At 74.2% G+C, this 56,026-nt stretch carries 55 protein-coding genes and 1 pseudogene (1 of these 56 cut by a window edge); 31 read left to right on the top strand and 25 right to left on the bottom strand.

Features of this window, described 5'->3' with window-relative positions; translation table 11 throughout:
• Both katG and IE245_RS28740 read right to left on the bottom strand, forming a co-directional pair.
• Positions 1 to 199: the beginning of a catalase/peroxidase HPI gene (katG, locus tag IE245_RS28745; RefSeq protein WP_189952765.1), read on the bottom strand. Its footprint begins 1,991 nt before the window's first position; only the first 199 of its 2,190 coding nucleotides appear in the window; its start codon is at positions 197 to 199; its stop codon lies beyond the left edge, outside the window.
• Between the two features lie 147 nt (positions 200 to 346).
• Positions 347 to 1,426 carry an amidinotransferase gene (locus IE245_RS28740; protein WP_189952862.1) on the bottom strand — a complete coding sequence of 360 codons (1,080 nt, stop codon included), beginning with the start codon at positions 1,424 to 1,426 and terminating at the stop codon, positions 347 to 349.
• 261 nt (positions 1,427 to 1,687) lie between these two features.
• Between IE245_RS28740 and IE245_RS28735 the strand changes: the two genes are divergently transcribed.
• The 6 genes from IE245_RS28735 to IE245_RS28710 all read left to right on the top strand — a co-directional run bounded on the left by IE245_RS28735 (position 1,688) and on the right by IE245_RS28710 (position 7,004).
• Complete coding sequence (locus tag IE245_RS28735) at positions 1,688 to 2,503, top strand: alpha/beta fold hydrolase (RefSeq protein ID WP_189952763.1); 816 nt, start codon at positions 1,688 to 1,690, stop codon at positions 2,501 to 2,503.
• Between the two features lie 167 nt (positions 2,504 to 2,670).
• Positions 2,671 to 4,512, top strand: coding sequence for an ABC transporter ATP-binding protein (locus IE245_RS28730; protein WP_189952761.1), 1,842 nt, complete (start codon positions 2,671 to 2,673; stop codon positions 4,510 to 4,512).
• 196 nt (positions 4,513 to 4,708) lie between these two features.
• On the top strand, positions 4,709 to 5,041 hold the full coding sequence (locus tag IE245_RS28725) for a hypothetical protein (RefSeq protein WP_189952759.1): 333 nt from the start codon (positions 4,709 to 4,711) through the stop codon (positions 5,039 to 5,041).
• 18 nt (positions 5,042 to 5,059) lie between these two features.
• The gene (locus tag IE245_RS28720; protein WP_229851622.1) at positions 5,060 to 5,548 is read left to right on the top strand and encodes a hypothetical protein; all 489 of its coding nucleotides are present in this window, start codon (positions 5,060 to 5,062) and stop codon (positions 5,546 to 5,548) included.
• Positions 5,549 to 5,618: 70 nt separating this feature from the next.
• Positions 5,619 to 6,236, top strand: a complete 618-nt coding sequence (locus IE245_RS28715) for a TOPRIM nucleotidyl transferase/hydrolase domain-containing protein (protein WP_189952757.1) — start codon at positions 5,619 to 5,621, stop codon at positions 6,234 to 6,236.
• A 204-nt stretch (positions 6,237 to 6,440) separates the two neighbouring features.
• The gene (locus tag IE245_RS28710) at positions 6,441 to 7,004 is read left to right on the top strand and encodes a hypothetical protein (RefSeq protein ID WP_229851620.1); all 564 of its coding nucleotides are present in this window, start codon (positions 6,441 to 6,443) and stop codon (positions 7,002 to 7,004) included.
• Positions 7,005 to 7,018: 14 nt separating this feature from the next.
• On the opposite strand, the gene IE245_RS28705 is transcribed toward IE245_RS28710, so the two are convergent.
• Complete coding sequence (locus IE245_RS28705) at positions 7,019 to 8,218, bottom strand: nitric oxide synthase oxygenase (RefSeq protein WP_373305419.1); 1,200 nt, start codon at positions 8,216 to 8,218, stop codon at positions 7,019 to 7,021.
• Between the two features lie 113 nt (positions 8,219 to 8,331).
• Positions 8,332 to 8,730 (bottom strand): hypothetical protein, encoded by a 399-nt coding sequence (locus IE245_RS28700; protein WP_189952753.1) that lies wholly within the window; start codon positions 8,728 to 8,730, stop codon positions 8,332 to 8,334.
• A 70-nt stretch (positions 8,731 to 8,800) separates the two neighbouring features.
• Here IE245_RS28700 and IE245_RS28695 point away from each other — a divergent pair, with 70 nt between their 5' ends.
• Positions 8,801 to 10,741, top strand: coding sequence for a hypothetical protein (locus tag IE245_RS28695; RefSeq protein WP_229851617.1), 1,941 nt, complete (start codon positions 8,801 to 8,803; stop codon positions 10,739 to 10,741).
• Positions 10,742 to 10,766: 25 nt separating this feature from the next.
• Here the strand turns inward: IE245_RS28695 and IE245_RS28690 are convergent, their stop codons facing one another.
• Both IE245_RS28690 and IE245_RS28685 read right to left on the bottom strand, forming a co-directional pair.
• Complete coding sequence (locus tag IE245_RS28690) at positions 10,767 to 11,933, bottom strand: PP2C family protein-serine/threonine phosphatase (RefSeq protein ID WP_189952751.1); 1,167 nt, start codon at positions 11,931 to 11,933, stop codon at positions 10,767 to 10,769.
• A 132-nt stretch (positions 11,934 to 12,065) separates the two neighbouring features.
• Positions 12,066 to 13,868 carry an ATP-binding SpoIIE family protein phosphatase gene (locus tag IE245_RS28685; protein WP_189952749.1) on the bottom strand — a complete coding sequence of 601 codons (1,803 nt, stop codon included), beginning with the start codon at positions 13,866 to 13,868 and terminating at the stop codon, positions 12,066 to 12,068.
• Positions 13,869 to 14,089: 221 nt separating this feature from the next.
• On the opposite strand from IE245_RS28685, the gene IE245_RS28680 reads away from it, so the two are divergent.
• Positions 14,090 to 14,908 (top strand): polysaccharide deacetylase family protein, encoded by an 819-nt coding sequence (locus IE245_RS28680; RefSeq protein ID WP_189952747.1) that lies wholly within the window; start codon positions 14,090 to 14,092, stop codon positions 14,906 to 14,908.
• 208 nt (positions 14,909 to 15,116) lie between these two features.
• A complete protein-coding gene (locus tag IE245_RS28675; protein WP_229851641.1) occupies positions 15,117 to 15,794 on the top strand; it encodes an adenosylcobinamide amidohydrolase in 678 nt (225 codons plus the stop codon).
• Here IE245_RS28675 and IE245_RS28670 read toward each other — a convergent pair.
• The 7 genes from IE245_RS28670 to IE245_RS28640 all read right to left on the bottom strand — a co-directional run bounded on the left by IE245_RS28670 (position 15,787) and on the right by IE245_RS28640 (position 22,192).
• Positions 15,787 to 16,698: an adenosine kinase gene (locus IE245_RS28670; protein WP_189952743.1), complete on the bottom strand. Its 912-nt coding sequence runs from the start codon at positions 16,696 to 16,698 to the stop codon at positions 15,787 to 15,789. The two genes, IE245_RS28675 and IE245_RS28670, sit on opposite strands and share 8 nt — an antisense overlap.
• A gap of 151 nt (positions 16,699 to 16,849) precedes the next feature.
• On the bottom strand, positions 16,850 to 18,088 hold the full coding sequence (locus tag IE245_RS28665) for a cytochrome P450 family protein (RefSeq protein ID WP_189952741.1): 1,239 nt from the start codon (positions 18,086 to 18,088) through the stop codon (positions 16,850 to 16,852).
• The gene (locus tag IE245_RS28660) at positions 18,085 to 19,314 is read right to left on the bottom strand and encodes a cytochrome P450 (RefSeq protein ID WP_189952739.1); all 1,230 of its coding nucleotides are present in this window, start codon (positions 19,312 to 19,314) and stop codon (positions 18,085 to 18,087) included. Before IE245_RS28660 ends, IE245_RS28665 begins: the two co-directional genes overlap by 4 nt.
• Positions 19,311 to 19,946, bottom strand: coding sequence for a GTP-binding protein (locus tag IE245_RS28655; RefSeq protein WP_189952737.1), 636 nt, complete (start codon positions 19,944 to 19,946; stop codon positions 19,311 to 19,313). The genes IE245_RS28660 and IE245_RS28655 overlap by 4 nt, the downstream gene beginning before the upstream one ends.
• Complete coding sequence (locus IE245_RS28650; RefSeq protein WP_169092314.1) at positions 19,927 to 20,283, bottom strand: DUF742 domain-containing protein; 357 nt, start codon at positions 20,281 to 20,283, stop codon at positions 19,927 to 19,929. Before IE245_RS28650 ends, IE245_RS28655 begins: the two co-directional genes overlap by 20 nt.
• Entirely contained in the window at positions 20,280 to 20,681 is a 402-nt protein-coding gene (locus IE245_RS28645) for a roadblock/LC7 domain-containing protein (protein WP_189852256.1), read from the bottom strand. The genes IE245_RS28650 and IE245_RS28645 overlap by 4 nt, the downstream gene beginning before the upstream one ends.
• Positions 20,678 to 22,192 (bottom strand): sensor histidine kinase, encoded by a 1,515-nt coding sequence (locus IE245_RS28640; protein ID WP_189952735.1) that lies wholly within the window; start codon positions 22,190 to 22,192, stop codon positions 20,678 to 20,680. The genes IE245_RS28645 and IE245_RS28640 overlap by 4 nt, the downstream gene beginning before the upstream one ends.
• 249 nt (positions 22,193 to 22,441) lie before the next feature.
• Between IE245_RS28640 and IE245_RS28635 the strand changes: the two genes are divergently transcribed.
• The 4 genes from IE245_RS28635 to IE245_RS28620 all read left to right on the top strand — a co-directional run bounded on the left by IE245_RS28635 (position 22,442) and on the right by IE245_RS28620 (position 25,480).
• The gene (locus IE245_RS28635) at positions 22,442 to 23,221 is read left to right on the top strand and encodes an SDR family NAD(P)-dependent oxidoreductase (protein ID WP_189952733.1); all 780 of its coding nucleotides are present in this window, start codon (positions 22,442 to 22,444) and stop codon (positions 23,219 to 23,221) included.
• Between the two features lie 286 nt (positions 23,222 to 23,507).
• Positions 23,508 to 24,182, top strand: coding sequence for a DUF1345 domain-containing protein (locus tag IE245_RS28630; RefSeq protein WP_229851640.1), 675 nt, complete (start codon positions 23,508 to 23,510; stop codon positions 24,180 to 24,182).
• A gap of 232 nt (positions 24,183 to 24,414) precedes the next feature.
• Positions 24,415 to 25,158, top strand: a complete 744-nt coding sequence (locus IE245_RS28625; RefSeq protein ID WP_189952730.1) for a class I SAM-dependent methyltransferase — start codon at positions 24,415 to 24,417, stop codon at positions 25,156 to 25,158.
• A 142-nt stretch (positions 25,159 to 25,300) separates the two neighbouring features.
• On the top strand, positions 25,301 to 25,480 hold the full coding sequence (locus IE245_RS28620; RefSeq protein WP_189952728.1) for a hypothetical protein: 180 nt from the start codon (positions 25,301 to 25,303) through the stop codon (positions 25,478 to 25,480).
• A gap of 12 nt (positions 25,481 to 25,492) precedes the next feature.
• On the opposite strand, the gene IE245_RS28615 is transcribed toward IE245_RS28620, so the two are convergent.
• Positions 25,493 to 25,996, bottom strand: coding sequence for an HD domain-containing protein (locus tag IE245_RS28615; protein WP_189952726.1), 504 nt, complete (start codon positions 25,994 to 25,996; stop codon positions 25,493 to 25,495).
• A gap of 192 nt (positions 25,997 to 26,188) precedes the next feature.
• Here IE245_RS28615 and IE245_RS28610 point away from each other — a divergent pair, with 192 nt between their 5' ends.
• Entirely contained in the window at positions 26,189 to 26,632 is a 444-nt protein-coding gene (locus tag IE245_RS28610; RefSeq protein WP_189952724.1) for an alpha-ketoglutarate-dependent dioxygenase AlkB family protein, read from the top strand.
• A 196-nt stretch (positions 26,633 to 26,828) separates the two neighbouring features.
• A complete protein-coding gene (locus IE245_RS28605) occupies positions 26,829 to 27,962 on the top strand; it encodes a terpene synthase family protein (protein ID WP_189952721.1) in 1,134 nt (377 codons plus the stop codon).
• A 5-nt stretch (positions 27,963 to 27,967) separates the two neighbouring features.
• On the opposite strand, the gene IE245_RS28600 is transcribed toward IE245_RS28605, so the two are convergent.
• From IE245_RS28600 to IE245_RS28570, 7 genes are all read right to left on the bottom strand, one after another.
• Positions 27,968 to 29,449: a cytochrome P450 gene (locus tag IE245_RS28600; protein WP_189952719.1), complete on the bottom strand. Its 1,482-nt coding sequence runs from the start codon at positions 29,447 to 29,449 to the stop codon at positions 27,968 to 27,970.
• A complete protein-coding gene (locus IE245_RS28595) occupies positions 29,446 to 30,069 on the bottom strand; it encodes a GTP-binding protein (protein ID WP_189952717.1) in 624 nt (207 codons plus the stop codon). The genes IE245_RS28600 and IE245_RS28595 overlap by 4 nt, the downstream gene beginning before the upstream one ends.
• Entirely contained in the window at positions 30,050 to 30,406 is a 357-nt protein-coding gene (locus tag IE245_RS28590) for a DUF742 domain-containing protein (protein ID WP_189952715.1), read from the bottom strand. The genes IE245_RS28595 and IE245_RS28590 overlap by 20 nt, the downstream gene beginning before the upstream one ends.
• Entirely contained in the window at positions 30,403 to 30,810 is a 408-nt protein-coding gene (locus IE245_RS28585; protein ID WP_169092294.1) for a roadblock/LC7 domain-containing protein, read from the bottom strand. Before IE245_RS28585 ends, IE245_RS28590 begins: the two co-directional genes overlap by 4 nt.
• A 1-nt stretch (position 30,811) precedes the next feature.
• Positions 30,812 to 32,308 (bottom strand): ATP-binding protein, encoded by a 1,497-nt coding sequence (locus tag IE245_RS37825; RefSeq protein ID WP_189952713.1) that lies wholly within the window; start codon positions 32,306 to 32,308, stop codon positions 30,812 to 30,814.
• Between the two features lie 370 nt (positions 32,309 to 32,678).
• On the bottom strand, positions 32,679 to 34,100 hold the full coding sequence (locus IE245_RS28575) for an SWF or SNF family helicase (RefSeq protein ID WP_229851613.1): 1,422 nt from the start codon (positions 34,098 to 34,100) through the stop codon (positions 32,679 to 32,681).
• Positions 34,097 to 37,090: an SCO1167/SCO6262 family helicase gene (locus IE245_RS28570; RefSeq protein ID WP_229851608.1), complete on the bottom strand. Its 2,994-nt coding sequence runs from the start codon at positions 37,088 to 37,090 to the stop codon at positions 34,097 to 34,099. The genes IE245_RS28575 and IE245_RS28570 overlap by 4 nt, the downstream gene beginning before the upstream one ends.
• Positions 37,091 to 37,602: 512 nt before the next feature.
• Between IE245_RS28570 and IE245_RS28565 the strand changes: the two genes are divergently transcribed.
• Together IE245_RS28565 and IE245_RS28560 are read left to right on the top strand one after the other, a co-directional pair.
• The gene (locus tag IE245_RS28565) at positions 37,603 to 38,697 is read left to right on the top strand and encodes a fatty acid desaturase family protein (RefSeq protein WP_189952711.1); all 1,095 of its coding nucleotides are present in this window, start codon (positions 37,603 to 37,605) and stop codon (positions 38,695 to 38,697) included.
• Positions 38,698 to 38,743: 46 nt separating this feature from the next.
• A complete protein-coding gene (locus IE245_RS28560; RefSeq protein WP_189952709.1) occupies positions 38,744 to 39,289 on the top strand; it encodes an MOSC domain-containing protein in 546 nt (181 codons plus the stop codon).
• Between the two features lie 87 nt (positions 39,290 to 39,376).
• On the opposite strand, the gene IE245_RS28555 is transcribed toward IE245_RS28560, so the two are convergent.
• From IE245_RS28555 to IE245_RS28545, 3 genes are all read right to left on the bottom strand, one after another.
• Positions 39,377 to 40,228, bottom strand: a complete 852-nt coding sequence (locus IE245_RS28555) for a hypothetical protein (protein WP_373305417.1) — start codon at positions 40,226 to 40,228, stop codon at positions 39,377 to 39,379.
• 86 nt (positions 40,229 to 40,314) lie between these two features.
• Positions 40,315 to 40,608 (bottom strand): hypothetical protein, encoded by a 294-nt coding sequence (locus IE245_RS28550; RefSeq protein ID WP_229851603.1) that lies wholly within the window; start codon positions 40,606 to 40,608, stop codon positions 40,315 to 40,317.
• A gap of 150 nt (positions 40,609 to 40,758) precedes the next feature.
• Positions 40,759 to 41,367: a class I SAM-dependent methyltransferase gene (locus tag IE245_RS28545; protein WP_189952704.1), complete on the bottom strand. Its 609-nt coding sequence runs from the start codon at positions 41,365 to 41,367 to the stop codon at positions 40,759 to 40,761.
• 151 nt (positions 41,368 to 41,518) lie between these two features.
• Between IE245_RS28545 and IE245_RS28540 the strand changes: the two genes are divergently transcribed.
• From IE245_RS28540 to IE245_RS28475, 14 genes are all read left to right on the top strand, one after another.
• Positions 41,519 to 42,355, top strand: a complete 837-nt coding sequence (locus tag IE245_RS28540; protein WP_189952702.1) for an MHYT domain-containing protein — start codon at positions 41,519 to 41,521, stop codon at positions 42,353 to 42,355.
• Between the two features lie 106 nt (positions 42,356 to 42,461).
• The gene (locus tag IE245_RS28535) at positions 42,462 to 45,578 is read left to right on the top strand and encodes a sensor histidine kinase (protein WP_189952700.1); all 3,117 of its coding nucleotides are present in this window, start codon (positions 42,462 to 42,464) and stop codon (positions 45,576 to 45,578) included.
• A complete protein-coding gene (locus IE245_RS28530; protein WP_189952698.1) occupies positions 45,575 to 46,009 on the top strand; it encodes a roadblock/LC7 domain-containing protein in 435 nt (144 codons plus the stop codon). Before IE245_RS28535 ends, IE245_RS28530 begins: the two co-directional genes overlap by 4 nt.
• Positions 46,010 to 46,024: 15 nt before the next feature.
• Entirely contained in the window at positions 46,025 to 46,405 is a 381-nt protein-coding gene (locus IE245_RS28525) for a DUF742 domain-containing protein (RefSeq protein ID WP_189952697.1), read from the top strand.
• Entirely contained in the window at positions 46,386 to 47,000 is a 615-nt protein-coding gene (locus tag IE245_RS28520; protein ID WP_189952695.1) for a GTP-binding protein, read from the top strand. The genes IE245_RS28525 and IE245_RS28520 overlap by 20 nt, the downstream gene beginning before the upstream one ends.
• Before the next feature lie 202 nt (positions 47,001 to 47,202).
• Positions 47,203 to 47,607 carry a roadblock/LC7 domain-containing protein gene (locus tag IE245_RS28515; protein ID WP_189952694.1) on the top strand — a complete coding sequence of 135 codons (405 nt, stop codon included), beginning with the start codon at positions 47,203 to 47,205 and terminating at the stop codon, positions 47,605 to 47,607.
• Between the two features lie 131 nt (positions 47,608 to 47,738).
• Positions 47,739 to 48,863 (top strand): DUF6397 family protein, encoded by a 1,125-nt coding sequence (locus IE245_RS37820; protein WP_189952691.1) that lies wholly within the window; start codon positions 47,739 to 47,741, stop codon positions 48,861 to 48,863.
• Positions 48,864 to 48,950: 87 nt separating this feature from the next.
• On the top strand, positions 48,951 to 50,276 hold the full coding sequence (locus tag IE245_RS28505; protein ID WP_189952689.1) for an ATP-dependent DNA ligase: 1,326 nt from the start codon (positions 48,951 to 48,953) through the stop codon (positions 50,274 to 50,276).
• Positions 50,277 to 50,305: 29 nt separating this feature from the next.
• Complete coding sequence (locus IE245_RS28500) at positions 50,306 to 51,730, top strand: recombinase family protein (protein ID WP_189952687.1); 1,425 nt, start codon at positions 50,306 to 50,308, stop codon at positions 51,728 to 51,730.
• Positions 51,731 to 52,621: 891 nt separating this feature from the next.
• Positions 52,622 to 53,125, top strand: coding sequence for a helix-turn-helix domain-containing protein (locus IE245_RS28495; protein WP_189952686.1), 504 nt, complete (start codon positions 52,622 to 52,624; stop codon positions 53,123 to 53,125).
• Positions 53,126 to 53,193: 68 nt separating this feature from the next.
• Complete coding sequence (locus IE245_RS28490) at positions 53,194 to 53,574, top strand: hypothetical protein (protein ID WP_189952684.1); 381 nt, start codon at positions 53,194 to 53,196, stop codon at positions 53,572 to 53,574.
• Between the two features lie 8 nt (positions 53,575 to 53,582).
• Positions 53,583 to 53,873 carry a hypothetical protein gene (locus tag IE245_RS28485; RefSeq protein ID WP_189952682.1) on the top strand — a complete coding sequence of 97 codons (291 nt, stop codon included), beginning with the start codon at positions 53,583 to 53,585 and terminating at the stop codon, positions 53,871 to 53,873.
• A gap of 287 nt (positions 53,874 to 54,160) precedes the next feature.
• On the top strand, positions 54,161 to 54,463 hold the full coding sequence (locus tag IE245_RS28480; protein ID WP_189952680.1) for a hypothetical protein: 303 nt from the start codon (positions 54,161 to 54,163) through the stop codon (positions 54,461 to 54,463).
• Between the two features lie 76 nt (positions 54,464 to 54,539).
• Positions 54,540 to 54,986: an Lsr2 dimerization domain-containing protein gene (locus tag IE245_RS28475; RefSeq protein WP_189952678.1), complete on the top strand. Its 447-nt coding sequence runs from the start codon at positions 54,540 to 54,542 to the stop codon at positions 54,984 to 54,986.
• Between the two features lie 52 nt (positions 54,987 to 55,038).
• Here the strand turns inward: IE245_RS28475 and IE245_RS28470 are convergent.
• Positions 55,039 to 55,956, bottom strand: a pseudogene (locus IE245_RS28470) (XRE family transcriptional regulator); the annotation flags it as partial.
• Between the last annotated feature and the right edge of the window lie 70 nt (positions 55,957 to 56,026).

Raw genomic sequence — 56,026 nt, 5'->3', positions numbered from 1 at the left:
GCTTCAGCTCCTCGACGTCGAGGCCCGCGAACTCCGCGGCGTAGTCGAATCCCTGGTCGAGGGGGTCGGCCTGGGGGGCGTTCCGATGGAGTACGGAGAGGTCCAGCTGGTTCGGCCACCAGTCCCGATTGGTGCGGGGGCGGGTGTCCTTGGGGCTGGGGGCGGAAATTGCCGGGTTTTCGCTCTCGCTGCCGGTCACGTACGGCCCTCTTCCTGTGCGTGTGCCTTTTCCCGCCGCCGGCCGGGATCTCACGGCGGCGCGTCCGTATGGTCGCGCACGAGGGTGCCCGCGGCCACGTGAACACGCAGGGAGCGGCGTCCCGGAAGGCGGCGGACCGGAAATCCGTCAGGCAGGGCCGAGCGGGTCCGGGCCTTTCCGCCGGACGTCCAGCGTGGCGCAGTGGAAGGAGCCGCCGAACGGCGCGTAATGCATGAGGTCGCAGGGGATCGGCTCGAATCCCCAGCGTTCCAGGGCGCGCAGCGTCCGGGTGTGGTGCCGTTCCGCGACGACCCTTTTCTCGTCGAGCATCAGCACGTTCATGCTCAGCCATTTGCCGCACATCGAGGTGACCTTCAGGAGGGCGTCCGGCAGGGGGTCGGGCTCGGGCGCGACCAGGAGCTCCCAGTCGTCCAGCACCGGCGGCAGCCGGTCGAGGTCGAGGTACTCCGGGTTCACGAGGGCGCGGCGCGGGCCCAGCGGCAGGAACGTCGTGTCGATGTGCATCGGGGTCCGGCAGCGGCTCTCGATCTCGTGGATCCGGTACTCCGGCCCCAGGTGCCGGCGCAGCCACTCGATGCCCATCAGATTGGTGACGTTGCTGCGCGTCACGAACAGGTCCCGGCCCGCGCGGACGAAGTCGGCGGCGTCGAAGACCGGCTCGAACTCCGTCACCAGGCGGCGCACCGGCCGGCCGGGCGCGGACACCCGGAACGAGGGGTCGTAGAGCTCGTCCGTCAGCTGCGGCCGGGGCGCGGCCGTCCAGCGCGCGCCGCGCCGGAAGTAGTCCTTCAGCAGGGTGCGGTAGGCGTGCGTCTCGAAGTACCGGCAGGGCCACGCCATGGGCGTCTCGATGATCTCGTCGCCGACGACGAGCATGCTGTCGCGCGGACAGGCGGTGCAGAAACCCCGGGAGGACCAGTCGGGGGTGCCGAACCGCCGCCGGTGGGGCATCGGGTCCGGCCGTCGCACGGTCACCCCGTGGGACTCCAGGAGGGCGACGAAGCCCTCGACCTCCTCCTCGGCCTTCCGGACGAGCACCCGGGGGTAGCGGAACCCGGCGGCGGCGCCCTGGAGCCGGGCCGCCCACGCCGGCATGGTGCACCGTACCGCCGGATGCCGGGAGGGGATCGTGGCGCCGTCCACCCGGCCCACGACGACCTCCTCCAGGGGATCCCATTCGGTGGACGAGCGGACCGGTGAGCTCACGGCCGTTCCGGCGGGGAAGGCGGGCGGCTCGGCCGGCGGGCCGGGCGGGGGGAGTTCCCTGGAGCGGATCCGGAAGGGCGTCACGTCAGCCTCCTGGCGGCGGCGGCGGCGCCGTCCCGGGCGCCGCGTGCAGAGCGCGGCTTCCCCGGATGGTCCGTCCGTATGCCTGCCGGGACCCGCGGCGCCCGGGCGGGGGCCGGTCCCGTGTTGAGGGCCCCGGGAACCGTTCCTACGCTGGGCGGGAGAGACAGGAGGGCGCCGATGGCCACCGTCGCCGTGCACCGCGCCGTCCTCGGCGACGGCCGCCCCACCCTTCCGTACGCGGAGACCGGGCGGCCCGGGAGCGGACCGCCGCTCGTCCTCGTCCACGGCTACGCCGACTCCTGGTGGACCTTCGAGCCGATGCTGCGGGCCATGCCGGCCGTCATGCACGCCTACGCGCCCACCCAGCGCGGCCACGGCGACGCCGACAAGCCGGCCGAGGGGTACCTCCCGGAGGACTTCGCCGACGACCTCGTCGCCTTCCTCGACCACCTCGGCATCGAGCGCGCCGTCCTCGTCGGCGGCTCCAGCGGCGGCGTCCAGGCCAGGATCGTCGCCGGCCGGCGGCCCGACCGGGTCGCCGGGCTCGTCCTGCTCGGCACCCCCGCCCTGCTCGCCGACAAACCCGGCGCCGCCGCGGTCCGGGAGACCGTCAGGACCCTGGAGGACCCGGTCGACCGGGAGTTCGCCGCCGCGTTCGCGCGGGGGCTCGCGGCGGGGCGGGTGGCGCCCGGCTTCCTGGAGACCGTCGTCGACGAGAGCCTGAAGGCGCCCGCCCGCGTCTGGCGCGAGACGCTGCGCGGACTCCTGGAGACGGACCTCGCGGCCACGCTCACCGGCATCCTCGTCCCCACCCTCGTCGTCTGGGGCGACCGGGACCCGCTGCTCACCCGTTCGGACCAGCGGCTGATCCTCGACGCGATCCCCGACTCCCGGTTCGTCGTCCACGAGGGCGCCGGGCACGTCGTGTACTGGGAGGACCCGGAGCGGGTCGTGCGCGAGCTCGCCGCCTTCTCCGCCGGGCTCCGCCGCTGAGCCGTACGCCTCCGGGCCCGGGGCGCCCGGAGGCGTACGGCTCAGCGGCGGAGGGGCGTTCCCGGGCCGGGGGCGTTCCCGGGTCGCGGGAAAACCCGTGGACCGCGGTGCCCGCCCTCCGCCACACTCCGTCACCGTACGTGTCGGAACAGCGACGGAAGGTCGTGATGGGAACGTCAGAACAACGCGGCGGCGGACCGGGCAAGGGCTCCGTCCGCCTCGCGCTCCGCCACTACGGGGGAGAGATGGTGCGGCTCCGGAAGGTGGCCGTGCCCGCGCTGCTGCTCCCGGCGCTCGGCAACATCGGGATCCTGTACCTCGCCCCCCTGGTGGTCGCCAAGCTCGTCGGCCGGGTCGCCGACGGCGGCCCGGTCACCCTCGACTCGGTCCTGCCCTACGCCCTCGGCTTCGCCGTCGTGCTGCTGCTCGGCGAGGCGCTGTGGCGGGTCGGCTTCCACTGCCTCAACCGGCTCGACGCCCGCGGCATCGAGCACCTCTACGGCGTGGGCATGGACGCGCTCCTCGCCAAGGACGCGGCGTTCTTCCACGACAACTTCGCCGGCTCCCTCACCAAGCGGGTCATCAGCTTCGCCGGTCGCTTCGAGGACTTCGTCGACACCCTGACCTTCCAGGTCATGGGCAAGCTCGTGCCGCTGCTGTTCGCCTCGGTCGTCCTCTGGCAGTACGACCCGCTGCTCGTCGTCGGCCTCCTGGTGATGATCGCCCTCACCGGCGTCTGCGTCTTCCCGCTGGTCCGCCGCCGCCAGCGGATCGTCGCCGACCGCGAGCAGGCCATCGCCCGGGTGTCCGGGCACGTCGCCGACGTGCTCGCCAACATGGACAGCGTCCGCTCCTTCGCCGCCGAGGACCGGGAGGCCGCCGAGCACCGCGCCCGGGCCGCCGAGTCGCGCCGGATCACGCTGCGCTCCTGGGACTACGGCAACCTGCGCATCGACACCCTCGTCGCGCCCCTCTCGGTCGTCACCAACGTGATCGGCCTGGTGCTCGCGCTGATGCTGGGCGCGGGGGAGCGGGGCGTGGAGGCGATCATCGTGGCCTTCACGTACTACTCCAACGCCACCCGGATCATGTTCGAGTTCAACCAGATCTACCGGCGTCTGGAGAGCTCCATGACGGAGGCCGCGCAGTTCACCGAACTCCTCCTGGAGCCGCCGACCGTCGTCGACCCGCCCGAGCCCGAGCCGCTCAGGAGCCGGTCGGGCGAGGTCCGCTTCGAGCGGGTGCACTTCGCCCACAAGGGCGCCCGGCCGCTCTTCGAGGGACTGGACCTGGACGTGCCGAACGGCACCAAGGTCGGTTTCGTCGGCCGCTCCGGCGGCGGCAAGACCACGCTCACCCGGCTGCTGCTGCGGATGACCGACGTCGACGCGGGGCGGATCCTGATCGGCGGTCAGGACATCAGCCGCATGCGCCAGTCCGACCTGCGGAGCCTCATCGCCTCCGTACCGCAGGACCCGGCCATGTTCCACCGCACCCTCCGGGAGAACATCGCCTTCGCCCGGCCCGGGGCCACCGAGGCCGAGGTCCGCAGGGCCGCCGAGGCGGCCCACGTCACGGAGTTCGCGGACGCGCTGCCCGAGGGCTTCGACACCCTGGTCGGGGAGCGCGGCGTGAAGCTGTCCGGCGGCCAGCGGCAGCGGGTCGCGCTCGCCCGGGCGATCCTGCGCGACGCGCCCGTCCTCCTCCTCGACGAGGCCACCAGCGCCCTCGACTCCGAGAGCGAACTCCTCGTCCAGGACGCGCTGTGGCGGCTGATGGAGGGCCGGACGGCGCTCGTCGTCGCCCACCGGCTCTCCACCGTCGCCGGGATGGACCGGCTCGTCGTCCTCGACCGCGGCCGGATCGTCGAGCAGGGCAGCCACCGCGAACTGCTCGCCGCGGAGGGCGCGTACGCCAAGCTGTGGCGGCACCAGTCGGGCGGCTTCCTCGACGACGTCACGGCCGGCGGCGCCGGCAGCGCCGACCCGGAGCCCACCGTGTCCCGCTGAGCCGCGAGCCGCCTCCCGCCGCCCCCACCAGCGGGTTCGCCCCCTCCGTCCGGCCCGGGGCTGCACCCCGTGCGGGTGCGGACACGGTCCGCGTCTGCCAGCCTGGTGCCAGCGTGCCCGGCACAACGCCTTGACGGAAACCGTCCGTCCCACCGCCTCCGGGCGGTGGGACGGCGTACGACGGAAGGAGGCGGTCATGCTCATCGGCCACGCCTTCGAAGAGGGCGTCCTGCACCTGTCGCTCCCGGGCGACCTCACCCTCACCAGCCGATCCGCCGCCGACCTGGAGGCCCAGGCCCTGGCCCACGCGCACCGGCCCCGGCTCGTCCGGGTCCAGCTCTCCACCGCCGACCCCTCACCCGCCTCGCTGAGCGTCCTCTCCCGCGTCCGCCGCTTCTGCGAGAACCTCCGCATCCCCCTCACCGTCGTGGGGCCGGTCCGGGCCGCGGCCGCGCAGCCCGCCGAACGCCCGTCCCGGGATGCGGGGCGTCCGGCGCTGCCGTTGACTGGGGCCGACGCGCAGGTGTGACCCGAGGGAGACCACGACATGACCGCACGCTGGGTACGGGGCGCCGCCGGCGGCCTCCTCGCGGGAGCCGTCCTGATGGGCACGGCCGGCTGCTCCGACGACGGCGACAACCCCGTCTCGGGCGCGGTCAGCGAGGCCGCCTCCGCCGTCGCCTCCGCCGCCGAGGGCCTCTCGGAAGCCGCCTCCCAGGCGGTGAAGAAGGCCGAGGAGCAGATGGCGGAGGTCAAGGACGGCGTCGACGCCAAGGACGAGGTGACGCTCGGCGACCCCGCCACCGACGCCGACGGCCGCACCACCGTCCCGCTCACCGTGAAGAACACCGACGGCGCGACGAGGTCCTTCGCGGTCCAGGTGCAGTTCAAGGACGGCGACGGCAAGCTGCTCGACGCGGTCGTCGTCACCGTCTCGGACGTCCCCGCCGGAAAGCCGGGTGAGGGAACCGCCCGCAGCACCCACAAGCTGTCCGGCACCGTGACCCCGACCGTCGCCTCCGCCCTGCGGTACTGACCGGGCCGCGGCCGGGAGCGGCGTCGGAAAACCGGTACCGTCCCGGCCGTCCGCCGCCCAGACTCCTCCCATGACCGACATGGACGCCTTCCGGGCCGCCGTCGCCGCGTGGGCGGCCGACGGAACCGGCGACGCCGCGCGCGAACTCGCCACGCGCCTGCCCGTGCGCACCGTCGTGCTCCTCGAAGGGCGCAGCGACGTCGCGGCCGTCGAGGCGCTCGCCGCCCGGCGCGGCCGCGACCTGGCCGCCGAGGGCGTCTGCGCGCTCTCCATGAACGGCGTCACCAACGCCGCCCGCCACGCCCGTCTCCTCGGCCCGCCCGGCCTCGGCCTGCGCCTCACCGGCCTCTGCGACGACGCCGAACGCGCCCACTACGCCCGGGGCCTGGCGGCCGCCGGGGCCGACCCGGACGCCTTCTTCGTCTGCGTCGCCGACCTGGAGGACGAGCTGATCCGCGCCCTCGGCGTGGACCGGGTCGGCGAACTGGTGACGGCCGAGGGGGAGGGACGGGCCCTGCGGACCTTCCTCAACCAGCCCGCCCAGCGCGACCGCAACCCCCTGCCGCGGATGCGCCGCTTCCTCGGCACCACCTCGGGCCGGAAGATCCGCTACGGCCGGATCCTCGTCGAAGGCCTCGACCTCGCCCGCGTACCGGCCCCGCTCGACGGGCTCCTCGCCTCGCTCTGACGGGCCGGCGCGCCGCGCACCTCGCGGTCGGCGGGGCGGCGGTCCCGTCGCCGCCGCGCTCCGTCCGGGCGACGACAAGGACGGCGACACCGACTGACACGCCCCGGGGGACGCGTCGAGGCCCGGACTTCGGGGTAAACAGAGAACGAACGCCTCCTCTCCCGAACGGACTTGTGCGCGTTGAGCATGCCACTCGGATCCCGTGTGCCAGGCAGGACCTGGACGATTCGCCTCACCGGACACCACGACCACTCGGCGCGGGTCAGCTGCACCACCGCGGGCTGCCGCATGCCCGACCGCTCCAAGGACATCCGCGCGCTGCGCGCCTTCGCCGCCGAGCACGTGCGGGCGCACGCCCGCCTCGCGACCCCGCGCCCGAACGCCGCGTGCGCCTGCGGCGGGGCCGGCTGCCGCCACCACCAGGCCCGGGCGCTCTGCTCGGGCCGCACCCTCCTCGTCCTCATCCACAACCCGGCCGTCGGCGAGGTGTGGACGCTCGCCGAGATCTGTGAGGCGTGCGCCCCGCTGATCACCCACGCCCGGATCGTGGCCCGCGCCGCGAGCCCCGCCGAGGCCCGGCGACCGGAGCGGGTCCCGGAGCCGCGCTCGGCGGCCCCGGCCGCCCCCGCAGCCGGCGGCCCGGGCGTCCCCGTCCTGTTCTCCTCCCCGGAGGCCGCGGGCGGCGGCGGCGACCCCGCCGGCCCCCGCCAGGGCCGACGGCCCCGCCGGGGCGGCCGCGGCAACCGCACGGGCGGCGGACGGTACTGACCCCGGCGGCCCCGCTACCCCTCCCGGGGGAGGAACGCCGGGCGCAGGGCCGGATCGACCGGGTCGTAGTAGCGGTGGAAGACCGGCGTGGCCGCACCCGACAGCGGCGGGACGATCCAGCTCCAGTCGGCCGGCGTCGGCCGGCCGTGCCGCCGCTCCCGCGCGATGTGGCGCAGGAAGCGCTCGGACTCCGTGTGGTGGTCCGCCATCGTCACCCCGTCCTCCTGGAAGGAGTGCAGGACCGCCACGTTCAGCTCCACCAGCGCCCGGTCCCGCCACAGCGTCCGCTCCGAGGAGCGGTCCAGGCCCAGCCTCTCCGCGACCAGCGGCAGCAGGTCGTACCGGTCGGCGTCGGCGAGGTTCCGGGCGCCTATCTCGGTGCCCATGTACCAGCCGTTGAACGGCGCCGCCGGATACCGCACCCCGCCGATCTCCAGGACCATGTCGCTGATCGCCGGCACCGCGTACCAGCGCAGCCCGAGGCCGGCGAACCAGGCGTGCTCGGGATGGCGCAGCGCCACCTCCCGCACGGCCCCGTCCGGCAGCTCGTACCACTCCGGGCGGGCGCCGGGCCGCTCCCGCACCATCAGCGGCAGCACCTGGAAGGGCTCCTCCTCCCGCTTCCAGCCCAGCTCGCGGGCGAGGGCCGTGGCCGCCGCCCCGCGCGGGTCGCCGATCCAGCGGCCGTCGGCGGCGCGGTGACCGGCGTACCGGACCAGCTGGTCGTTGACGATCCGGGGCGCCGGGCGGCCCGGCCGGTCCGGGGCGAAGACGGTCAGGACCGGGCGGATCCGCCCGCCGTTCTCCGCCGCGCGCAGGTGCTCGGCGCAGGCGGCGGCGATCCCGTCGGGGGACGACACCCCGCGCAGATCCCGCACGACGAGGCTGTTCCAGTAGAGCCGTCCGATGCAGCGGGCCGCGTTGCGCCAGGCGACCCGGGCGCCGAAGGCCAGCTCCTCCGGGGTGTGCTCGTAGGTGCCGGTACGGGCGATCTCGGCCCGCACCCGACGGACCCGGGCGTCGGCGTCCCCGGCGCCGGGGCACTCGTCGTGGAACTGCCGGACGAACTCCTCCGCCTGCCGCCGGTCCACCCGGTCCGGCTCGCGCGGAGCGGGCGGTACCACGGCGGGGGCGGGGGCCGGGACGGCGGCCGAGTACGGGCACGCGGCACCGGCGGGGGCGGCCGCGCGGCGACGGATCAGACTGAAGACCAAGGTGTTTCCTCCCTGGCCCCATGACTACCGTACGGAGTAGTCCGACTGTGGAGAGTGTTCGAACTTCGCCGGAGAATCCGGTCCGTCCTGGTATCGTGCCCGGCACCCTGGCCTCACAGCGCCGACAGGACGTCCTCGCGGACCCGCTCCAGGACGAGGCCCCCGTCGAGCCGCACCCGCGCCGTGACGACCGGGCGCCGGTTCCGGTACGCGTCCCACGCCGGCTCCAGCGCGCGCACCTGCTCCTCCGCCCGCTCCCGGCTCGCCGGCGGCATCTGGGCGCCGAACGACTCCAGCAGCGAGACCAGACGCTCGTACTCCGCCGCCTCCGGCCCCGGCCGCGCCTCCTGCGGCGCGTCGACCCGCTCGACGACCCCCTCCGCACCCGCCCCGACCAGCAGCGCCCCGGCGACCGCCGCCGGCTCCTCGGCCGGGTCCCCGGCCGCCGTGACCGTCCCGGCCACCCTCAGATCGACCGCGAGACGCACCCGCCGGCCCTGTGTCAGCGTCATCCGGCCTTCTTAGCACGGGGCGCCACCACGCCGGGAGTGACGCCCCACCCGGCCCGCTCGTTCTCGGTGCGTGCAGCAACTCCGTACCCTTCGCGCCCGTCCGCCCGCCGGCATACCCGGCCCGCGGCCCTCACGGGACGCCGCCGAGGCCGCGCTCGTCGAGCACTACCCCGCCCTGGTGCGCCTCGCCCACCTCGTCCTGCCGCCCTCGCTCGGCCGCCAGCGGCGGGTCCTCACCGCCCACGCCGCCGTCCAGCGGGCGCTGCCCCGCGGCCGGCCGGACCGGTCCGCCGCCACCGTGCCCGCGCCGAGGACGCCCCGCGACGAGGCCCGCGCCTGGCTCCGGGTCCGCGTCGTCGCCCGCGCCCTCGCCGCCCGGCGGCTCCGGCCCGAGGCGCTCGCCCTGCCCCGCGTCACCGGACTGCGGCTCTTCCCCCGCGCCGGCGGCGGCGACGAGCTCGCCCTCGACCGGGCCCTCTCCGCCGTCACCCCGGAGACCCGCGCCGCCCTCGCGCTCACCGTCCTCGAAGGACTCGCCCCCGAGGAGACCGCGGCCCTGCTGTCCGCGGCCGGCGTACGGGATCCCGGGCAGGCCCTCGCCGCGGCGGAGGAGCTGCGGGCCGGCGTCGCCGGCGACCTCGCCGCCCTGCTGCGCGGTCCCGAGTTCGACCCCTGCACCGTCCACCTGCGCCCCACCGACCTGCTGCGCCGCCGGCGCCGCGGCCGGGCCGGGGCCCTCGCGGCGGCCCTTCTCCTCGCCGCCGTGCCCGTCGCCGCCGGGGCCCTCCTCACGCAGGCGCCCCCGCCCGCCCCCGCGCCGGCCGCGCCCGCCGCCGACCCGGCGGAGCTCACGCGGGCCGACCCCGACCGGTGGGCCGACACCTCCCGCGTGGACTTCACCGCCTGGCCCGCCCGGGGCGCCCGCGCCGCCGACACCGCGCTCCTCGGCCGCGCCCTGACCGCCTGGACCGGGGGAGGCGCCGTCACGCGGACCACCCCCGGCACCACCGACGCGCCCCCGTCCGAGCCTCCCGCCCTGCTGTACGCGGGCGACGTCGACGGCGCCGCCGTCGTGCTGCTCCACGACGGCCGCAGGCTCGCCCGCTACACCGAGCCGGCCACCGGCGGGGCCGTGCTCGCCCTGGCCCGCGCGGACGACGCCGACGTCACCACCGCGGCCTCGGTCGTCCTCTCCCGCACCGGCGCGGGCACCCGCTACCTCCTCGCCCCCTGGATCGCCGAGGCGGCCGTGCGGGACCTGGACTCCCCGGCGGCTCCCGCCCGGGAGCTGTCCGTGGCGCGGGACGGGGTCAGCGCGCCCGTGCCCGTCCCCGCGCCCGGTCCCGGCACCGGGGCCGACTGCGCCGGGACCACCGTGCTCCAGCTGCGCTCCTCCTCCCGGATCGCCGAGGACCACGCCTTCCTCGTCGCCGACCTCGGGGGGCTCGGCCCCGCCCACCTCACCTGGACGCCGCTGCCCGCGCCCGGGGTCCCCTCCCGGCAGCCCCGCGAGGCTGCGGGGCCGCCGGGGCTCGCCGCCTGGGCGCGTTCCGGCTGCCTCCTCGGCGGGCTCCGGGACTCCGGCGTCCGCTCCGTCAACCGCTGGGAGTTCGCCGCGCAGGAGCTGCCCGAGCGGGCGGGCCGGGCGCTGTGGGCGTGCGTCCGCGCCGAGACCTGGGAGGGCACGGGGCGGGCCGACGTCCTCCTGGAGGCACCGGCCCGCTCCCCGCTCCCCGTGCGTCCCCTCGCCTCCGTGCCCGACACCGCCGCCTGCGGGCGCTTCGGCCGGCACGTCCTCGCCGGAGGGCCCTGGACGGCGCCGTCGGGCACGCGCTACCTGCTCGCGGCGGGCAGCCGGCACGTCGTCGGGATCACCGCGGGCGGTGCCGTCCGGGCCCGCGCGCGGGGCGGGGTCCTCGCCGTCCGCTCCGCGGCCGAGGGCGCCGTCGTCCTCGACGGGCGCCTCGCCGACGGCGGCGTGCTGCGCGGCTGGACGCCTTCCTCCGGCTGAGCGGCGGCGGCCGGGGCGGCCGGGATCAGGCCCGGAGGGAGCCGGCCAGCGGCGGGGACGGGGTCCGGCGGCCCGCCGCCGGCCCGTCCCTGACCACCAGAAGGGCCGTGGTGTCGTCGTCGAGGCCGTGGGCGGCGAACCGGTCCAGATCCTCCCGCAGCAGCTCGGGGATCCGGTCGGTCGGCTCGTCCGCCCAGGCCCGCAGCCGCCGCTCCAGCGGATAGAACGCGCCGCTCTCGTCGCGGGCCTCGGAGACGCCGTCGGTGAACATCAGCAGCCGGTCGCCGGGGCCGAAGGGCACCTCCTCCACCGTGAACGGCGCGTCCACCGGCACCGGCAGGTGGACCGGCACCGACGGCGCGGAGAACTCGACCGTCTCCACCGTCCCGCCCCTCTGCACCACCGGCGCCGGGTGGCCGCAGCTCAGCAGCCGGATCACCGGCCGGTCGTCGGGGATCTCCGCGAGCAGCACCGTCGAGAAGCGGTCGGCCGCCTCCGACTCCGGGGCCCGCTCCGCGTAGTGCGCCATGCTGGCCTCCAGACGCCGCGCGATCGCGGGCAGGTCCGGGGCGGTGTACGCGGCCTCCCGGAAGGAGCCGAGCAGCAGTGACGCCGCCTCCACCGCCGGCAGGCCCTTGCCCTGCACGTCGCCGATCATGATCCGGACGCCGTCGCGGACCTCCAGCGCCTTGTAGAAGTCGCCGCCGACGTGCGCGCAGGCGGCGGACGCCTCGTACAGCAGCCGCAGGTCCACCGTGCCGAGGCGGGGCGGCAGCGGGCGCAGCAGCGCCGACTGCGCGGCCTCCGCCACCGCGCCGACCTGGCGCAGCTCCGTCTCGCGGCGCTCCCGGAGGTGGGCGGAGACGGCCGCGGCGAGCACGACGACGGAGAGCAGCACCTCGTTGCCGAGGAGGGCCGGGTGGAGGTCCCCGCCACGCGCGGCGGCGGTGAAGCCGGTGGCCGCCATCGCGAGGGCGCCGATCGCGGCCGTGCCGCGGGCGGACCAGGTGGCCGCGGCCAGTGCCGGGGCGGCGATCAGGAACCGGTCGAACCGTTCGGCCGGTGGGGTGAGGGCGTCGGCCAGGGGGGCGAGCACGATCACCAGGAACGGCAGCGCGCGCCCGAGCAGGTAACGGAACTCCGGGTGGCCCGTGGGGGCCCGCCGCGGGTGGGCGGTCGGATCCGCAGGCATGACTCTCCTTCGTCGGTCTCCCGCCCGCGGGCGGTTCGCAACGGCCTTCGTCCCCAAGGGTGCCGGGCGGCGCGGGCCGACCGGCAGGGCCGGAGGTCCCGCGCCGGGGTGGCGGAGGGCCCGGCCGGTGCCTCAGGAGGGAAGGTTCTGCTCGGCCCAGACGACCTTGCCGCCGGAGGTGCGGCAGGAGCCCCAGCGGCGGCACAGCATGTTGACGAGCTGGAGGCCCCGGCCGCCCTCGTCGCTGAGGTCGGCGTGCTGGATCTGCGGCAGGTCCGGGCCGGTGTCGGAGACCTCCACGACCAGCCGCTCGCCGCGCAGCAGCCGGAGCTCGCCCGGCCCGTTCCCGTACCGGAGGGCGTTGCCGACCAGCTCGGAGACGACCAGCTCGCACACGTCGGCGAGGTCGTCCAGGCCCCATGCGGCGAGCTGGCCGGTGACGAGGCGCCGGGCCTCGGACGCCGCCCTGCCGTCACCGGAGAGCGGCCACACCCGCAGCCCGGTCCCCGCGTCCAGCGGCACGGCCCTCGCCGTGAGCAGCACCGCCTCGTCGAAGCGGCCGGGACCGGCCGGGGCCACCGCGATCAGCCCGCCCTCGTCGAGGGCTCCGGGCGGCAGGGCGAGCGCCGCGGAGCGCAGCCGCTCCAGCTGCTCCTCCAGATCGGCGCCGCGCGCCTTCACGAGGCCGTCCGTGTACAGGACGAGCCCGCCGCCGTCGGGGATCGTCACCGTCACGGAGTCGTACGGGATCACGCCGGCGCCCAGCGGCGCCCCGGCCGGCAGCGGGACGAACTCGGCGCCGCCGCGTCCGTCGAGGAGCAGCGGCGGCAGCAGCCCGGCGCCGGCCAGGGTGCAGCGGGAGGCCGCCGGGTCGTAGACCGCGCACAGGAAGGTGGCGACCTGGTCGTCCTCCAGGTCGCGGGTGGCGAGGTCGAGCCGGGCGAGGACCCGCTCGGGCGCCATGTCGAGGGTCATCAGGGTGCGGGCGACGGCCCGGAGCCGGCCCATGGTGGCGGCGGCCGGCAGCCCCTGGCCCATGACGTCGCCGGCCATCAGGGCCGTGCGCCCGCCGGGCAGGGACATCACGTCGTACCAGTCGCCGCCCACCGGGTGGCGGGCCGCCGACGGCGTGTACTCGGCGTGCACCCGGAGACCGGGGGTGACGGGCGTGGCCCGGGGGAGGAGGCTGCGCTGGAGCGAGACGACCCGCTCCCGCTCGCGGCCGTACAACCGGGCGTTGTCGATGAAGACGGCGGCGCGGGAGGCCAGCTGCTGGGCGAGGGCGAGGTCGGTGGGGGAGAAGGGCGGGCTGCCGGGGCCGCGGACGAAGTCGGCGCTGCCGAGGAGCAGCCCCCGGGCGATCAGCGGCACCGCGAGGTAGCTGTGCACGCCCAGGGCGCGCATCTTCGCCGCGCCGCTCGCGGTCGGGGCGACGCGGGCGAAGTCCTCCTCGCGCATCCGGGCCACCAGGACGGGCTCGCCGCGCCGCAGACAGTACTGGTGGAGCAGGGTCTCGTGCCGCTTCTGGTCGCGCACGTAGGTCTCGCCGACCGGGACGGCCTCCAGCGTGGTCATGGTGTCGACGGCGGAGAGCGCGACCGCCCGCATCGGGGGGACGCCGGTGCCGGTCCAGCGGGAGCCCTCCTCGCCGTGCAGGACGCTCTCCAGGATGTCGACGGCGGCGCCGTCGGCGAAGCCGGGGACGGTGAAGTCGGCCAGCTCCCGGGCGGTGCTCTCCAGGTCCAGGGTGGTGCCGATGCGGGTGCTCGCGGCGTTGAGCCAGGCGAGGCGTTCCTCGGCGCCGGGCGCGTCGAGCGGAATCGCGCCGTCGGCGCGGCGGCGTCGGGCGCGGAGCGCCGCGGTCCGGTACACGGTCGAGGTCCGCACGGCCGAGACCCTGCCGGTCAGGCGCCGTCCGCCGCTGCCGCCGCTCACTCTTCCGGCCTCCAGAGGGGAACTCGACCAGGTGTGGTGCACAGTCTGCACCGGAACCCCGTCCGGCGCACCATCCGAACAGCAGCGGAATCGGAGTCGAACGGTAGCTCTGTCACATCCGCCGAACGGGTGAAACCTGTTCGGGGTGTCGTTCGTCCTCTCCCCCGTGGACGCGCCGGCAGGCGTGGGGTCGCATCGGGAACGCGAGGATCGGAGGGCGCATGCGCCGGATGGGCAAGTACACCGCGCACGTGGCCGTGTTGGCGTCGGCGGTCGGCATCAGCCTGGCCGCGTGGGGAGCGACGGCACTGGTGGGCGAGGACGAGCGCGCCGCGCCGGCGGCGGGCGGCGCCGCCGCGCCGAAGCTCCCGGCGCAGCGGGCCGGAGGCGCGGACAAGCCCGCGCGGCCGACGATCCGGGTGCCGGAGGGGATCGCGCACGCCGCCGAGGCGGGCGGACGGGCCGTCAACATCACCATCGACGACGGGCCGGACCCGCGCTGGACGCCGAAGATGCTCGACATCCTGAAGGAGCACGACGTCAAGGCCGTCTTCTGCATGATCGGCCCGCAGGCACAGCGCCACCCGGACCTCGTGAAGCGGGTGGTGGCCGAGGGGCACCGGCTGTGCGACCACACCATGACCCACGACACGACGATGGACCGCAAGTCCGTCGCGTACCAGAAGCAGCAGATCCTCGACGCGCGGAAGCTGATAGAGGAGGCCGCCGGCGGGGCGGAGGTGCAGTACTACCGGGCGCCGGGCGGAGCGTTCACGCCGGACAGCCGGAAGGTGGCCGCGGCCGCGGGCATGCGGCCGCTCGGATGGAACGTGGACACGAAGGACTTCGAACGGCCGGGGGCCGCCGCCATCGTGGCGACCGTGAAGGACGAGCTGTCCAACGGACCGACGATCCTCTTCCACGACGGCGGCGGCGACCGCTCGCAGAGCGTGGCGGCGCTGCGGGAGGTGCTGCCGTGGCTGAAGGGGCAGGGCCGCACCTTCGGCTTCCCGGTGCGCACGGCCCCCGACACCCCGTGAGGGCCGGGGCCGCACGGTCGGCCGGCGCTCGACGGTGTCGTCCGTCCCGAGGCCTCGACGGCCTCGCCGAACGCGGCGCGGGATCGATCGCCACCGGCGCCGTCCGGCTGGCGCACGCGGCCTTCCCGCTGGTCCGGCTCCGCGTCGGCGCCCGGGGCCGGGCCCGTAGGATCACCGGGACGTCCGGGTGAGCGAGGAGCGCGTGGCAGTGACCGTCGTGGTGGAACCGAACCGTGCGGCCCTTCCGGAGCTGCTCGAACGGGACGAGGACGGGCAGCGGCTCGGTGCCCTGCTCTGGCGCCGGGGACCGGGCTGGCGGGCCGTCAGCAGCGCCGTCCTCGGCGGTGGCATCGGGGAACGGGCCTGGGTGATGAACGTGCAGGTCGCCCACGGCTACACCCGCACCGACCCGGAGGCGCACCTCGCCGCGCTCGCCCGCCGCGCCGGACTCCGGGGGCCCGGCGTCGGCCTGATGACCGCCGCCGAGGTCACCCGGCGCGGGACCGCCTCCGACGGCGGCGTCGACGCGGTCGCCACCGCGGGGACAGAGGTGCGCGGCTGGGCGGCGGCCCCGGGAGCGGGGGTCCCCGGGCCCCAGGCCCCCGGCACGATCAACATCGTCGTCACCGTGCCCGTGCCGCTCACCGACGCCGCCCTCGTCAACGCGGTGGCGACCGCCACCGAGGCGAAGGTGCAGGCGCTGCTCGACGCCGGCCACGACTGCTCGGGGACCCCGACCGACGCGGTCTGCGTCCTCGCCCGCGCCCCCCTGCCCGGCGGCCCCGCCGAACCCTTCGCGGGGCCCCGCTCGCTCTGGGGCGCCCGGCTCGCCCGGGCCGTCCACGCGGCGGTCGGCGCCGCGCTGCCCGGGCCCGGCGTCAGCTGAGGGCGGCGACCTCGGCGAGCAGCGTGGCCCGGTCGACGGCGTCGCTCGCGGTGGCGGGGACCGTACAGGCGTGGGCGCCGGCCACCGCCCCGTACAGGGCGCAGCGCTCCGGGGGTTCGCCGGTGAGCCGGCCGAAGAGGAAACCGGCCGCGTAGGCGTCGCCCGCGCCGTTGGAGTCGACGACCGGGCCGCGCGGGGCGACCGCCGGGACGTGCAGGGGCGCGCCGCCCGCACGCGTCAGCAGGTAGGAACCCTCCGCGCCGGCCGTGGCCACGACCACCTCCGCCCGCCCGCGCTCCAGGATCCGGCGCATGGTCGCCGCCGGGTCGGGGAGCGCCGTCGTCGAGACGAAGACGACGTCGGCGCCGTACGCGAACGGCTCGTGGTACGGGTTCTCGCCGTCCCAGTCGTGCAGGTCCGTCGAGACGGTGGGGCCCGCCTCGCGCAGCAGCGGCAGCGTGAAGGCGCAGGGGTGCGTGATCGAGACGTGGGCGTGCCGGCTGGCGGCGGCGAGCTTGCGCACCAGGTCCTCCGGGAGGCGGTCGGACTCCCGGGAGCGGCTGTCGTCGTAGAGGGAGAGCCGGCGGCCGTCGGGGCTCACGAGGTTGACGGCCCGCTTGGTGCCGGCGGGCTGCGGGACCTCCGTGAACTCGATGCCCCGGTCGCGGTGGAAGGCGCGGACCAGGTCGCCCGCGTGGTCGTCGCCGACCAGGTCGACGTGGTGGGTGCGCAGGCCGAGCGAGCTGACGCCGAGCGCCACGAAGTCGCCGGTCTGGCCCGCGCGGGCCTCGATGCCGGGACGGATCATGTAGCTGTCCGCGTACGGCAGCGGGAGCTCGGGGACGTACACGATGGTGTCGACGCCCGCCCCTCCCAGGACGAGGACGTCGTACGCGTGGCTCATGCCGCCCCTCTCGCCGGTGGATCCCGGGCGAGTCAACCAGCCCCGCCACCGGCTCCGCAAGAAGTTGCGGAAAATTGCAGAAGCGAGGGGGAGGCGCGCGGTGGCCCGCTCCCCGAGGGGAACGGGCCACCGGGGCGAGCGCGTTCGGACGTCAGGCGAGGACGACCGGCAGCTCGAAGAGGTCGTTCTGGGTGACGACCGGCTTGTTCCTCAGCTCCTCGCGCGGCACCGCGAGCCGCAGCCCGGGGAAGCGCGCGTACAGCGCCGGGAGCGCCACCGAGGCCTCCAGGCGGGAGAGCGCCGCGCCGGGGCAGACGTGCGGGCCGTGGCCGAAGGCGATGTGCCGGATCGGCTCGCGGGTGACGTCGAAGTCGCCCGCCGTCGGACCGTGCTGGAGCTCGTCCCGGCCGATCGCGCCGTGCGACACGATCAGCCCCTCGCCCTTCGGCAGGACCCGGTCGCCGACCTGGACGTCCTCGCTCGCGAAGCGGATGAGCACGTGCGAGGTGGGCGTCGACCAGCGCAGGGTCTCCTCGATCACGTTCTCCCACGGCACCTCGCCCTTGAGCACCAGGGCGCGCTGCTCCGGGTGCGTCTCCAGGGCGACCACGGCGTTCACGATCAGGCTGATGGTCGTCTCGTGGCCGGCGGCCACCATCAGCTGGAGCGTGTTGGTGATCTCCTCCGTGGTGAGCCGGTCGCCGCCCTCCGAGGCCTCGATCAGCGCGCTCGTCAGGTCGTCGCCGGGCGACTCCCGCTTGCCCGCCACGATCCCGGCGAAGAGCGCCCCGAGGTCCGCCATCATCTGCGGCACCTCCTCCGGCGGCGTCTGCGTCGAGAAGAACTTCTCGAACAGCGCCTTCATCCGCGGGTGGTCCGCCGCGTCCACACCCATCAGCTCGCCGACCACGTTCATCGGCAGCGGGTAGGCGAACTCCGCCTTCAGGTCCACCGTCTCGCCCGCCGGACGCTCCGCGAGCCGGTCCAGCAGCCCCGCCGTCAGCCCCTCGATGCCCGCCCGCAGCCGCTCCACCCGGCGCGCGGTGAGCGCCTGGGCGACCAGCGTGCGCAGCCGGCGGTGCTCCGCGCCGTCGACCGTCAGCATCGACCTGCCGGGGTTGGCGAGACCGATCAGCGGCCAGTCGAGCGGTATCTCGCCGCGCTGCCAGGCCCCCCACTGCTCGATGTCCTTGACGAGCCGGGGATCGGTGAGGAGCGCCCGGGCCTCGGCGTGCCGGGTGACGGCGTAGCAGGGCACGCCGCCGGGCAGGACCACGCGGGCCAGCGGGCCGGCCTCGCGGAGCCGGGCGCCCTCCCCGTCGAGGTCCGTGACGAAGGGGTCGAGGACGACGGGCGCGCCACCCGCGGTGTGGTCGATGGGGCAGGTCATGCGGTCCCTCCAAGGGCGGGGGTCGGGGTGTACGTCACCGGCAGCGCGGTGAGGCCGCGCAGCCAGGGGGAGGGGCGACGGGTCAGGGAGGTCCCGGCGACGGCGAGGTCGACGTCCGGCAGCCGGTCGAGCAGCACCTCGATGCCGGTCCTGGCGACGGTCTCGGCGACCTCCTGCGCGGGGAACGGGCAGCGGTGCTCGCCGTGGCCGAAGGAGAGGTGCGCGTTGTTGCCGCCGGTGAGGGCGCCGGCGTCGGCCCGGACGTGCGGGTCGGCGTTGGCGGCGGCGAGTCCGAGCAGCACCAGGTCGCCGCGGGCGATGTGTCGGCCGCCGAGGTGGGTGTCGCGGGAGGCCCAGCGGCCGGCGACGTTCTGCGTGGGCGTGTCCTCCCACAGCACCTCGTTCATCGCCTCGCCGACGCTGTGCCGGCCGCCGGAGAGGGAGGCGGCGAAGCGGTCGTCGGTCAGCATCAGGCGCAGCGAGTTGCCGATCCAGTCGGCGGTCGGCTGGTGGCCGGCGGCCATCATCACCATGAGGTCCTGGGCGACCTCCTCGACGGTGAACCCGGCGGTGTTGCCGAGCATCCGCGAGGCGACGTCGTCGCCGGGCGACTCCGCCTTGGCGGCGAGCAGCGCCACCATCGACTCGGCGAGGTGCCGCTGCCCGGCCAGCGCGCCGGGACCGCCGTTGATCATGTCGTTCATGGCGGTCACGAGTCCCGGGCCCTGCTCGTCGGCGAAGCCGTAGATGCTGGCGAGCACCCGGACCGGCAGCAGCATGGCGTACTCGGCGATGATGTCGCACTCGCCCTTGCCGCACAGCCCGTCGATGAGCTCGTCGGCGAACCGCTCGGCGCGCCCCCGCAGTTCGAAGGGGTCGACGGCCTCCAGGGCGGCCGAGATCACCCCGGCCCGCTCGCGGTGGCGCTCGCCCACCGTGTACAGGATCGACGGCTGCTTGCGGCCGATCATGGGCAGCAGCGGCCAGTCGTCGGGGATCGCGTCCCACTGGTTCCACAGGTCGGAGTCGCGCGAGAAGAGCACGGGGTCGCTGGTGACCTGGTGCAGCTCGCGGTAGCCGAGGACCAGCCAGGCGGGTATGTCGCCGTCGAGGACGACGGGGGCGACGGCCCCGTGGTCCCGCCGGATGCGCCGGTACAGCTCGACCGGGTCGGTGTGGAAGCGCGGACCGCTCAGCGGGACCGGCGCGGGCTCGGCAGGGTTCACGGGGCGGGCTCCGGGACGGGCCGCCGACCGCGCTCGGGGTCGGCGGCGACGACGTGCTTCAGGTGTTCGACGAGCGCGATGAGGACCTGCTTGCTGGACTCCCGGGACCGGGCGTCGCAGAAGACCAGCGGCACCTCGTCGGCGAGGTCGAGGGCCGCGCGGATCTCGTCGGCGGTGTGCGCGGGTCCGCCGAAGTCGTTGCAGGCGACGACGAAGGGGGTGCCGTTGTGCTCCAGGCGGTCCACGGCGTACCAGGAGTCGGAGATCCGCCGGGTGTCGACGAGGACGACCGCCCCGAGCGTCCCGGAGAAGAGCCGGTCCCACAGGAACCAGAACCGCTCCTGCCCGGGCGCGCCGAACAGGTAGAGCACGTTGTGCGCGTCGAGCGAGATCCGGCCGAAGTCGAAGGCGACCGTCGTGGCCGTCTTGGCGGCGACGCCGACGGTGTCGTCGATGCCCTCGCCCGCCTGCGACATGGTCTCCTCGGTGTTCAGCGGACGGATCTCGCTGACCGAGCGGACCAGGGTCGTCTTGCCCACCCCGAAGCCGCCGACGACGACGATCTTCAGTCCGTTGTCGGCGGTGCTGCTCAGGGCCGGGCCCTGCTGCTGCTCAGAGATTGCGGAGTCCAACGAGCACCTGCTCCAGGATGTCGTGATCGGGAAGGCGGTACGAGGCGGGGCGCGGGTGCCGCGCGCTGATCCGGCCGGTGTCGTGCAGATCGGCCAGGAGGATCCTGGTGATCGACACGGGCAGCCCGAGCCCGGCGGCGACTTCCACCACAGCGGTGGGGAAGCGGCACATCCGCAGGATGGCGGCGTGCTCGGACTGCATGCCGGGCACCGGATCGCTCTCCGCCACCACGAGCGTGACCACGTCGAAGGCGGTGGACCCGGAGCTGCTGCGGCCGCCGGTCAGGGTGTAGAGCCGGTCGGGGGAGTCGTCGCGACCCGGCCTGACGCGGCTCATCCCCGCGGCCTCGCGACGAGGTGCTCGCCCAGCTGCTCGACCAGTTCGGTCATGTTGTGCCCCACGAGCCCGGCGTCGGCGTCCTCGTCGGCGACGAGCGCGAGGTGGGCGCCCTCCCCGGCCTCGACGATGAAGAGGATCCCGCCGTAGAACTCGGCCATCGCGGAGCGCACCCCGCCGGTGCCGTCGCCGAACTCCATGGACGCGCCGTGGGACAGGCTCTGGATGCCCGCGGCGATGGCGGAGAGCTGGTCGGCCTGGTCGACGGAGAGCCCGGAGGTGCGGCAGAGCTTCAGGCCGTCCCGGGAGAGCACCAGGGCGTGCCGGGTGCCCGGGGTCCGTTCGAGCAGGCCCTCCAGGAGCCAGCTGAGCTTGTCGTCGGTGGTCGTGCCGGTCATCGCGGGTTGCCTTCCGAATGGGGGTCGTTCGAGGGCGGCGTCGTCGGTTCCGCCGAGGGGCCGGCCGGTGCGCCGGGGGTGTCGCCCGGCTTCGGCTCGGTGCCGCGCAGGGCGCTCTGGAAGCCGCCGAAGCGGGCCGAGGCGCGGGACGCCTCGCCGGTGCGGGGCGCGGCCGGGCGGGGCGGCTCGGCCGGGGTCTTCTCCTGGTGGGCGGCGAGGGTCCGGCCGCGCCGGCGGCGCGGCAGCAGGGACCCGTCACCGTCGGCGGGGATCTCGGGGGAGGGCTCCGGCGCGGCGGCCGGCGTGGCGTCGGGGGCGGTGCGCGGGCCGGGCACGGGGAGCGGGGCGGGGGCCTTGGCGGCCGGCGCCGCCGCCTCGGCGCCGCGGCTGACGATCTCCTGGGGGATCATCAGGACGACGCCGGTGCCGCCGCGGGCGGAGGGCCGGAAGGAGACCGACAGGTTGTGCTTGCGGGCCAGCCGGCCGACGACGTGGAGGCCGAGGCGGGTGCCGGAGAGCCCGGCCAGGTCCTGGGTGCCCGCGTCGACGGCGGCCTCGGCGCGCCGCAGCTGGACGTCGCTCATCGTCAGGCCGCTGTCCTCGACGGTGACGACGACACCGGCCGGGACCTCCTCCACGTAGACGTGGACCTCGGCGCTCGGCGGGGAGAAGTTCGCGGCGTTGTCGAGGAGTTCGGCGAGCGCGTGCATGACGCCCTCGGCGGCGTGCCCGGCGACGGCCGCCTCGCACTTGGAGTGCAGCCGGACCCGCTGGTACCCGGCGATGCGGCCCATGGCGCCGCGCAGGATCGACTCCATGACGATGGGGCGGGCCCAGCGGCGGCCCGAGCGGGCGCCGGTGAGCACGGCGACGGAGTCGGCGAGCCGGCCCGCCTGCGCGGTGCGGTGGTCGAGGTGCAGGAGGTCGGCGAGGACGTCCTCGTCGGCGTGCCGGTGCTCCATCTCGCGCAGGTCGGCCATCATGCTCGTGGCCAGCGCCTGCATGCGGCCGGCCGCGTTGGCGGCGGCGGCGAGGGCGGCGGAGCGGGCGGACTCGGCGCGGCGCAGCCGCTGCTCCAGGCCGGCGACCGCGGCCGCGTGGCGGGCGGCGAGCCGCTCGGCCTCGGCGCGGTGGGTGCGCACGAGCTCGTCGGTACGGGCCGCGTGGGCGGCCGCCTCCGCGGCGGCCTGGGCCTCGTGACGCTCCTTCAGGGCGGCGGCCTCGCGCTCGGCGGCGGCCTGGCGCTGGGCGGCGTAGGTGTCCTGGGAGGCGACCTGCGCGGTCAGCCGCTCGGCCTGCCTGGCGAGGCCGCGGGCGGTGCGCGCGTACCAGGTGACGGCGAAGGCGGCTGCCGCGAGCAGCAGCACGCCGCAGACCGCGAACCAGGCGAGCGAGGAGCGGACTTCGGCCGGTGCGGCGCTCGTCGCGGCGGCGGTGAGCGCACCGCCCGCGGCGAGGGTCAGCAGCGAGGTGATCAGGGCAGGGCGGAACGGGGTGGGCGACGCCGACATCAACCGGACTCTCGAGAGGCAAGCACAGGGGAGGTTCGGAACGACCGCACTATAGAGGCGTTGTTGATCGGTTCGAAACTCACCCTGATCGGATTGGTATCCGGAGTGACACAAAACCTTCCAAATGGCAGTCGCTGATTCCGCGTCGGGCCCGTTCGTGCCCCTCCTCCCGTCCCGGCGGCCCCATCACCCCCGCCACCTCGGCAGAATGACGGACCGTACGGTACGTCCCCGGCTGGAAGGTCCCCTGTGAAGCTCCCCGAAACCGGTCGCGGCGTCCTCGTCAGCGGCGCCTCCCGAGGCCTCGGCCGGGCGGTCGCCCGCGCCTTCGCGGCCAACGGCGACCGGGTCGCCGTCCACTACGGCACCCGCGCCGACGAGGCCCGCGCCACCCTCGCCTCCCTGGAGGGGAGCGGACACGTCCTGGTCGGCGGCGACCTCGCGGACCCCGGGGGCGCGGCCCGGGTCGTCGACGAGGCGGCACAGGCCCTCGGCGGAACCGGCGGCGGCATCGACGTCCTCGTGAACAACGCCGCCGTGAACCTCCCGCACCCGCTCGCGGAGACCCCGTACGAGGAGTGGACGGCGCTCTGGCAGCGGCACGTCTCCGTGAACCTGCTCGCCACGGCCCACCTGAGCCACCTCGTCGCCCGCCGCCTGATCGACCGGGGGACGGCCGGCCGGATCGTCAACATCGGCTCCCGGGGCGCCTTCCGCGGCGAGCCCGACCACCCCGCCTACGGCGCGACCAAGGCCGCCGTGCACGCGCTCGGCCAGTCCCTCGCCGTCTCCCTCGGCCCCTACGGCATCGGCGTCGCCTCGGTCGCCCCCGGCTTCTTCGCCACCGAGCGGGTCGCGCCCCGCCTCGCCGGCGCCGAGGGCGAAGCGATCCGCGCCCAGAGCCCCTTCGGCCGGGTCGCCGACCCGGACGAGATCGCGGCCGCGGTCCTCTGGCTCGCCTCGCCCGCCGCCGAATGGGCCTCCGGCACGATTCTGGACCTCAACGGGGCCTCGTACCTCCGGAGCTGACGGCACACGGCCGTCCGTCGCGGACCTTCACCCTCGACGGGCGGGCCGTGGAGGCCGGGCGGAGGCCGTGGAGGCCGGGCGGAGGTCGTGGAGGCCGGGCGGAGGTCGTGGAGGCGGCGGAGGTCGTGGAGGCGGCGGAGGTCGTGGAGGCGGCGGAGGTCGTGGAGGCCGGGCGGGGAGTGGCATCCGCCCTCCCCGCCCGGCCTTCCGCGTTTCCGGGCCCGACATGTCGTATCTTGTGCCCTGTCGTTCGTCGCCGCGGCGAGAGGGTCCCGTCGTGCCCCTGGTGCAGTCCTGGCTCCCCGAGCGCCCCCGGTCGGCGGTGAGCTGGACCGTGGCGGGCGGCACCACGGCCCTGCTGCTCCTGGTCTTCGGCGACACGGAGCGCTTCTCCACCGCCGACGCCGGCGTCATCGTCCTCTTCTCGTACCTGGCCACCTACCTGGCCGTCACCCTGACCGTCTTCTCCACCGCCGCGCCCGAGGCCGTCCGCGCCTGGGCCGGCCGCCACGAGGAGCGCGGCACGGTGCTCCAGCGGTACGTGCTCGGCAGCGCCCCCGGCCCCGGCGTCTCCCTCTCCATCGCGGCGGCCGCCCTGCTGGTCGCGGTGGTCTGGCGCCCCGGCCACCTCGGCACCCACCTCCCGGTCGGCGTCCGCGTCGTGATGGCCCTGGTGCTCGTCGTCACCGCTTGGGCCTGCGTCCTCACCGCCTTCGCGGTCGCCTTCCACGCCGACAACCTCGTCGAGGGCGAGCGGGCGCTCGACTTCCCCGGCGACGGACCCGCGCTCTGGGCCGACTACGTCTACTTCGCCCTCGCCGTGATGACCACCTTCGGCACCACCGACGTGGACGTGACCTCCCGCGAGATGCGCAGGACGGTCTCGGCGAACGCGATCGTCGCCTTCGTCTTCAACACCGTCACCGTGGCGAGCCTCGTCGGCGCCCTCGACCCCGGCTGAACCCCGCCGGGCACCGTCCGGCCCCGGCCAAGTGGCCCGCACCGCCGTCCTCGAAGCCGGGCTCCCCGCCACCCCGAGGTGATCGACTCCCTGATCAGGCCGCTTCCTTGGGTGATACGAAAGCGCGCTTCCCTGCTTCTCGTGGCATCCGACAGTACGGCGGGCGGGCGAGCGCGACGCAGACTCGGTGCCCGACGGAACCACCACCCGAGGACCCCGAGGGGGAAGCACGATGACGGTGCAGCAGTACGACGGGATCGGCGAGGCGTTCGAGGGCTTCAAGGCCCTGCCCCTCACCCGTTACGGAGAGGTGCCCAGCGTCCTGGGAATCGTCGGGGACGTCACCGGGAAGTCCGTCCTCGACCTCGCCTGCGGCACGGGCTTCTACAGCCGTGAACTCAAGCGGCGCGGCGCCTCCGACGTCCTCGGCGTCGACATCTCCTCCGAGATGATCGCCGCCGCCCGCTCCCTGGAGGCCCTCGACCCCCTCGGCCTGCGCTACGAGGTCGGAGACGTCGCCGAACTGGCCGTCCCCGACCGTTCCTTCGACCTCGCGCTCGCCGTGCAGTGCCTCAACTACGCCGGATCCATCGCGGAGCTGGAGCAGATGTGCGCCCGCATCCACCGCGCCCTCGTCCCCGGCGGCCTGCTCCACGTCTTCGCGCAGAAGCCCGACTACGCCTTCGACTGCGCCTCCCTGGAGTCGTACGGCTTCCGCTGCGAACCGACCGGCGAGGAGATCGAGACGGGCCCCCGCGTCCGCGTCACCGCCCTCCTCGATCCGCACCCCATCACCATCGTGGGCTCCGCCCCGCGCCGCGAGGTCTACGAGAACGCCCTGACCAAGGCCGGCTTCACCGACCTGGAGTGGGTGCCGATGACCGTCTCCGCGGAGGGGTACGCGACCTACGGCGAGGACTTCTGGGCCGACCTCCTCGCCCACCCCCCGCTGGAACTCCTCCGCTGCCGCGCCTGACCGGCCCCCCGACGATTGTCTGCCGGGACGGCGCCGCACCCTCTGTGAGACCGCCCGGCACGGCCGCGTCCCGGGCACGGCCGAGGTGCGAGCTCGTCGGCCACGTCCGCGCGCGGCGGGCGGAGGCCGGAGCGGAGGCCCCGTGCGCGTACGTGCCCGGCGGGCGACGTCGGTGGACCCCGCCCGGGGGCGGGACATCGTCGGGCCGTTGAGGGGCGCCGGCGCCACTTGGCGGGGCGAACCCGTGGTCCAGGGCGGCCCGGACCGGACCGGCTCGCTGCCGAGCTCCGGGTCGGCCGAGGCCGGACCGCAGGCCCTCTGAACGGCGGTGGGGCTACGGTCCGGTCAGCTCCGGCAGCAGGTCGGGGTTGACGATCCGCAGGATCGTCGCGACCCGCTCCGGGTCGGCCGCGGCCCACAGCACCCGCCGGGCCGCCCGGTACTTGGCGGCGAGCCGCTCGCGCTGCTCGGGCGTGAGCGCCGCCGCCCGGTCCGCGCGGCTGTTGTGCGCGTTGTCGGCGATCTTCACCAAGGTGGCGTCGGGGTCCCGGGCGACGCGCCGGATCTTCTCCTCGTACGGGCAACCGGGTTCGGTGGTGACCGCCAGGACGAGCCGGACGACCCGCTCGGGCACTCCGGCCGCCCGGAGCCCGTCCGCCGTCCACTCCGTGTCCTCGACGACGTCGTGGAGGAGCCCCGCCATGGCCAGCTCGGGCCCGAGCGGCGCGAGCCCCGCGGCGACGGCCCGTACGTGCGCCACGTAAGGGACGCCGATCTTGTCGACCTGTCCGGCGTGCGCGCGGTCGGCCAGCGCGTCCACCTCGGCGAGCGTCATCATGCCCCCATCATTCCCGACCCTCCCCGGGGAAGCAGTCGATCGCGCGTTCGCCTTCGTGGGTGTCGTGGATCCCCGACCACGGCGCCACCGGGCCTCCCCGGCTTCCAGGACTCCCTGTTCAGTCAGGGTGACGAGCCCGGGCCCGGGGCCCTGGACGGCCTGCGGCGGACGCCGCCGACGGGCGGGGCCCGGGTGGTTCCACGGGCCGACGCGCTGTTCGGGGAGCCGGCCGGACGGGTGCCCTGGCGGGCCGAGCGCCGCAGGACGTACGACGGCGTCGTCGCCGTCCCGCGCCTCCTCGCCCACTACCGCGAGGGCGAGCCCCTTCCGGGCCTCGCGCTCACCGAGGCCCGCGACCTCCTCGGCGCGCACTGCGCCACCGAGCCGGGCGAAGGGTTCGCCACCGCAGGCCTCTGGCTCTACCGGGACGGGCGGGACGGTATCGCCCGGCACGGCGACCGGACCGTCCGCTCGGCCTCCCGCGACACGCCCGTCGCCCTCCTCTCCCTCGCCGACCCGCGCGATCCCGTGCTCCGCCCGCGCGGCGACGTCCGACCCCGCGCGCGGATCTCGTGGCCAGCCGGAACTGGCCATGGTCGTCTCGGGTGCCGGCGCCCGGCCGTCCGCGGTCCGTGAACGTCCTCGAGACTTCAGGAGAACACAACTGCCCAGCAAGATGCCAGGGTTACCGTGATCCGGACCCGTTCGATCCGGGGGTTGTGGGCCGGTTCGGGCGGGCAGGTTTGCAGCGTTGTGTGGCGGGAATTGTCGGCCGTCAGTGACAGCGGCAACATACAGATGGATTCCGAGGACTGAAGGAGGTGGAGCGACCATGCCCCTGCATGCCGTCGAAATCCCCGAGTTGTGGATGCCTCATCCGCTCAAGGTCAATCCGCACCTGCCGGACCTGCGCGCCGAGAGCGAGACCTGGGCCCGCGAGATGGGCATGCTGGACACCGGCGACGGACGGGCCGCCGGCCGCCCGATCTGGACCCCGGCCCAGTTCCGCGCCATGACGGTCGACCTGCTCACCGCCTGGACCCTCCCCGACGCCTCGCCCGCCGCCCTCCGGCTCAACCACCGCTTCAACATCTGGGCGCTCGCCTGGGACGACTACTTCGCCCACTCCTTCAAGCGGACCAGTGACCTCCAGGGCGCCCACGACTTCACCGCCCGCCTCCACGCCTTCCTGCGCACGGAGGAGGGCGCCCGTCTCCCGGAGCCCGTCAACGCCGTCGAGCGCGGCATCGCCGACCTCCAGCGGCACCTCTTCCCGCCCCGGCTCGCGCACTGGCGGCAGGAGTTCAGCCGCGCCCTCGCCCGCTACGTCGACGCGGGCGTCGAAGAGCTCGCCAACAGCCGCACCGGGCGCGTCCCCCACCTCATCGACTACGCCCCCTTCCGCCGCGAGAGCTTCGCCGCCCACACCGCGCCCTACTCCGTCGAGCTCGCCACGGGCGCCCGAATACCGGAGCGGATCCGGCACCACCGGACCGTCCGGGGACTCGTCGCCGCGTTCATGGACGTCATGGGCCTGGCGAACGACATCGCCTCCTACGAGCGGGAGGTCCACGAGGAACACGACGTGAACAACCTCGTCGTCGTCCTCGGGACCTCCCTGGGGATCCCCCTCCGCGAGGCCGTCCCGGCCTCCGTCCACCTCGTCAACTCCCGCATGCGCGACTTCGAGCAGCTCCGCGAGGAGGACGTCCCGCTGGTCGCCCGCAGGGCCGGACTGACCCCCGAGGAGCAGGCCGACCTCGAGACCTGGCTCGGCGGGGCGTGCAGCTTCCTCTCCGGCCTCCACGCCTGGTACACCGGCGCGCCCCGGTACGTCCCCACCGACCCGGCCTTCCCGGAACAGCGGATGCCCGCCTCCGCCGGGGAGTGGTACGGAAGGGGGTCCGGCCGGCACGCGGCCACACCCCCCTCCACCGTCGGGCTCGGCCACGACGCCGAGCCGTGACGGGGCTACCGCAGCCGCACCAGCCGCAGCAGCCTCTCCCACCAGGACGGTGCCGCCCCGGGCCGCCCGGCCGGTCCGGGGCCGGAAGGCCCGGCCTGGTCCGCGGTCGCGGTCGACGCCTCCGGCGCCGTGGCGGGTGCGGGGATCGTGGCGGCGTGCGGTGCCGGGGCCGCCGGCAGCGGCTCCTCGTACTGGGTGCCCCGCGGCGCCCGCGGCGCGAAGGTGACCGGCAGCGCCGTCAGGTGCCGCGCCCAGGTGGACGACCGCCAGCTGAGCTCCTCCTCCGGGATCGACAGGGCGATGTCCGGCAGTCGGGTCAGCAGGATGTCGATGCCGGTGTCGGCGATGATGCGGCCGACGTCCTGCCCGGGGCACTCGTGGCTGCCCGCGCTGAAGGAGAGGTGCGCGCGGTTGTGGTGCACGGGCGCCGCGGGGTCGGGGCGCACCACCCGGTCCATGTTCCCGGCCGCCAGGCCGAGCAGCAGCATGTCGCCGGCCATGATCCGCTGCCCGCCGAGCGTGGTGTCCCCGTTGGCGTAGCGGGACGGGCACACCATGAGCGGCGGCTCGTCCCACAGGACCTGCTCGACGGCCTCGGGCAGCGTCATCTGACCGCCGGCCAGCGAGCCGCGGAACCGCGGGTCGGTGACCACCATGCGCAGCACGTTCGACATCAGGTTGGCGGTGGTCTCGTAGCCGGCCAGCAGGATCAGCCGCAGGTGGTGCACGACCTCCTCGTCGGTGAGCCCCGCCGGGTGCGACATCAGCGCGGAGGCGATGTCCATGCCCGGCCTCAGCCGCTTCTCCCGGACCAGCTCCTCCAGGCTCGCCACCACGAAGGCGTTGCTCGCGAGCGAGGTCTCGGTCGCCTTGAAGAGGTCGCGGGCGGCCGGCACCAGCTTCGGCGCCGCCTCGTCGGACATGCCGAGCAGATGGATGAGGGTGAGCATCGGCAGGTGCTCGGTGAAGCGGTCGACCAGCTCCGCCTCGCCGTCCTCGCAGAAGGTGTCGATCAGCTCGTGTGCGAAGCGGTTGATGCGGCGCCGGATGCCCCGGTGGTCGAACTGGTCGAGCGAGGCGGTGACCGCGCTGCGCAGCCGCTGGTGCTCCTCGCCGTCCGCGCAGACGCAGTCGGGGCGCCAGCCGATCATCGGCATCAGCGGGGAGGTGGCGGGGTCGATCTCCCCGGTGCTCCAGCCGTGCCAGACCCTCGGGTCGCGGGAGTACTGGGTGGAGCGGGTCGCCACGTCGCGGTTCTCGTTGTAGCCGAGGACGAGCCAGGCGCGGACGTCGCCGTCGAGGAGGACCGGCGCCACCGGGCCGTGGAGGGCGCGCAGTTCCTCGTACAGGCCCATGGGGTCGGTCTCGGCGGCGGGGCCGTACAGCCGGGTCGCTCCGCCGGGGCCGGTGGCCACGTGGGCCGGGCAGCCGGGCGGCGGGACGAGCCCGGTGTCCGGTGTCGGGTGCTCGTGGGCGGGGAGGGTCATGCGGTCTCCTGGGCGGCGAGGGTGCACAGGTAGACCATCAGCGAGAGGAGGGCGTCCCGGCAGGACGCCCGGTCGCGGGCGTCACAGGTGACCAGGGGGACGGACTCGCTGAGGGCCAGGGCCGTGCGCAGTTCTGGTAGCGGGTACTGGGGGGCGTCCGGGAAGGTGTTGACGGCCACGACGAAGGGGACGCGGCGGTCCTCCAGACGCGTGATGATCTCGAAGCAGACCTCGATCCTGCGGGTGTCGACGAGGACGACGGCGCCGAGCGCGCCCTCGAAGATGCCGTTCCACAGGAACCAGAAGCGCTCCTGCCCCGGCGTGCCGAACAGATAGAGGATCAGTTCCTCGTTGATGCTGATGCGGCCGAAGTCCATCGCGACGGTCGTGGTGTTCTTGCCGGTGACGCCGGGGTTGTGGTCGATTCCGACGCCGGCCTGCGTCATGCGTTCCTCGGTGGTCAGCGGCGGGATGTCGCTCACCGCTCCGACCATCGTGGTCTTGCCGACGCCGAAGCCGCCGACGACCACGACCTTGACGCCCCGGGCGCCGTGCGGCAGCAGCAGGTCGGTCTCGCGCCGCCCCGGTGCCCTGAGCGTGTCAGAGTCTGCGTAGTCCATGGATCACCGCCTCCAGAAGGCCCCGGTCGGGGAAGGCCGCGACGGGGACGGGTGCAATCGCCTCGACGCGCTGGTCGTCGACGAGCTGGGACAGCAGCACGGTGACGACGCTGAACGGAAGGCTGAGGTAGGCCGAGACCTCGGCCACCGACAGCGGGTACTCGCACATGGTGAGGATGGACGCCTGTTCGGGCTGCATCGAGGGGTCCGGCGCGGACCTCGTCGCGATCAGCGTGACCAGGTCGAAGGTCTTGGCCGAGGACCCCTCGCCGCCGGTGATGACGTACAGCGGTACGGGGGTGCCCTCCTCCCAGGGCTTCGGGTTGTCCGAGGTCACATCGCCTGCCGGACGTCTTCACGCGGCGGACTGGTCATGTGCCGGCCGATCCTGGTGACGAGCGTCCGCATCCGGTCGCCGAGGAGCCCCGCGTCGACCTCCGCGTCGGCGAGGACGGCCAGGTAGGCGCCGGGCCCGGCCGCCATCAGGGAGAAGTAGCCGCCGTCGGCCTCGATCCCGACCATGTGGGTGGTGCCGTTGCCGTGCGGGAACATCTGCGCGATCGCCCGGGCGAGGCTCTGGATGCCGGAACAGGCGGCGGCGATCGCGTCGGCGGTGTCGGGAGCGGTGTTGGCCTGGCCGATGCTGAGGCCGTCCGCGGAGAGGACGACGACGTGTCGTACGTGCGGAACGCCGCCCACGAGCTCGGTGAGCATCCAGTCGATGTTGGGCAGTGGCTGCATGTTATTCGACCTCATCAGACAGCTGGCTGTGCGGAGCGGGGGATGCGGAGTCCGAGCGCTTGGTGCCGTTGAAGGCCTCCCACATCAGCCCGGGCTGGCGTGCGGAGGTGGGGGCGGGGGCGGGCTCGGGGCCGGTGCGGAGGACCGGCGTCGGGACGGGGGAGTCACGGCGGCGGCGGGGCAGACCGTTGAGGGTCGTCCCGTCGATGTAGGGCGCCGCGCCCTCGTCGAAGGAGGTGGGGAGCATGGGGGTGGGCGGCGGCACGGGCAGCGGCTCCGGGGCCGGCGGCGGCACCGTGGCGCCGCCGCGCGACGGCAGGGGCCGGACGGGGCCGGTCGCGCGCTTCCGGGCGGGCTCGGGGGTTCTCACGACGGGCTTCTCCACCGTGGTGATCAGGCGCCGGGGTACGAGGATCACGGCCCGTACGCCTCCGTAGGCGGAGGGGCGCAGGTCGACGTCGCAGCCGTACTCGCGGGCCAGCCGGCTCACCACCGGCAGACCGAGCTGGGTGACCTCGCCCAGGCCGGCGAGGAAGAGGCCCGAGGCCGAGTCCGTCATCACCCGGTTGATGCGCTGGCGGACCTCCTCGGTGAGGCCGACGCCGCGGTCCTCGATCTCGATCGCGATGCCCGAGGGCACCTCGACGGCGCTCACCTCCACGGGGGAGTGCGGGGGCGAGAACGTCGTCGCGTTGTCGAGGAGTTCGGCGAGCAGGTGGATCAGGGGCTCGGCGCCGGGGCCGATGACCGCGGCCTCGGTGACCGACTGGAGCTTGACCCGGGGGTAGTCGACGATGCGCGACATCGCGCCGCGCAGCACGTCGTAGAGGGGGATGGGCTTCGACCACTGGCGTCCGGGGCGGGCGTCGCCGAGGACGGCGATGCTGGCGGCGAGACGGCCGATCAGGGCGTTGCGGTGGTCGACGTCCTGCAGGCCGCGGGCGAGGACGAGGTCCGTGCCGTGGACCATCTGCATCTCGCGGAGGTCCTTGGCCAGCTGGTGGACGATCGCCTGGACGCGGCGGGCGACGGCCACCAGGGCGCGCTGGGAGGAGTCCCGCGTGTTCTCCTCGGCCTCGACGGCGAGCAGCAGCGTCCTCAGCGCTCCCTTGAGCGCCTCGGTGAAGCCGTCGTCGAGGTGCTCGCCGACGCGCACCGAGTTCACGATCTCCGAGGTGGAGTCGCCCTTCTGGAGCCGGGCGACGGCGGCGGGGAGCAGCTCCTCGGCCATCCATACCGTGGCCGTCCGCTGGTCGGCGAGGCGCGCGAGCAGCGCGGCCTCGCTCTCCGCGTGGGCCTGCCGGGCGGCCCTCAGCGCCCCGGTGTGCCGGGCCTCCTCGGCGGCCCGGGTCAGGCGCACGGTCAGGGCGCTGCTGCCGAGCGTGAGGGAGACGGCGGCGAAGCCGTACCAGGCCACCGGCGTCCGTATCTGCGCAGGTGCGAAGAGCAGCCCTAGGGCGAAGAGGGCGGCCAGCACCCCCGGGGGGACGAGCCACACCGGAGCCATCACACCCGGCCTGGCTCTGGAAGTTGAACCTGCGCGTACCATCAACGGTTTCCCTCGACGTCCGGAAAGGGGAAAGGACTGAAGTGGGGCGACGTACCGTCAGGAAAAAGAGCGGACATGCGATCGATCACGCACAGGTGCTCGAAACATCCCCTCGCGGCCGTGCTCCGTCGGCGCCCGCTCCCAGCGTTCATGACTCGCTGTGAGCGCGGCGCAACACATCTGCGGAGCATAGTCAGTTCGCGATTGGCGTGTGACCTCGATGGAAGGAAGGGTTCTATCAATCAAACTGGCCCTATAAGAGGGCGAGAATGTGTATCGAAAATGACAACAAGTGATCAGACTGCGTGGCTTTTGCCGGTCATTCCGAAAGGGTGCGCGAGCCGGAGTCCGCGCCCTCCGGATCCTCGTCCCGATCGCCCTCGACCGTCGCCGCCGTGAACGCCGCCGCCGGATCCCGGTCCGCGGGACCCGCCGGAACCCATCCGCCGCCGGTACGGCGGTAGGGCCACCAGCGGCCGTCCTCGCCGAGCCGCAGCTGCGCCCGCGCGCCCGCCGCCGTCCAGCGCGCCCCGGACCGGCTCAGCTCCGGAGCCTCGCCGTCCTCCCACGCCTCGGCCAGCCGGGCCTCCGCCACGGCCAGGGCCGCCTCGTCCGGCGTCCACGACTCCTCCAGTACGGCGAGGGCCGCGGCCCCGCCCCACCGCCACGCGCGCGTGGCCACGTCGAGCTCCGCGCGGGAACGCCCGGTGCCCGACGCGAGGCGCCCCGCGATCCAGGCCGGCGGCCGGCCGGCCGCGAGCCGCACCGCGTCCTCGGCGGCCGAGAGCCCCCAGGCCGAAGGTCCCCCGGACGAGAGCCCCCGGGCCGGACCGGCCGGGCGGCCGGCCAGCAGCTCCGTCAGCAGCCGGTGGGCGCGGGCGGCGGTGTCCGCGGCCAGGAACTCCAGGGCGGCGGGCTCCACCCCCGGCTCCGGGTCCGTCTCCGTGTCCAGGGCCGGAGGCTCCCCGGGCGCCGCGTCCGGCACCGGCACGGCGGGCAGCGGCGGCAGGATGTCCCGCAGCGCGTACGCCTCCGCCGCCGACACGCCCCGCGGCCCGCCGGTCCCGGCCGCCGCCCCGTGGACCGCGCCGGCCGCCGTCCCGCCGCCCGCGCGGGCCGCGCTGCGGACCTGGAGCGCGTCCACGACCGCCTGCTGTCCCCGCCCCCGCAGGAGCAGCAGCGCGAACGGGTCCTCGTCCAGGATCCGCGCCACCTGGTGGCAGAGCGCCGCCGTGTGCGGACAGTGGTCCCACGCCCCGCAGCCGCACTCCGGCTCCAGGTCCCCGATGCCCGGCAGCAGGTCGACCCCGACCCCGGCCGCGTCCTCCACCAGGTGCGGCGGCATCTCGTGGTCGAGGAGCGCGGCGATGTGCCCGGCGCTGTCGACGGCCAGGTCGAGCAGCCGGTCCCACTCCTCGTCGGTCAGGGTGCGCACCAGCACGTCGCTGCGGTACGCCGTGCCGTCGGGGTCCTGCACGACGGCGGTGATCCGGCCGGGCCGCACCGACACGGCGCCGACGGCCCCCGCCCGCGCGTGCCTCCGGCCCTCCTTCACCTGCCGCCCGTCGAGCGCCGTGTCCTCCAGCGCCTTGAGCCACGCCCGGCCCCACCAGGTGCGGGTGAAGGCCCCGCCGCGCACCGGCGGCGCCGCCGCGAAGGTGAGCTCCTCGGAGCCCCGGTCCGCCGCCCCGTAACCGCCGTCCACCGTCCCGTAGCCGTCCGTCGTCCCGTACCCGCTCATCGTCCGTCCCCGTTCGCGACGTCGTCCCCGCGCAGGGAGACCAGTTCCGCCAGTTCCGCGTCGGTCAGCTCGGTCAGCTCGGCCGGCGTGTCCCCGGACGCGCCGAGGACCGCGTCGGCCAGCGCGCGCTTGCGTGCGAGCAGCGCCGCGATCCGGTCCTCGACCGTCCCCTCCGCGACGAGCCGGTGCACCTGCACCGGACGCGTCTGCCCGATCCGGTACGCCCGGTCGGTGGCCTGCGCCTCCACCGCGGGGTTCCACCAGCGGTCGTAGTGCACCACGTGCTCGGCCCGGGTGAGGTTGAGCCCCGTACCGGCCGCCTTCAGCGACAGCAGGAAGACCGGCACCTCGCCCTCCTGGAAACGGGCGACCATCGCCTCCCGCTCCGCCACCGGGGTGCCGCCGTGCAGGAACCGCGTCCGCACCCCGCGCGCCGCCAGGTGCGCCTCCAGGATCCTGGCCATCCCCACGTACTGGGTGAAGACGAGGGTGCTCGCCCCCTCGGAGAGGATCGTGTCGAGCAGCTCGTCGAGGAGTTCGAGCTTCCCCGAACGGCCGGCGGTCCGGGGCCGCTCCTCCTTCAGGTACTGGGCGGGGTGGTTGCAGATCTGCTTCAGCGAGGTCAGCAGCTTCACCACGAGGCCGCGCCGCGCCATCCCCTCGGCCGCCGAGATGGCCAGCAGGTTCTCGCGCACCACCGCCTCGTACAGACCGGCCTGTTCCGGCGTCAGGGAGACGGCCCGGTCGGTCTCGGTCTTGGGCGGCAGCTCCGGCGCGATGCCCGGGTCGGACTTGCGGCGGCGCAGCAGGAACGGGCGGACGAGCGCGCCGAGCCGCTCGGCGGCCGCCGGGTCGCCGCCGCCCTCCACGGCGTCCGCGTACCGGCGCCGGAAGGCACCGAGCCCGCCGAGCAGCCCGGGCGTCGTCCAGTCGAGGATCGCCCACAGCTCGGAGAGGTTGTTCTCCACCGGAGTGCCGGACAGCGCCACACGCGCGCGTGCCCCGATCGTCCGCAGCCGGCGGGCGGTGGCGGAGTAAGGATTCTTCACGTGCTGGGCCTCGTCCGCCACCAGCAGCCCCCACGCCGGGGCGGCGAGCCGCTCGGCGTCGAGCCGCATCGTGCCGTACGTGGTGAGGACGACGTCCCCGGCACCGAGGCCGTCCAGGTCGCGGCCGGCGCCGTGGAAGCGGCGCACGCGCGTGCCGGGGGCGAACCGCTCGAACTCCCGCTGCCAGTTCCCCATCAGCGAGGTCGGGCAGACCACCAGGGTGGGGCCCGCGGTGGCGGGTTCGCCCTGCCGGTGCAGATGGAGCGCGATGACGGTGATGGTCTTGCCGAGCCCCATGTCGTCGGCGAGGCAGCCGCCGAGGCCGAGCGAGGTCATCCGGTGCAGCCAGTTCAGGCCGCGCAGCTGGTAGTCGCGCAGGGTGGCGGCGAGCGCGGCCGGCTGTGCCACCTCACGGGCCCCGCCCTCGGGGTCGGAGAGCCGCTCGCGCAGCCGCTCCAGGGCCTCGCTCGCGACCACCTCGAACCGGTGGCCGTCGACCTCGGTCGTGCCGGTGAGCACGGCCGCGAGCGCGTCGACCGGCGTCACCTTGCGGTCCTGCCGCTCGCGTGCGCGCCGCACCTCCGCCGGATCGACCAGCACCCACCGGTCACGCAGCCGCACCAACGGCCGTCCGGCCTCGGCGAGCCGGTCGAGCTCCGCCCGGGTCAGCTCCCGGTCGCCGAGCGAGAAGCGCCAGTTGAAGGCGAGCAGCGCGTCGGCCGAGAGGAACGACGGCACACCGCCGCCACCGTCCCCCTCGTCCCCGTCCCCGCCGTACGGGGCACCGGCCACGGGCCCGGTCGCGGCACCGGCCCCCGGCGCCGCCTCCACCGGTCCGATCTCGGCGCGGGCGGTCAGCCGGTCCGTCAGTTCTCGGGGCCAGTGCACCCGCATGCCGGTCGCGGCCAGCGCCCGGGACGCCGGACCGAGCAGCTCCACGAGCTCCTCGTCGGCCAGTTCCATCGAGTCCGGCACGGCGGCCGTCAGCAGCGGGGTGAGCGCGGGCCAGGCGCGGGCGGCCCGCCGCAGCGCGAGCAGCGCGTCCACCCGGGCGCGCGGTCCGAGCGCCGCCGCCGCGGGTCCGGCGCCCGACCAGGCGTCGGCCGCGTCCACGACCACCGCGGGATCGGCGGCGGAGTGCAGCTGGAGCACCGCGCGGAAGCCCGGCGCCTCCGCCCCGGCCGCGTCGCCGCCGACCAGTTCGAGGCGGAGCGACAGCCGCACGCCCGCGTCGTGACCGGCCGCCAGATCGGCGGCCCACGCCCGCTGTTCGGGCACGGACCGCGCCTCCTCGGCCGCGAACGCCGGGCCGCCCGCGGCGAGCGCGGCGGCCGGGGTACGGGGGAGGGCGTCGGCGACCGCGTCGAGGAAGGACCGCAGCAGCTCCTCCGGCTCGGGCAGCAGCCAGTCCTCCGTCTCCTCCGCTTCCTCCGCGGGGGCCAGCGGGGTGGCGTGCGCGGTCGGCGGCATCGACGCGGCGAGCGTACGCATCCGGTCCAGCTCCTCGGGCCCCAACGGCCCGGCCCGCCACGCGTCGTGACCGTCCGCGGTCACCCCGGGCAGCAGCAGGCCGCGCGCGACGAGGTCCAGGGCGAGGAGCGCCGCGCCGCCCCAGAACGCGGCCGCCGGGTCGGACCCGCCGGAGAGCCGGGCCGCGGCGAGGTACGGCAGCGCGTCCCGTACCGGCAGCAGCGCCGCGGGGACGGTCACCGGCCGGAGGTCCGCCCCGTCCACCACCGTGAGCACGTCCTCCACCGCCCCCGGCGGCGCGGGCAGCGGTTCGCCGGCGGGCGACCAGAGCGCGATCCGGCCGGCCCGGGGCGGGTCGGCGGGGAGGAAGACGGCGGCCGGAGCACCGGCGCCGGGCGCCGGGGCGGGGGTGACGGGCGGGACGGAGGGTTCGGAACCGGGGCCGGAGGAGCGGAACGACGACGTCAACACATTCCCCACATATGACTACCTGCGAGACGGAGCGGCCGACCCTACCCCACCCGAGCCCCCGACCGCGCACATCCGTGCGTGACACCCGACACATGCGCACCGGGCTTGGCCGGAGCGGAAAACCGTGCCCCGGCCGCAGCGCCGCCCCCTGCCCCGGCGGGCGAGGAGCCCGGTCCTCGGCCGGAGGGCGACCCTGGGCCTCGGCCGGAGTGCGACCCCGAGCGTCGGCCGAAGTGCGACCCCGAGCGTCGGCCGAAGTGCGACCCCGAGCGTCGGACGGAATGTGGCCCCCCGCCGAGGCGGAGTGCGACCCCCTGACGGAGGCGGAGGGCGGCCCCCCTGCCTCGCCCGGGGGTGGGGAACGCCCCACCCCCGGGCCCCGGTCCGCCCCCGCCCGTGGACGGGTGGTGACGCCATGGCTCCGTCCCGTCACGGATTCCTAAGGTGAAGACCTGTCACCGGCCCTCGGCGCGGACGGCGGCAGGCCACCTCACAGAAGCCGGAGCCCTCCCATGTCCCAGGCCACCGCCCTCGCACCCGCCCCGGCGCCGCCCGCCGCACGGAACCGGGCCGCCGGCAGCGAGTTCTCCCCGCTCCTCCGCCTGGTGCGGAGCCAGGGGCTGCTCGAACACCGCCCCGGCTGGTATGCCCGGGACATCGCCGTCACCCTCCTCGGCTTCGCCGCCGTCGCCGGCGCCCTCCTCCTCACCGGCCCCGCCTGGTGGTGCGTCCTGCTCGCCGTGCCCCTCGCGCTGCTCTCCGCCCGCGCCGCCTTCCTCGCCCACGACGCCGGCCACGCCCAGATCACCGCCGACCGCCGGGCCGGCCGCGTCATCCAGCTCGTCCACGCCAACCTCCTCCTCGGCATGAGCCGCGAGTGGTGGAACGACAAGCACAACCGCCACCACGCGAACCCCAACCACCTCGACAAGGACCCGGACGTCGCCGCCGACGTCCTCGTCTTCGCCGAGCACCAGACCGCGGGCCGCACCGGTCTGCGCGGCTTCCTCACCCGCCACCAGGCGCTGCTCTTCTTCCCGCTGACCACCCTGGAGGGCCTCGCGCTCAAGCTGTACGGCGTCCAGGCCCTGCTCGCGAAGGACGGCCCGTACCGCACCCGGCGCGAACGCCTCACCGAAGCCGCCCTGCTCGTCCTCCACTTCGCCGGGTACGCGGCGCTGCTCCTCACCGCCCTCACGCCCGCCCAGGCCCTGGTCTTCGCGCTCGTCCACCAGATGCTCTTCGGCGTCCACCTCGGCCTCGCCTTCGCCCCCAACCACAAGGGCATGGAGCGGCCCGACGAGCACGAGGACGGCGACAGCTGGGGCCACCTGCGCCGCCAGGTCCTCACCTCCCGCAACATCCGGGGCGGCGTCCTCACCGACTGGTTCCTCGGCGGCCTCAACTACCAGGTCGAGCACCACCTCTTCCCGTCGATGCCCCGCCCCCACCTCCGCCTCGCCCAGCCCGCCGTCCGAGCCCACTGCGGGGCCCTGGGCGTCCCGTACACCGAGACCGGCTTCGTCGACTCCTACCGGCAGGCCCTCGGCCACCTCCACGACGTCGGCGCCACCCTGCGCGAGGAGCGCGTGGACCGCCCGGAGTAGGGTCGAAGGCGGATCCGGTCAGCAGCGCGCACCAGGGGGGTCGCCCATGGACGACGGCATCGTCACCACGGTCAGCAGCAACGGCACCTACTCCTTCACCAAGCCCAACCGCGAGAGCATCACGCTCCTCGCCGGCCTCGGCGTGGACGGCGACGTGCACGCGGGCGTCACGGTCAAGCACCGGTCGCGCGTCGCCCAGGACCCGACCCAGCCGAACCTCCGCCAGGTCCACCTCATCCACGCCGAGCTCTTCGACGAGGTCGCCGAAGCCGGCTTCGCCGTGGCCCCCGGCGACCTCGGCGAGAACGTCACCACCCGCGGCGTCGACCTGCTCGCCCTGCCCACCGGCACCCGCCTCCACCTCGGCGCGGAGGCCGTCGTCGAGATCACCGGGCTGCGCAACCCCTGCGCCCAGATCGACGGCTTCCGCCACGGCCTGCTCAAGCAGGTCGTGGGCCGCGACGCCGACGGCGCGCTCGTCCGCAAGGCCGGGATCATGGGCATCGTCCTGACCGGCGGCGAGGTGCGCCCCGGCGACCCCGTCCGCGTCGAACTGCCGGCCGAACCGCACCGCCCGCTGGAGCGCGTCTGACGCGACGCCTGCCCCGCGTGCGCTCCTGCCCGTACGCGCCTGCCCCGCGTGCGCTCCTGCCCGTACGCGCCTGCCCCGCGTGCGCTCCTAGGAAGGGCGTACGGCGATGGCGTCGAGCCCTTCGAGCAGCGCGGGCAGCCGGGGGCCGGGCGCCACCGGAAGGACCTCGTGGGGAAGCTCGTCGAGCAGGAAGAAGGCCATGTCGTCGGTGCGGGCCACCAGCGACCAGCCGGGGCCGTCGGCGCGGAGCGTCCGCACGCCCTCGCCGGTCGCGTCGGACCGCACCCGGCCCACCGGCGGCGGCGAGTCCAGATAGCCGTGCAGTTCGTCCATGGCCCGGCGCACACCGGCGTACGGATCGGGCGCGGCTCCCCCGGAAGGGGCGGCCGCCGGCTCCGCCTCGGCCGCCGGTCCCGCCTCGGACGCCGGCGACGGGCCGGCGGCCGGCCGAGGGCCGATCTGTTCCCGCCAGAGGTTCCAGTGCAGCGCCACCTCGTCGGCGCCGAGCCTCCGGTGGGCGGGGGTCCAGGCGCCCTCGGCGGGCGGCGCCAGCGGGGCGGGGTCGCCCTCCTCCGGCTCGGGGTCGTGCGGGTCCGGGACGCCGGGGGCCTGGGTGGCGACGGCCAGCGGCCAGCCGGGCAGTCCGGCGACGACCGACTCCTCGTCGGGGGACAGGTCGTAGGCCATGCCGCAGTCCCAGGAGGCGATGGCCACCGCGACCAGCGAGACGTCGTCGACGACGACCGTCCAGCGTGCGCCGAGCTCGTCCTGGCCGAAGACGAGTCCGTATCCCTGCTCGTACGGTTCGAGGCCGAGGGCCGCGCAGGCAGCCGGATAGTCGTCGCCGAGCACGCTGGGGAAGCGTGCGGGCGTCAGCAGGCACGCGGTCAGCACGTACAGCGCGTCGTCGTCCGCCGCCGGTTCCGTAGCCGTCACCACACGCTCCCTCACTCGCCCGCCATCGGACCGTCGGCGCACCCTACTATCGAGTAACCCGTGAGTCGAGGGCCTTCGGCGTGGGAGGGTCAGCGCTCCTTGATCCCGAGCAGCGCGCGGGCGATGGTCTCGGGGGTCTGGTTGCGCTCGCGGGCGAGGGTGAGCAGGGCGCGGCCGGCCAGCTCGTTGACGCCGAAGCTGAGCTGGCCCGGGGAGACCCAGGTCGAGGCCTCGTCCATCCGTTCCCGGTCGTCCTCGGCACAGGCGGCCACGTACACCGCCGCGGCCTCGAAGAGGTTGCGGCCCTGGCGTCCGGGGCGGGCCGGGGGAGGGGCGGCCCCGTCCCGGGACGCGCGTCGGACGGAGGGGAGGAGCTTGCGCATGCGTTCCGCTATCCGTGCCACGGCTGGCCGCCTTTCCCCGGGCGCGACGGCCCGGCACGTCCACGGTAGACAGTGAAGTGCCGGGGCATAAGGGGGCGTTGAGACGCCGTCAGGCGCGGACCCGGTGCCGGGTCGCCAGAGGGGCGGGCGTCAGCCCTCCCGTACCGCCAGGGCGAGGTAGCGGGCGTCCTCGTCCGCGTACGAGTCGAGTCGCCAGCCGGCCTCGGCGAGTACCGGGCGCAGGCGGGGTTCGGCCCGCAGGTCGTCCGGGGTGATCCGCCGGCCGTGGCGGGCCGCGAGGGCGGCACGGCCGATGGGGTGGAAGAGGGCGAGCCGTCCTCCGGGCCGTACCACGCGGGCGAGTTCGCGCAGGTCGGAAACGGGATCCGCGAGGTGGGAGACGAGCCCCGCGCCGAAGACCGCGTCGAGCGCGCCGTCCCGCAGCGGCAGCCGGCCGACGTCGGCGAGGAGCAGGGCGGAGGCGCCGCCCGGGCCGCGTCGCCCGCTCCGTACCGCTTCGGCCAGCATTTCGGGGGTGAGGTCGGCGCCGAGCACGGTGCCCGACGGCCCGACGGCGTTACGCAGCGGGGGCAGCGCGCGGCCGGTGCCGCAGCCCGCGTCGAGCACGGCGTCCCCGGGGCGCAGGCCCAGGTCGGCCACGGCGGCGGCGTAGGCGGGCCCGTCGTCGGGGAAGCGGCGGTCCCAGTCGGCCGCGCGGATGGCGAAAAATGCTCGGACATCTGTGGGGTCATCGCTCATGCAGCCATGATCACCCACCCGTGAGTGTGAACGTTCTCTGGGCACGTTCGAGCTTCGCCCGATCGATCTGGAACTTCTCTCCGTCATATTCCAGCAGCTTTCGAAATGCGCCCCCGGTGCGCCCCCTTGTGCGCACTAGCGTCCCCGAGTCATGGGACACCTGGACCACGCCACCTTCGGCTGGCTGACACCTCTGCTGTCGTACGCGATGGCCTGCATCGGCGCCGCCCTCGGGCTGCGCTGCACCGTACGCGCGCTCGACGCGACCGGCCGTTCGCGGCGGAACTGGCTGCTCACCGCCGCCTCCGCGATCGGCACCGGCATCTGGACCATGCACTTCGTGGCCATGCTCGGCTTCGGCGTCACCGGCACCGACATCCGTTTCGACGTGCCGCTCACCCTCCTCAGCCTCGTCATCGCGATGGGCGTGGTGGGGGTCGGCGTGTTCGCCGTCGGCTATGGCCGCGACCGGGTCCGATCGCTTCTGATCGGAGGACTGACCACCGGGATCGGCGTGGCCAGCATGCACTACATGGGCATGGCCGCCCTCCGCCTCCACGGCACCGTCCATTACGACCCGGTGTTCGTCGCCCTCTCGGTCGTCATCGCGGTCGTCGCCGCGACCGCCGCGCTCTGGGCGGCCCTCCACATCCACGCGCCGGTCGCGGTCGCGCTCGCCTCGCTCGTCATGGGGGCGGCCGTCAGCAGCATGCACTACACGGGGATGTTCGCGGTGAGCGTCGAGGTCGTCCCCTCCTCCGCGGACCTTCCCGGCGCCACCGTCATGCAGTTCGTCTTCCCGCTCGCCGTCGGCCTCGGTTCGTACCTCTTCATCACCTCCGCGTTCGTCGCCCTCTCCCCGACCGCCCGGGAACGCGCCGCGTACGCCTCCGCCGAACGCCTCACCGAACCGGACGAGCGCGCGGTGGACGTGGCCCCGGCCGGCTTCCGCGCCGCGCGCGACCCGCTGCGGACGCCCACACCCTGACAAGCCCCGCCACCCCCACCGTCCACGCCTCGCGCACGCGCGCGTGCACCCGCCCGCCGCCTCCGCCCCCCACCACCCCCTGCAGGACTGCCGGAACGAGGAGCCCATGCGTACTCCCCGCAAGAACCAGGACGCCGTGGCGCCCGCGCCGCCGGCGACCGCACGCGGGCGGCGCGCGCACGCCGGGCCGCCCGCCGACGAGCCGGAACCACGCACCGCCGCGCCGGGAGCGGAGACCGCGTCGGAGTCCGCCGTTCCGGGCCGGGGGAGGGACGGCGGAGCCGGCGCTCCCGAGCCCGCCCTGGTCCCCGAGCCCGCCCTCGTCCCGGAGGCCGCCCCCACCGCGAACGCTTCCGCCGCGGACGCTTTTGGCGCCGGGAGCCGTCGCGGGGGACCGCGGCCCCGCACCGTGCGCGCGAAGATCGTCTCGCTGCTCATGGTCCCGGTCGTCTCGCTCCTCGCCCTCTGGGGCTTCGCCACCGTCACCACCGCCCAGGACATGGCCCGGCTCCGCCAGCTCCAGCGCGTCGACGCCGACATCCGGCAGCCCGTGTCCGCCGCCGTCACCGCGCTCCAGGACGAACGCCGGGCCGCGGTACGGCAGCTGGCCGCCCCCGGCGCGGTCCGGGCCGCCGAGCTCGAGGACCGGATCCGCCGCACCGACGAGGCCGTCGCCCGGCTGCGGCTCGGCGACGGTCACACCGTCGGCGACTCCGGCGACCTGCCCGCTGACGTCGCCGACCGCGTCCGCGCCTTCGTGGGCGAGGCGCAGGGCCTCGCCCGGCTCCGTGCCGCCGCCGTCGAAGGCCGCGGCGAGTGGGACCGCGTCCACGACGCGTACACCGCCGCCGTCTCGGCGGGCTTCGCCGTCGGCGGCGCCCTCGCCGGCATCCAGGACACCGGGCAGGGCTCCCACGCGCGCGTGCTCCTCGAACTCGCCCGCGCCGGCGAGATGCTCTCCCGCGAGGACGCCCTCCTCACCGCCGCCCATCTCACCGGCCGGCTGTCCGCCGCCCACCAGCGCGCCTTCACCGGCGCGGCCGAGACCCGGCGGACCCTCCTCGCCTCGGCCACCGCCGACCTGCCCCCGGCCGGCCGGACCGCCTGGTCACGGCTGGCCGACGGCCCCGACCACGCCCGGCTCACCGACGCCGAGGACCGGGTCGCCCGCGCCGCCGACGGCCGGCCCGCCGCCCAGGCCGCTCCCTCCGCGGAGTGGGACGCCGCCCTCGCCGCCGTACGCGCCGGGCTCACCGCCGTCGAGGACGACGCGCGGGCGGCGGCCGCCGAGTCCACCGACCCCTTCGCGGGCGGCATCCTCAGCCCGGCGGGCGCGGCCGTCGTCCTCGGGCTGCTCGCCGTCGCCGCCTCCCTCGTCATCTCGGTACGCATCGGCCGAGGGCTCGTCGTCGAGCTCGTCAGCCTCCGCAACACCGCGCTCGGCATCGCCCGCCGCAAACTCCCCGCCGCCATGGGCCGGCTCCGCGCCGGAGAGGAGATCGACGTCCACGCCGAAGCCCCGCCCGGCCCCGCGCCCCAGGACGAGATCGGCCAGGTCGGCGAAGCCCTCACCACCGTCCACCGGGCCGCCCTCTCCGCCGCCGTCGAACGCGCCGAACTGGCCGGCGGCATCTCCGGCGTCTTCGTCAACCTCGCCCGCCGCAGCCAGGTCCTCGTCCACCGCCAGCTCAACCTCCTGGACAGCATGGAGCGGCGCGCCGACGACCCCGGCGAGCTCGGCGACCTCTTCCGGCTCGACCACCTCACGACCCGGATGCGGCGTCACGCCGAGAGTCTGATCATCCTCTCCGGAGCCGCGCCCGGCCGCGCCTGGCGGATGCCGGTGCCGCTGACCGACGTCGTCCGCGCCGCCGTCTCCGAGATCGAGGACTACGCGCGCGTGGAGGTGCGCCGGCTCCCCGAGACCGCCGTCGCGGGCGCCGCCGTCGCCGACCTCACCCACCTCCTCGCCGAACTCATCGAGAACGCGGCCCAGTTCTCCCCGCCCCACACCAAGGTGCGGGTCAGCGGCGAGCCCGTCGGGAACGGCTACGCCCTGGAGATCGAGGACCGGGGACTCGGCATGGGCAGGGAGAGCCTCGCCGAGGCCAACACCCGCATCGACCGCTCCGAGGCCCTGGACCTCTTCGACAGCGACCGCCTCGGCCTGTTCGTCGTCAGCAGGCTCTCCGCCCGGCACGCGATCAAGGTGCGCCTGAGGCCGTCCCCGTACGGCGGCACCACCGCCGTCGTCCTCCTCCCCACCGGCCTCCTCCAGGGCGCCCTGGAGGACGCCGGCCAGGGCGCCGGACCCGGCACCGGCTCGCCCCGGGACACGGCGTCCCGCGTCGACGAACGCGCCGCCCGCGAGCGCGAGGAGGCCCACCGCGCGGAAGCCCGCCGCTTCGCCCGTCCCCCGGCCGACCCCCGTACCACCGGAGGAGCGGCCGCCGGCGCACGGACCCCCGTCGAGGACGGCGCCGCCGCGGCCGGGACAGTGCCGCGGACCTCCGCCACCCCGCCGCCCCCGGCCCCCGAACGGGCCCCGGCCCGGCCCCGGTCGACGCCGAGCACCCTGCCGCGCCCCACCGCCGTCCCCGCGCTCGGCCCGGCTCCCGCGACCACCCCCGTCGCCGCCCCGGCGTCCGTACCGGCCGGTGTCACCGCCCTGCGCCCCCGGGGCCACACCGCCGTACCGCCGCGGTCGGCGTCGAGGGCGGCCACGGACCAGGATCCGGTCCCCGGCTCCGGTGACGCGGACGGCGACGCCGGACTGCCGCGCCGGATCCGCCAGACGAGTCTCGTCCCGCAACTCCGGGAGGCGCCCGCGCCCGAGCCGCTGCCGGCGCCCACCGTCCCCGGCGCGCCGGAGCGGACGCCCGAGCGGGTGCGCGACCGGATGGCCGCCTACCGCGACGGCTGGCAGCGCGGCGGCGGTCCCGCACCGGGAGCCCGGCGCCCGCTCGGCGCCGGCGCGCCCTCGACGGGCACGCGGGCGGAGACCCCGACGGGCGTCGCGGACCCCGGCGCGCCCCCGGGCACGCGCCCGTACGGGGACACCGGGCGGACGTCCCCGATCCCGCCGCCCACGGCCCCGCGGACCGCCCCGGACGGCCCGCGCGACCCGCGCCGTGACGCACGCGCGCGTACCGACCTCGGCCCGTACTTCGGCGCCCGCCCCCACCCGCCCCAGGCCACCCGATCCGAAGGAGACGACGCATGATCGACCACGAGAGGGGCTCCCTCCACCGCTCCGGCGCACTCGACTGGCTCCTCGACGACCTGGTCGCCCGGGTCCGCGAGGTCCGGCACACCGTGGTGCTCTCGGGCGACGGCCTCCCGGTCGGCGCCTCCAGCGGACTCAGCAGGGAGGACGCCGAGCACCTCGCCGCCATCGGCTCCGGCTTCCACAGCCTCGCCAAGGGCGCCGGACGCCAGTTCCACACCGGCGGAGTCCGCCAGACCATGGTCGAGATGGACGACGGCTTCCTCTTCGTCGCCGCCGCCGGCGACGGCTCCTGCCTGGCCGTCCTCAGCTCCGTCAGCGCCGACATCGGCCTCATCGCCTACGAGATGGCCCGGCTCGTCAAGCGCGTCGGCGAGCACCTGCACACCCCGCCGCGGCTCGCCGCGGCCCCACCGGCCGCCGGCTGACCGGAGAACCGCCCCATGACCAGCCAGTGGTACGACGCCGAAGCCGGACCGCTCGTCCGGCCGTACGCGATGACCGGCGGACGCACCAAACCCGGCCCCAGCAATGTCCGGTTCGACCTCATCGCCCTGGTCGTCGTCGACGACGACCCGCCGGGCCGGGCCGAGGAGGACCTGCTCGGCCCCGAACACCGTGCCCTGCTCTCCCTCTGCCGGGCCGAGACCCAGTCGGTGGCCGAACTCGCCGCCGACGCCGACCTCCCCGTGGGGGTCGTCCGGGTCCTCCTCGGCGACCTCCTCGAAGCGGGCTTCGTACGGGTCAGCCGGCCCGTACCGCCCGCCCAGCTCCCCGACGAACGCATCCTGAGAGAAGTGATCGATGGCCTACGAGCGCTCTGACCGCACCGGCGCGGACGACGGCGCCGACACCGCTCTCGCCCTGAAGATCCTCGTCGCCGGCGGCTTCGGCGTCGGCAAGACCACCCTGGTCGGGTCGGTCAGCGAGATCCGGCCCCTGCGCACCGAGGAACGCCTCAGCCGGGCCGGCGAACTCGTCGACGACACCGGGGGAGTGGACCGGAAGACCACCACGACCGTGGCCATGGACTTCGGCCGGATCACGATCCGCGCGGGCCTCTCGCTGTACCTCTTCGGCACCCCCGGACAGGACCGCTTCTGGTTCCTCTGGGACGAGCTCGCGCAGGGTGCCCTGGGGGCGGTCGTCCTCGCCGACACCCGCCGCCTGGAGGACTGCTTCCCGGCGGTCGACTACTTCGAGCACCGGAAGATCCCGTTCGTGGTGGCCGTCAACTGCTTCGAGGGGGCCCGCTCCTACGGGGCGCAGGAGGTGTCCCGCGCCCTCGACCTGGACACCGGCACACCGGTGCTGCTCTGCGACGCGCGCGACCGGGACTCCGGCAAGGAGGTCCTCATCCGCGTCGTCGAGTACGCCGGGCGGATGCACACGGCCCGGCTCCTCGACACGGTCGGCTGAACGGACCCGCGGGTACCGGACCGCGCGGGCCGGAAGACCGGATCGGCACGTCGCGGGCGTACGGCGGCACACCCGGGCGGATCGGGGTGCTTGCCCTGTCCACGACAGTGCGTAAGGCTTGCCGCGACACGCGGTCCGTACGGCGCACGCGGGCACGGGGCCCGGCCGGGCGCGACCGCACCGAAGAGGGGGAGGACACCGCATGGCGCTGGACAAGGGGCTCGACTGGCTCCTGGACGATCTGACCCGGCGGGTCGGACCCATACGGCACGCGCTGGTGCTGTCGAACGACGGCCTGGTCACGGGCGCGAGCAGCGAACTCGCGCGGGAGGACGCGGAACACCTGGCCGCCGTCTCCTCCGGCCTGCACAGCCTCGCACGCGGTTCGGGCAGGCACTTCAGAGCCGGCCGGGCCCGGCAGACGATGGTCGAGTTCGACGAGGCGCTGCTGTTCGTCACGGCCGCGGGCGAAGGCAGCTGTCTGTGCGTGCTCAGCGACGCCGAGGCCGACGTCGGCCAGGTCGCGTACGAGATGACGCTGCTGGTCAATCGGGTCGGCGAGCACCTGGGCGTCGCGGCGCGTCAGCCGGGCGGGCCGACCGCCTGAGTTTTCCACAGGCGGCCGTCCACAGGTGGCGCACGGATCGTCACCCTGCGTTACGTTCGTGGGTGTCGGGTTCGCCGGAACCCGGACGGCCGGCAGGCCGGCGCGAGCGAGTGGGGGAGGCGGCGGACGCCATGACGGTGGACGAGACGACACGGACGGTGGCACCGGTCCGAGCGGCGGAAGAGCTGGGACTGAAGCGCGACGAGTTCCGGCTCGCCGTCCGGATGGGGCTGATCAGGACCGTGCCGAACCCGGTGGCGGTCCCGGACCCGCGGGGAGCACACCGGGACCGGCCGCCCGAGCGGCGCCCGGTCGCGCGCGCCGAGCTCGACCGGCTCAAGGCGGCGCCGGACTTCCCCGAAGGCCTGCGGGAACGGGTGCGGGCCGTGGGCGCGGGAGAGGCCGCCCAGCTCCTCTCCGTCTCCTACGGCCGCTTCGACCGACTGGCCCGCACCGGCCACCTGAGCCCGGTCCGCTTCTACCTCAACCGCTATCGGGTGGTGGTCTGGCTGTACCTGGCGGCCGAGGTCACCGCCTTCGGCGAGGAGAATCCCGGACTGCTCACCGGCCGGCTCCCGGCCGGGGTGCGCGAGCGGCATGCCGCCGGCGAGGACCTGCGGGCCAGGAACTGGCGCTTCCGGCACCTGTCCCTCCTCCTGCGCGGCACCGACGACCCCTGGGCCCGCGCGGCGGCGATCGCCTCCCTGCTCGACCCGGTCCAGGTCGCGGAGGTCGTCGACGACCCCTACGAGCGCACCTACCTCGACCGGCTGCGCCCGGCGCCGCCGCCGGGCCTCCCGGTCGCGGGCGCGTCCCACGAGACCGCCGTCCGTCTCGTCCGCGCCGACGACCCGGACGAGATCCTCTGGCACCGGATGAGCCTCGCCCTCGCCCTGGACGAGGCCCGCGCCGTCCGCCAGGCGCCCTACCCGGGGGAGCGCCGACGACCGGTTCGGGGACCGGATCCGGAGCCGGGGACGGATCCGGAGTCCGGGCAGGATCCGGAGCCGGCCGTGGAGCCCGCGGACCCGCCGGTGACGGAAGCGGCGGGGAGAGCGGAAGCGGGGCACGCGGCCGGGTCCCCGGTGCGTCCGGCTCCGCGCCCGCCCGGTCGCCCGCACGCCGGCCGGGGCGCCCCGTCTCCGGGGCGGGCGCCGGCTCCCCGGCGCCCGGGGCTGCTGGGCCGGATCCGCCGGGCCCTGCCCGGCAGGGCGACCGCGGGCGGGGGGTGGGGCCGGGGCCGGGACTGGAGCTGAGGGAGCGAGGCCGCGGGCGCAGGCGCGACTCCCGGTTTCGGTGCGGGTGCGGGTGCGGGTGCGGGGGTGGGCGGTGAGGATGGGGGGATGCTGCTGGCCCGTGTCGCCGAGGTCTCCCGGGCGGTCGCCGCCGTTCCGGCGCGGTCGCGGAAGATCGCGCTGCTCGCCGAACTGTTCGCGGAGGCCACCCCCGAGGAGAGTCCGCTCGTCATCGCCTACCTCTCGGGGCGGCTGCCCCAGGGCCGGATCGGGGTCGGCTGGAGCACGCTCAAGGAGGTCGTCCCGCCCGCCGTTCCCCCGGCCGCCGTGCCCGCCCTGACGCTGGCCGGGGTGGATGCCGCGATGGACGAGCTCGCGGCCGTCGCGGGTCCGGGATCGCAGGCGGAACGGACCCGCAGGGTAAGGGAGTTGTGCGCGGCGGCGACCGCGGAGGAGCAGGAGCTGCTGGTGCGGCTGCTCTCGGGGGAGGTGCGGCAGGGAGCGCTGGACGCCGTCGCGCTGGAGGGCGTCGCGAAGGCCGCCGCCGTGCCCGCCGCCGAACTGCGGCGGGCGGTGATGCTGGAGGGGTCGCTGCCGCCGGTGGCCCAGGCGGTCCTCGCGGACGGGCGCGCCGCGCTCGACCGGTTCACGCTGCGGGTCGGGCGGCCCGTGCAGCCGATGCTCGCGCACACGGCCGCTTCCGTCGGCGAGGCGGTGGAGGCGCTGGGGCCGTGCGTGGTGGAGGAGAAGCTGGACGGCATCCGGGTCCAGGTGCACCGGGAGGGGGAGGACGTGCGGGTCCACACCCGTTCGCTGGACGACGTCACCGCCCGCCTGCCCGAGGTCGTGGCCGTCGCCCGCGAGGTGCCGTCGGAGTCGTTCATCCTGGACGGTGAGCTGATCGCCCTCGATCCCGGCAGCGGCCGGCCGGCGGCGTTCCAGTCCATCGCCGGGCGGGTCGGTTCGCGTGCCGACGTCATCGGCGCCCAGGCCGCGCTCCCCCTCACCCCCGTCTTCTTCGACGTCCTCGCCGCCGACGGAGAAGCCCTCGTCGACCGGCCCGGCCGCGAGCGGAACGCGGTCCTCGTCCGGCTGCTGCCCGAGGACCGCCGGGTCCGCCGCCTGGAGATCACCGCGCCCGAGGACCCGGCGGGGCGGGAGGAGGCCGAGCGGTTCTTCGCCGACACCCTGGCCCGAGGGCACGAAGGCGTCCTGGTCAAGGCCCTCGACGCGCCGTACGTGGCCGGGCGGCGAGGTCGGACCTGGCTCAAGGTGAAGCCCGTGCACACCGTCGACCTCGTGGTCCTCGCCGCCGAACGGGGCAACGGGCGCCGCACCGGCTACCTCTCCAACCTCCACCTCGGCGCCCGCGCGGCCGACGGCAGCGGCTTCGTGATGGTGGGAAAGACGTTCAAGGGCCTCACGGAGTTTTGAGCACAGCATGGAGCAAGCATCATGGAAGAATGGGCAAATCGGGCATTTATGACATATATGCGCGGATCTCGATGGCCCCCGACGGGAGCCTTGAGAAGACCGACCGGCAGATCGGTGACGCCGAGGCGGAAGCCAAGCGGCGAGCCCTGACCGTCGGAAGGATCTTGCAAGACCCGAACCGATCGGCATGGCGACGCAACGTCCGCCGCCCCGGCTGGGAAGAGCTGATAGAGCGCTTCGAAGCAGGCATCACCGGCGGGTGCATCGTCTGGAACGTCGACCGCCTGATGCGCCAGCCGCGCGACCTGGAGCGTCTGATCGACATGGCCGAGTCGTCTCGGGGCTACGAGGTGGTCTCGTGCTTCGGCTCCTACGACCTGACCAACGCCGACGACCGGTTCCGGCTCCGGATCGAAACCGCAGCGGCAGAACGTGAGGTCGCTGCCACGTCGCGGCGACAAAAGCGGAAGATCGAGGCCAGCCGGAAGGCTGGAAACATGCCCGGCGGTCTCCGCCGATTCGGGTTCCAGGGGAAAGGCGACCAGGCCGTACCGGAGGAGCAGGTCCAGAAGGAACGCGAATACCTTGCCCGAGGCGTCCGCGAGCACGTGCACGACGGCAAGCTGATCTCGGAGATACAAGACGAATGGCGAGAGGCCGGCCTGACCGGCACTTCCGGGCAAGAGTTTGATCGCTTCTCTAACCTGGGAAGGATTCTCACTCGTCCGATCAATGCAGGGCTGATCGTCCACCACGGTGTCGTCGTTGCCCGCCGCCCCGACCTTGCCATCGTCAGCGAAGAAGATCACGAGATGATCTGCGCGATGCGTGCCGGCCGGAGCCGAGGTCCGCAACGCCGCCGACTACTGACGAATATCGCCCATTGCGAGCTGTGCGGGCAGGGCATGCACGGCACTCTGCTATCTGCGGGCACTGGCCGTAATCCTGACGGATCGCGGCGAACCTCGCCTGGCTACCGGTGCGATCGCCGCCGAGGCTGCGGCCAGGTATCCATTCTGGAAGCCCCGCTTGTCGAGTTTGTCAGGCAATTCGTGATCGCTCGACTCACCGATCCCGCACACGCTGCGCGTATCGCGGAAGTAGAAGCAGGGATGCGGGAGACCGGGGCGGAGATCTCACGCCTGGAAGAGCTGGTCGAAGTCTTCGATCAGAAGCTACTCAAGGGCGATATGACACTTGAACGGTACGAGAAGGCCACGGCCTCCGTGGAGCGGAGACTGCTGGAATTGCAAGAAGGAATGATGATCGTGCCCGCATCCCCCAAGGTTCCGTCCGCAGTCAAGGCGATTGAAGAAACCTGGCGCAACGGTTCGATGGAGGCGCGAAGGGAAATGGTGCGTTATGCGCTAGGCAGCCGCCGGCTCGTCGTCGGGAAGACCGACAAGCATATTCGGAATGCCGATTACTACAGCAGCAGGATTCATATTGTGTGACGCCAGGACGCGAGCTATGCCCTTGATCTCGGAATCGGTCAGGGGTGGTGCGTCTGCCGCCGCTTTGATACCGGCCGCCCTGAGGGCTGCGCGCTGTTCGTTCGTCATCTGAGCCCTCTCCCTTCGTATTGCGGGGGGCTCTGCTTGCCGGGCGGGGACCTGAGAGGGTCCCCGCCCGCAAGGGGTATATGAGATCGACGGTCATCGCGCTCGGGGCCTCAGGCCCTTTCGTCGCAGCACCTTCAGGTGCATCCCGCCTCACGTTCCCCGGTGAAGGGTTCGCCCGGCGGGGCGTCCACGCGTCGAAGTTATTGAGCATTCGCGAGCGCTTCGCGCGTTGCCTCCAGGGGGCGCACTAGGTGCTCACTGCCGGTTTTTTCTGCGGTACGCCTTGCGGCGTCCTCCTTGCGGAGGAGTGAGGGGCGGTGCCCTTTCGGTGGGGACGACCAGGGGGTCCGATCCGCTGTTGCGAGCCCATCGGCCTGACGTCATGGGGGTTCCACATGTCCCGGAGCTGGTCTTCCGTGTCCGGTTTGCCCGGTCTGTCCGACTTGCCCTGGTTGTAATCGTGCGCCGGTTTTACACGAACCGCAACCCCCCCTGGGAGAAAATTTCAAGATCTTCTTCGGGTACCTGAAATATTTTTCAGGTGATCAAAGGGCAAGATTTTTTACACCCCCTACTCCCTTGCGAGAAGGACAATCTGGCTGGTCGGAACGGGTTGCATATCAGGCAAACCCTTGACTCCCCGTTGCGGCTGGTGCAACCGTTGAGCTATCTGTACTTGAGAAAAGTTGATCGCCGTGGTTACATCCCCGGCCCTCTCCCTCCCACAGAACTCGGGCCCCCCACCCTCTGGGTTCGACCGACACCCCTCAAAGGGGAAGGCGCATGAAGCAGAGGCTTAGGAAAGATCAGGAATACTGGGGCGAATGGTTGGCTCGCACCATCGCCAACTCTGGTAAGAGTCAAACCGAGTTGGCGAGGTTCGCCGGAGTGAGCGACCCGCAGGTGACCCGATGGAAGAAGGGAACATTCCCTACCCCCGAGGTCGCTCAGAGGATCGCCGAGTTCTTCGACGTCAACCCTCTTCGCCTGGCAGTCACGGCCGGATTGATCTCCTCCGAGATGGCCGGCGTGGACAGGCTCCCGCTCCCCGACGACTCGGCCCAGCGCGAGGCGGAGCGCGAGGTCATCGCGAACTATGTCAACAAGAAGCTGACTCGGGACAGGGATAGAGAGGTATTGCTACAGGCATTGGAAGCTCTTAGGGCGAGGGATACCATGGATGGAGCCACATCCGAAGAGATAATGGCGGAGGCGCTCAAGCGCACAGAAGAAGCGGTAGAGGCCCTGGGTCAACTACTGAACCCGAATAGGGAATCAGGAACATGACAAGCAATGGTGCAAGCAAAGGAATGCCGACCGATCAGACGGAGCGACTGGTAGCCCAAGCTGACCGCTTGATCGCCGCAATGGAGTCCATAGCCGACAAGTCAGGGATCCGTATCGCGACGGTAGAGGAGAGGCAGCAGAAGCAGCGGAGGATAGTCCTGGCTCTCGGCATATCATTCGCAATGACCTTCGTCATGCTGATAGCCGTCCTCCTCATAGGGGTGGGGATGCGGCAGCAGGCCCGGGACATCGAACGCATACAGGACCGGGTCACGGGGGAAGTCCTCTGCCCGCTGTACCAGCAGTTCATCAACGCCGACACGCCGAAGGCGCGCGAAGCAGCCAAGCGCACCGGCCAGGACATGGAGGTGCGGGACCGCGCCTTCACCGTCATCCGCCAGGGATACAAGACCCTGGACTGCGAGAACGTCTCCGTCATCCGGAAGTGAGACGCGCCATGAGCACCACCGGCCCCCGGGCCGCCCCCGAGCAGCCCCGCAAGCCCCGCCGCATCTTCCTTTGGGTCTTCCTCGCCGTCCAGGCGCTCTTCCTCCTGTGGGTCATCGTCGGAGCCTCGTCGGGCGCTGGCGCCCCGGAGGACTGCGGCACCCTCAGCCGCGAGACCTGCAACGACGCCGAGACCGCCGGCACTGCCATCGGCGTCGGCATCATCATCGCCCTCTGGGCCGCCGTCGACCTCATCCTCGGCATCACGTACGCCGTCTACCGGATCTCCCGGCGACGATAGAGGCGATCGACATGGCGAAGTGGTATGTGGCGCTGCACGCGCATGTGGGCATGAGTGTCGAGGTGGAAGCGGACAGCTACCGCGAGGCCCAGCTCAAGGCCCAGGAGATAGCGAAGAAGAGGACGGTGCCACGGCCGGCTTCTTGGACATCGGTCTCCACGACCCGTCTAGATCATAAGTAAACGGCAACGGATACCGCGCCCTCTACCAAAGAGACACAGGTAGGGGGCGTACGCATATGTGTGATCGATCTCCCGAGGCGACGCAAACGATGGTATGTATATGGAGTGAACTATCACCCCAATGAGCGCCGCTATCTCGCTGAGGAACTGATTGCGGAGCGAGGACGCTCCTATGCGGCTGTCCTCGGCAACATGGCGGGGATGGCGATCCGAGCCGAAGGGCTCACCGGCGCTCGGCAGAAGACGGCGAAGAGCACGGTTGCCGGCATGCGCCTGGCCCTGGCGCTCATCCTCAAGGTTGAGCACGACATGACCGAGACCGACGCCGAGCGGGCCGTGAAGGTTGACGAGCAGCGCTGGCGCGAGGCGACCGCCAAGGACGAAGCCTCGATCGAGTCGGCCGAGTAGACCACTCCGAAGGAAGGGCATCGCAATGGCAGTGCGCGTAGTGCAGGTAGACGAGTCTCAGAAGGACGAACCGGGGGTGGAGCGAGCCACGACCACCATCGGCGGGCTCACCCTTACGACGTACGCCCGGCTTGAGCGAGTGGACGACATCGACGGCAAGACGACCGAGAACGTCGTCGAGGTCGAGATGCTGATCCCCGTCGAAGACGAGGACGCCGAGGAGGACGGCCCCGCCTACATCTTCAACCGGGCCGTCGTCGACATGGGCGAAGCCACCCTCAAGAGGTACCTGAAGGTCATCGAGCCCTATGCCGAGAAGGCGCGTCTGCTGCCGGCGACGCCGTCGACCCCCCAGGCCGCTTCGACGGGTGCCTCCCGCAGCCGGGAGCTGACCGAGTGGGGACACCGCGCGAAGAAGTGGCTGCGCGGCGCCGGCCACGAGGTCAAGGACCGTGGCCGCGTCCCCGCGCACCTCGAAGCGATCTACGTCAAGAACAACCCCAACGACCCGAAGCCGGAGTAGTCGGGGAACCGAGGTGAGGCCCCCACCGCCAGTTCGGCGGTGGGGGCCTTCGCTACGCCGCTTCGACCTCGGCCATCAGCAGGCGCAGGGTCAGCGAGTGCTTGTCGGGCGGAAGAGCGTTGAGGGCAGCGCGGGCATACCGAACCCCGCCCCCACGGTCGCCTGACCGAGCCAGCATGAGCCCCCGGTGCATTTCGAGGTGGGTGGCGAACCGGGGCAGTGTGGCGGGAAGCTCCCGGCGAGCTGCTTCCTGTGCCTCGACGGCCGTCTTCTCGTCTCCCAGACGTGCGGCTAGCAAGGAGATGAAGACGTTCATCCGCCACCACGGCACCGCGTAGTCGGAGGTCTGCTCGTGCGACCCGACGGCATCGAAGATGCGCCGGCCCTCGTTCAGGAGTCTTCGAGCCGCCTCCTGGTCGCCTCGCAGCACCGCCGCGTGCGCCTTGCCCATGACGGCGTTCAGCAGACCGAGCGAGGGCTTGTCGCTGATGGCCATAGCCTGGTCCGCCAAGAGGTCCGCCACCCCGAGGGAAGCCCCCTCGTATCCCAGCGCGATGGCCGCACGCCCCCGCACCCACACGCGAGCCTGATCGTCTCCTGAGCGGTCTGCCGATTCGGCTGCGAGGCGGTACCAGTTGACCGCACGGCTTCCGTCATTGCCGGGGAACGTCTTGGCGTAGAGCGTCATCAGGCGAGCGCCCACGGACCAGAGCTGCGGCTGTTCGAGTTGCTGCTGGACGATGACGAGTTCACCGGAGACGCGGCGCTGGATGTCTGCCGCCCCCAGACTCATGTATTCGGTTCCGTAGTTCGCCAGCTTCTCTTCCCAGTCGTCGGATGTCGGGCCACCACGCAGGCGGGCACCGAAGCCGGCGGCCAGTAGGTCCGACGCCACGATGGGGGCTATGGCGGTGGCGGCCACGTCAGACAGGAATGTACGACGCTTCATTTCGCTCTCAAGGACGGCTAGGGTCTGTTGTGAAAGTGCTGGTCACAGCCACTCGTTGATGGCTGCGACCAGCACGGTCGCTTCGTAGCGG

The organism is Streptomyces roseolus (assembly GCF_014649855.1).
In the GTDB taxonomy this organism is placed as follows: domain Bacteria; phylum Actinomycetota; class Actinomycetes; order Streptomycetales; family Streptomycetaceae; genus Streptomyces; species Streptomyces roseolus.
This window is presented reverse-complemented; position numbering and strand designations above follow the sequence as displayed.

Bases quoted from the DNA above. Each gene is read 5' to 3' on its own strand.
- IE245_RS28645 (WP_189852256.1), bottom strand. From the start codon at position 20,681: ATGACCGGCACGACCACCGACGACAAGCTCAGCTGGCTCCTGGAGGGC.
- IE245_RS37820 (WP_189952691.1), top strand. From the start codon at position 47,739: ATGACGGTGGACGAGACGACACGGACGGTGGCACCGGTCCGAGCGGCG.
- IE245_RS28505 (WP_189952689.1), top strand. From the start codon at position 48,951: ATGCTGCTGGCCCGTGTCGCCGAGGTCTCCCGGGCGGTCGCCGCCGTT.
- IE245_RS28605 (WP_189952721.1), top strand. From the start codon at position 26,829: ATGCCCCTGCATGCCGTCGAAATCCCCGAGTTGTGGATGCCTCATCCG.
- IE245_RS28515 (WP_189952694.1), top strand. From the start codon at position 47,203: ATGGCGCTGGACAAGGGGCTCGACTGGCTCCTGGACGATCTGACCCGG.
- IE245_RS28545 (WP_189952704.1), bottom strand. From the start codon at position 41,367: ATGAGCGATGACCCCACAGATGTCCGAGCATTTTTCGCCATCCGCGCG.
- IE245_RS28735 (WP_189952763.1), top strand. From the start codon at position 1,688: ATGGCCACCGTCGCCGTGCACCGCGCCGTCCTCGGCGACGGCCGCCCC.
- IE245_RS28640 (WP_189952735.1), bottom strand. From the start codon at position 22,192: ATGTCGGCGTCGCCCACCCCGTTCCGCCCTGCCCTGATCACCTCGCTG.
- IE245_RS28625 (WP_189952730.1), top strand. From the start codon at position 24,415: ATGACGGTGCAGCAGTACGACGGGATCGGCGAGGCGTTCGAGGGCTTC.
- IE245_RS28730 (WP_189952761.1), top strand. From the start codon at position 2,671: ATGGGAACGTCAGAACAACGCGGCGGCGGACCGGGCAAGGGCTCCGTC.
- IE245_RS28550 (WP_229851603.1), bottom strand. From the start codon at position 40,608: ATGCGCAAGCTCCTCCCCTCCGTCCGACGCGCGTCCCGGGACGGGGCC.
- IE245_RS28525 (WP_189952697.1), top strand. From the start codon at position 46,025: ATGACCAGCCAGTGGTACGACGCCGAAGCCGGACCGCTCGTCCGGCCG.
- IE245_RS28615 (WP_189952726.1), bottom strand. From the start codon at position 25,996: ATGATGACGCTCGCCGAGGTGGACGCGCTGGCCGACCGCGCGCACGCC.
- IE245_RS28670 (WP_189952743.1), bottom strand. From the start codon at position 16,698: ATGAGCCACGCGTACGACGTCCTCGTCCTGGGAGGGGCGGGCGTCGAC.
- IE245_RS28495 (WP_189952686.1), top strand. From the start codon at position 52,622: ATGAAGCAGAGGCTTAGGAAAGATCAGGAATACTGGGGCGAATGGTTG.
- IE245_RS28485 (WP_189952682.1), top strand. From the start codon at position 53,583: ATGAGCACCACCGGCCCCCGGGCCGCCCCCGAGCAGCCCCGCAAGCCC.
- IE245_RS28530 (WP_189952698.1), top strand. From the start codon at position 45,575: ATGATCGACCACGAGAGGGGCTCCCTCCACCGCTCCGGCGCACTCGAC.
- IE245_RS28700 (WP_189952753.1), bottom strand. From the start codon at position 8,730: ATGACGCTGACACAGGGCCGGCGGGTGCGTCTCGCGGTCGATCTGAGG.
- IE245_RS28665 (WP_189952741.1), bottom strand. From the start codon at position 18,088: ATGACCTGCCCCATCGACCACACCGCGGGTGGCGCGCCCGTCGTCCTC.
- IE245_RS28565 (WP_189952711.1), top strand. From the start codon at position 37,603: ATGTCCCAGGCCACCGCCCTCGCACCCGCCCCGGCGCCGCCCGCCGCA.
- IE245_RS28600 (WP_189952719.1), bottom strand. From the start codon at position 29,449: ATGACCCTCCCCGCCCACGAGCACCCGACACCGGACACCGGGCTCGTC.
- IE245_RS28540 (WP_189952702.1), top strand. From the start codon at position 41,519: ATGGGACACCTGGACCACGCCACCTTCGGCTGGCTGACACCTCTGCTG.
- IE245_RS28500 (WP_189952687.1), top strand. From the start codon at position 50,306: ATGGGCAAATCGGGCATTTATGACATATATGCGCGGATCTCGATGGCC.
- IE245_RS28690 (WP_189952751.1), bottom strand. From the start codon at position 11,933: ATGCCTGCGGATCCGACCGCCCACCCGCGGCGGGCCCCCACGGGCCAC.
- IE245_RS28725 (WP_189952759.1), top strand. From the start codon at position 4,709: ATGCTCATCGGCCACGCCTTCGAAGAGGGCGTCCTGCACCTGTCGCTC.
- IE245_RS28535 (WP_189952700.1), top strand. From the start codon at position 42,462: ATGCGTACTCCCCGCAAGAACCAGGACGCCGTGGCGCCCGCGCCGCCG.
- IE245_RS28680 (WP_189952747.1), top strand. From the start codon at position 14,090: ATGCGCCGGATGGGCAAGTACACCGCGCACGTGGCCGTGTTGGCGTCG.
- IE245_RS28585 (WP_169092294.1), bottom strand. From the start codon at position 30,810: ATGCAGCCACTGCCCAACATCGACTGGATGCTCACCGAGCTCGTGGGC.
- IE245_RS28520 (WP_189952695.1), top strand. From the start codon at position 46,386: ATGGCCTACGAGCGCTCTGACCGCACCGGCGCGGACGACGGCGCCGAC.
- IE245_RS28575 (WP_229851613.1), bottom strand. From the start codon at position 34,100: ATGAGCGGGTACGGGACGACGGACGGCTACGGGACGGTGGACGGCGGT.
- IE245_RS28650 (WP_169092314.1), bottom strand. From the start codon at position 20,283: ATGAGCCGCGTCAGGCCGGGTCGCGACGACTCCCCCGACCGGCTCTAC.
- IE245_RS28715 (WP_189952757.1), top strand. From the start codon at position 5,619: ATGACCGACATGGACGCCTTCCGGGCCGCCGTCGCCGCGTGGGCGGCC.
- IE245_RS28560 (WP_189952709.1), top strand. From the start codon at position 38,744: ATGGACGACGGCATCGTCACCACGGTCAGCAGCAACGGCACCTACTCC.
- IE245_RS28720 (WP_229851622.1), top strand. From the start codon at position 5,060: ATGACCGCACGCTGGGTACGGGGCGCCGCCGGCGGCCTCCTCGCGGGA.
- IE245_RS28595 (WP_189952717.1), bottom strand. From the start codon at position 30,069: ATGGACTACGCAGACTCTGACACGCTCAGGGCACCGGGGCGGCGCGAG.